The sequence below is a fragment of the Microcoleus sp. POL10_C6 genome (assembly GCF_036701585.1).
GTDB lineage: Bacteria > Cyanobacteriota > Cyanobacteriia > Cyanobacteriales > Microcoleaceae > Microcoleus.
Window position 1 is genome coordinate 56,301 of record NZ_JAUBRB010000003.1, and the last position, 57,671, is coordinate 113,971.

General features: G+C 46.0%; 43 protein-coding genes and 2 tRNA genes (1 of these 45 only partly in view). 25 read left to right on the forward strand and 20 right to left on the reverse strand.

The window, feature by feature from the left end; genetic code table 11:
- Positions 1 to 22 precede the first annotated feature (22 nt).
- Entirely contained in the window at positions 23 to 2,203 is a 2,181-nt protein-coding gene (locus tag QUA34_RS02540) for a tetratricopeptide repeat protein (RefSeq protein ID WP_333383866.1), read from the reverse strand.
- Positions 2,204 to 2,302: 99 nt separating this feature from the next.
- On the opposite strand from QUA34_RS02540, the gene QUA34_RS02545 reads away from it, so the two are divergent.
- The 8 genes from QUA34_RS02545 (at position 2,303) to QUA34_RS02580 (ending at position 12,283) form a co-directional block, all read left to right on the forward strand.
- The gene (locus tag QUA34_RS02545; RefSeq protein ID WP_333084781.1) at positions 2,303 to 2,971 is read left to right on the forward strand and encodes a glycosyl hydrolase 108 family protein; all 669 of its coding nucleotides are present in this window, start codon (positions 2,303 to 2,305) and stop codon (positions 2,969 to 2,971) included.
- A 495-nt stretch (positions 2,972 to 3,466) separates the two neighbouring features.
- Positions 3,467 to 4,597, forward strand: a complete 1,131-nt coding sequence (locus QUA34_RS02550; RefSeq protein ID WP_333383869.1) for a serine/threonine-protein kinase — start codon at positions 3,467 to 3,469, stop codon at positions 4,595 to 4,597.
- 541 nt (positions 4,598 to 5,138) lie between these two features.
- The gene (locus QUA34_RS02555) at positions 5,139 to 8,642 is read left to right on the forward strand and encodes a PAS domain S-box protein (protein WP_333383872.1); all 3,504 of its coding nucleotides are present in this window, start codon (positions 5,139 to 5,141) and stop codon (positions 8,640 to 8,642) included.
- A 218-nt stretch (positions 8,643 to 8,860) separates the two neighbouring features.
- The gene (locus QUA34_RS02560) at positions 8,861 to 10,132 is read left to right on the forward strand and encodes an FAD-dependent hydroxylase (RefSeq protein ID WP_333383875.1); all 1,272 of its coding nucleotides are present in this window, start codon (positions 8,861 to 8,863) and stop codon (positions 10,130 to 10,132) included.
- Positions 10,133 to 10,290: 158 nt separating this feature from the next.
- On the forward strand, positions 10,291 to 10,650 hold the full coding sequence (locus QUA34_RS02565; RefSeq protein ID WP_333327080.1) for a DUF6972 family protein: 360 nt from the start codon (positions 10,291 to 10,293) through the stop codon (positions 10,648 to 10,650).
- On the forward strand, positions 10,613 to 10,891 hold the full coding sequence (locus QUA34_RS02570; protein ID WP_333327078.1) for a hypothetical protein: 279 nt from the start codon (positions 10,613 to 10,615) through the stop codon (positions 10,889 to 10,891). Before QUA34_RS02565 ends, QUA34_RS02570 begins: the two co-directional genes overlap by 38 nt.
- A gap of 307 nt (positions 10,892 to 11,198) precedes the next feature.
- Positions 11,199 to 11,876 carry a DNA-binding response regulator gene (locus QUA34_RS02575; protein ID WP_333327076.1) on the forward strand — a complete coding sequence of 226 codons (678 nt, stop codon included), beginning with the start codon at positions 11,199 to 11,201 and terminating at the stop codon, positions 11,874 to 11,876.
- An 80-nt stretch (positions 11,877 to 11,956) separates the two neighbouring features.
- Positions 11,957 to 12,283 (forward strand): hypothetical protein, encoded by a 327-nt coding sequence (locus QUA34_RS02580; RefSeq protein WP_333383878.1) that lies wholly within the window; start codon positions 11,957 to 11,959, stop codon positions 12,281 to 12,283.
- Between the two features lie 3 nt (positions 12,284 to 12,286).
- On the opposite strand, the gene QUA34_RS02585 is transcribed toward QUA34_RS02580, so the two are convergent.
- The 4 genes from QUA34_RS02585 to QUA34_RS02600 all read right to left on the reverse strand — a co-directional run bounded on the left by QUA34_RS02585 (position 12,287) and on the right by QUA34_RS02600 (position 14,940).
- Positions 12,287 to 13,102 carry a sulfite exporter TauE/SafE family protein gene (locus QUA34_RS02585; RefSeq protein WP_333383881.1) on the reverse strand — a complete coding sequence of 272 codons (816 nt, stop codon included), beginning with the start codon at positions 13,100 to 13,102 and terminating at the stop codon, positions 12,287 to 12,289.
- A 132-nt stretch (positions 13,103 to 13,234) separates the two neighbouring features.
- Positions 13,235 to 14,125 carry a 3-keto-5-aminohexanoate cleavage protein gene (locus tag QUA34_RS02590; protein ID WP_333383884.1) on the reverse strand — a complete coding sequence of 297 codons (891 nt, stop codon included), beginning with the start codon at positions 14,123 to 14,125 and terminating at the stop codon, positions 13,235 to 13,237.
- A gap of 225 nt (positions 14,126 to 14,350) precedes the next feature.
- The gene (locus tag QUA34_RS02595; protein ID WP_332973393.1) at positions 14,351 to 14,563 is read right to left on the reverse strand and encodes a helix-turn-helix domain-containing protein; all 213 of its coding nucleotides are present in this window, start codon (positions 14,561 to 14,563) and stop codon (positions 14,351 to 14,353) included.
- Positions 14,564 to 14,856: 293 nt separating this feature from the next.
- Positions 14,857 to 14,940, reverse strand: a tRNA-Leu gene (locus tag QUA34_RS02600).
- Positions 14,941 to 15,168: 228 nt separating this feature from the next.
- Here QUA34_RS02600 and accC point away from each other — a divergent pair.
- Positions 15,169 to 16,524 (forward strand): acetyl-CoA carboxylase biotin carboxylase subunit, encoded by a 1,356-nt coding sequence (accC, locus tag QUA34_RS02605; protein ID WP_333383888.1) that lies wholly within the window; start codon positions 15,169 to 15,171, stop codon positions 16,522 to 16,524.
- Between the two features lie 81 nt (positions 16,525 to 16,605).
- Here accC and QUA34_RS02610 read toward each other — a convergent pair whose 3' ends face one another.
- Positions 16,606 to 16,890 carry a YggT family protein gene (locus QUA34_RS02610; RefSeq protein WP_333383890.1) on the reverse strand — a complete coding sequence of 95 codons (285 nt, stop codon included), beginning with the start codon at positions 16,888 to 16,890 and terminating at the stop codon, positions 16,606 to 16,608.
- 213 nt (positions 16,891 to 17,103) lie between these two features.
- On the opposite strand from QUA34_RS02610, the gene psbX reads away from it, so the two are divergent.
- From psbX to QUA34_RS02635, 5 genes are all read left to right on the forward strand, one after another.
- Positions 17,104 to 17,223, forward strand: a complete 120-nt coding sequence (psbX, locus tag QUA34_RS02615) for a photosystem II reaction center X protein (RefSeq protein WP_333041933.1) — start codon at positions 17,104 to 17,106, stop codon at positions 17,221 to 17,223.
- 280 nt (positions 17,224 to 17,503) lie between these two features.
- Positions 17,504 to 18,313: a Ycf66 family protein gene (locus QUA34_RS02620; RefSeq protein WP_333383891.1), complete on the forward strand. Its 810-nt coding sequence runs from the start codon at positions 17,504 to 17,506 to the stop codon at positions 18,311 to 18,313.
- A 354-nt stretch (positions 18,314 to 18,667) separates the two neighbouring features.
- Positions 18,668 to 19,792, forward strand: coding sequence for a redoxin domain-containing protein (locus tag QUA34_RS02625; RefSeq protein WP_333383893.1), 1,125 nt, complete (start codon positions 18,668 to 18,670; stop codon positions 19,790 to 19,792).
- 109 nt (positions 19,793 to 19,901) lie between these two features.
- Positions 19,902 to 21,353 carry a trypsin-like peptidase domain-containing protein gene (locus QUA34_RS02630; protein ID WP_333327056.1) on the forward strand — a complete coding sequence of 484 codons (1,452 nt, stop codon included), beginning with the start codon at positions 19,902 to 19,904 and terminating at the stop codon, positions 21,351 to 21,353.
- 177 nt (positions 21,354 to 21,530) lie between these two features.
- Positions 21,531 to 22,151 carry a pre-peptidase C-terminal domain-containing protein gene (locus QUA34_RS02635; RefSeq protein ID WP_333383896.1) on the forward strand — a complete coding sequence of 207 codons (621 nt, stop codon included), beginning with the start codon at positions 21,531 to 21,533 and terminating at the stop codon, positions 22,149 to 22,151.
- Positions 22,152 to 22,303: 152 nt separating this feature from the next.
- Here QUA34_RS02635 and QUA34_RS02640 read toward each other — a convergent pair whose 3' ends face one another.
- The 3 genes from QUA34_RS02640 to QUA34_RS02650 form a co-directional block, all read right to left on the reverse strand.
- A complete protein-coding gene (locus QUA34_RS02640) occupies positions 22,304 to 24,115 on the reverse strand; it encodes a leucine-rich repeat domain-containing protein (RefSeq protein WP_333383899.1) in 1,812 nt (603 codons plus the stop codon).
- A gap of 139 nt (positions 24,116 to 24,254) precedes the next feature.
- A complete protein-coding gene (locus QUA34_RS02645; RefSeq protein ID WP_333106934.1) occupies positions 24,255 to 24,443 on the reverse strand; it encodes a chlorophyll a/b-binding protein in 189 nt (62 codons plus the stop codon).
- Between the two features lie 94 nt (positions 24,444 to 24,537).
- Entirely contained in the window at positions 24,538 to 25,554 is a 1,017-nt protein-coding gene (locus QUA34_RS02650) for a succinate dehydrogenase/fumarate reductase iron-sulfur subunit (RefSeq protein WP_333327052.1), read from the reverse strand.
- A 1,040-nt stretch (positions 25,555 to 26,594) separates the two neighbouring features.
- Between QUA34_RS02650 and QUA34_RS02655 the strand changes: the two genes are divergently transcribed.
- The 7 genes from QUA34_RS02655 (at position 26,595) to QUA34_RS02685 (ending at position 32,847) form a co-directional block, all read left to right on the forward strand.
- On the forward strand, positions 26,595 to 27,218 hold the full coding sequence (locus QUA34_RS02655; RefSeq protein WP_333327050.1) for an excalibur calcium-binding domain-containing protein: 624 nt from the start codon (positions 26,595 to 26,597) through the stop codon (positions 27,216 to 27,218).
- A 122-nt stretch (positions 27,219 to 27,340) separates the two neighbouring features.
- Positions 27,341 to 28,072, forward strand: coding sequence for a RadC family protein (radC, locus tag QUA34_RS02660; protein WP_333213130.1), 732 nt, complete (start codon positions 27,341 to 27,343; stop codon positions 28,070 to 28,072).
- 317 nt (positions 28,073 to 28,389) lie between these two features.
- The gene (locus QUA34_RS02665) at positions 28,390 to 28,728 is read left to right on the forward strand and encodes a DUF1815 family protein (RefSeq protein ID WP_015176985.1); all 339 of its coding nucleotides are present in this window, start codon (positions 28,390 to 28,392) and stop codon (positions 28,726 to 28,728) included.
- 699 nt (positions 28,729 to 29,427) lie between these two features.
- The gene (locus QUA34_RS02670) at positions 29,428 to 29,907 is read left to right on the forward strand and encodes a DUF4079 domain-containing protein (RefSeq protein WP_333044165.1); all 480 of its coding nucleotides are present in this window, start codon (positions 29,428 to 29,430) and stop codon (positions 29,905 to 29,907) included.
- 215 nt (positions 29,908 to 30,122) lie between these two features.
- Entirely contained in the window at positions 30,123 to 31,874 is a 1,752-nt protein-coding gene (locus QUA34_RS02675; RefSeq protein WP_333327046.1) for a ComEC/Rec2 family competence protein, read from the forward strand.
- Entirely contained in the window at positions 31,774 to 32,700 is a 927-nt protein-coding gene (locus QUA34_RS02680) for a hypothetical protein (RefSeq protein WP_333327044.1), read from the forward strand. Before QUA34_RS02675 ends, QUA34_RS02680 begins: the two co-directional genes overlap by 101 nt.
- 60 nt (positions 32,701 to 32,760) lie before the next feature.
- A tRNA-Ser gene (locus QUA34_RS02685) sits at positions 32,761 to 32,847 on the forward strand.
- A gap of 641 nt (positions 32,848 to 33,488) precedes the next feature.
- Here the strand turns inward: QUA34_RS02685 and QUA34_RS02690 are convergent.
- The 8 genes from QUA34_RS02690 to pilM all read right to left on the reverse strand — a co-directional run bounded on the left by QUA34_RS02690 (position 33,489) and on the right by pilM (position 49,895).
- Positions 33,489 to 38,960: an AAA family ATPase gene (locus tag QUA34_RS02690; protein WP_333383904.1), complete on the reverse strand. Its 5,472-nt coding sequence runs from the start codon at positions 38,958 to 38,960 to the stop codon at positions 33,489 to 33,491.
- Between the two features lie 625 nt (positions 38,961 to 39,585).
- Entirely contained in the window at positions 39,586 to 41,061 is a 1,476-nt protein-coding gene (locus QUA34_RS02695; RefSeq protein WP_333383906.1) for an NAD(P)/FAD-dependent oxidoreductase, read from the reverse strand.
- A gap of 469 nt (positions 41,062 to 41,530) precedes the next feature.
- Positions 41,531 to 42,796: a threonine-phosphate decarboxylase gene (locus QUA34_RS02700; protein WP_333327038.1), complete on the reverse strand. Its 1,266-nt coding sequence runs from the start codon at positions 42,794 to 42,796 to the stop codon at positions 41,531 to 41,533.
- Positions 42,797 to 42,811: 15 nt separating this feature from the next.
- A complete protein-coding gene (locus tag QUA34_RS02705) occupies positions 42,812 to 43,102 on the reverse strand; it encodes an HU family DNA-binding protein (protein WP_006634837.1) in 291 nt (96 codons plus the stop codon).
- A gap of 738 nt (positions 43,103 to 43,840) precedes the next feature.
- Positions 43,841 to 46,228 carry an AMIN domain-containing protein gene (locus QUA34_RS02710; protein ID WP_333383909.1) on the reverse strand — a complete coding sequence of 796 codons (2,388 nt, stop codon included), beginning with the start codon at positions 46,226 to 46,228 and terminating at the stop codon, positions 43,841 to 43,843.
- 479 nt (positions 46,229 to 46,707) lie between these two features.
- A complete protein-coding gene (locus QUA34_RS02715; protein WP_333327034.1) occupies positions 46,708 to 47,505 on the reverse strand; it encodes a pilus assembly protein PilO in 798 nt (265 codons plus the stop codon).
- On the reverse strand, positions 47,502 to 48,401 hold the full coding sequence (locus QUA34_RS02720; protein ID WP_333383913.1) for a PilN domain-containing protein: 900 nt from the start codon (positions 48,399 to 48,401) through the stop codon (positions 47,502 to 47,504). The genes QUA34_RS02715 and QUA34_RS02720 overlap by 4 nt, the downstream gene beginning before the upstream one ends.
- 399 nt (positions 48,402 to 48,800) lie before the next feature.
- Positions 48,801 to 49,895 (reverse strand): type IV pilus assembly protein PilM, encoded by a 1,095-nt coding sequence (gene pilM / locus QUA34_RS02725; RefSeq protein WP_333327141.1) that lies wholly within the window; start codon positions 49,893 to 49,895, stop codon positions 48,801 to 48,803.
- Between the two features lie 436 nt (positions 49,896 to 50,331).
- On the opposite strand from pilM, the gene QUA34_RS02730 reads away from it, so the two are divergent.
- The 3 genes from QUA34_RS02730 to QUA34_RS02740 all read left to right on the forward strand — a co-directional run bounded on the left by QUA34_RS02730 (position 50,332) and on the right by QUA34_RS02740 (position 52,583).
- Entirely contained in the window at positions 50,332 to 51,615 is a 1,284-nt protein-coding gene (locus tag QUA34_RS02730; protein WP_333383916.1) for a sugar ABC transporter substrate-binding protein, read from the forward strand.
- Positions 51,616 to 51,828: 213 nt separating this feature from the next.
- Positions 51,829 to 51,972 (forward strand): hypothetical protein, encoded by a 144-nt coding sequence (locus QUA34_RS02735; RefSeq protein ID WP_333383919.1) that lies wholly within the window; start codon positions 51,829 to 51,831, stop codon positions 51,970 to 51,972.
- A 35-nt stretch (positions 51,973 to 52,007) separates the two neighbouring features.
- Positions 52,008 to 52,583 (forward strand): Uma2 family endonuclease, encoded by a 576-nt coding sequence (locus QUA34_RS02740; RefSeq protein WP_333327028.1) that lies wholly within the window; start codon positions 52,008 to 52,010, stop codon positions 52,581 to 52,583.
- Positions 52,584 to 52,588: 5 nt separating this feature from the next.
- Here the strand turns inward: QUA34_RS02740 and QUA34_RS02745 are convergent, their stop codons facing one another.
- Entirely contained in the window at positions 52,589 to 53,848 is a 1,260-nt protein-coding gene (locus tag QUA34_RS02745; RefSeq protein ID WP_333383922.1) for a folylpolyglutamate synthase/dihydrofolate synthase family protein, read from the reverse strand.
- A gap of 151 nt (positions 53,849 to 53,999) precedes the next feature.
- On the opposite strand from QUA34_RS02745, the gene QUA34_RS02750 reads away from it, so the two are divergent.
- On the forward strand, positions 54,000 to 54,989 hold the full coding sequence (locus QUA34_RS02750) for a DNA cytosine methyltransferase (protein ID WP_445242788.1): 990 nt from the start codon (positions 54,000 to 54,002) through the stop codon (positions 54,987 to 54,989).
- Between the two features lie 146 nt (positions 54,990 to 55,135).
- Here QUA34_RS02750 and QUA34_RS02755 read toward each other — a convergent pair whose 3' ends face one another.
- The gene (locus QUA34_RS02755; RefSeq protein ID WP_333383927.1) at positions 55,136 to 56,839 is read right to left on the reverse strand and encodes a DUF262 domain-containing protein; all 1,704 of its coding nucleotides are present in this window, start codon (positions 56,837 to 56,839) and stop codon (positions 55,136 to 55,138) included.
- Positions 56,840 to 57,094: 255 nt separating this feature from the next.
- Positions 57,095 to 57,671 carry the end of a glycosyltransferase gene (locus QUA34_RS02760; RefSeq protein WP_333383930.1) on the reverse strand. It continues 641 nt past the right edge of the window, so 577 of the gene's 1,218 nt are visible here — the last part of the coding sequence; its start codon lies beyond the right edge, outside the window; the stop codon is at positions 57,095 to 57,097.

A 57,671-nucleotide genomic window follows, 5' to 3' on the forward strand; every position in this document is an offset into this window, starting at 1 on the left:
GTCAGCAGTCACTAGCCAGCATTTATCCTATTTTACACAATTTTTCAAACACCGCATACATATCACCAGCAAACTTTTTCGGATTCCACAGCGGCGACAAATTGGTTGGATCTTTAGATTTCACCAACTGTGCTTTAATTGCATTTCTCAATTCACGATCTTTGCCCAATTTTACACCCACTTCCACATATTCCGACCAAGACAAAGCCACGCCTGTTTCAATTCCCAAAGTCTGCAAAAACGAATAACCCATTCTCGACAAAAATTGCTCTCCTGTGCGAGTCACCACCGGCAAATTAGACCACAAAGCCTCTAAAGTTTGAGTTCCTCCGTTGTAAGGAGAAGAATCTAACAAAACATCTGCCAGCAAATAGATAATTCTGTGTTCTTCCTCAGTAGCAAACCTCGGCAAAAACTTAATTCGGTGCTTGCTCACTTTCTCAGATTCGCAAGCTTGGTGATATGCAGCCTCAAACACGGCAGCATCGCCTAAAGCTTTGTGAATTAAGATACTATTCGGCACTTCTTTGAGAATCGCAATTTGTGCTTTTACCAACTCGCTATTGAATTTTCTGCCGGGAGCGACGCACAGGTAAACTATCTGATCCAAACCGATCCGATGCGATCTTCTCAATGCAACGGGATCGACTCCATATCTCTGAAAACCGGACACCGCGACAAAGGAATCAGGCATCCTAATTAGCTGCTCCTCATAATATTTTTCCCTGTCTGCAGGGTGCGAGTGCCAGTCTGTAAGAAAGTAATTTTCCGGCGATATGTAAGGGGCGTCAAATCCCAGCCAAGAAACACAAACTGGTGCGGGTTTTTGGTAGAGAATGTCAGCGTGAACTGGTACGCTGAGAGAATCTAAATCAACTAAAACGTCCAATTCATCTTGCTGAATTTGGTCGATAATTTCTGCGGAATTGGCAAGTCCGTTCGGGTAGGTGGTCGGAAAAGTGAGTTTTCCCCAAGTTTCAAATTGCTTAGTGAGAGCGTCAGGAATAATTTTTTCCGAAGCGTACAAATACACATTGGGTGTGATGTCGGACAATTCGTGAATGATGTCCGCGCTGCACCAACCTACAGAATGGCGGCTAAAGTGATTGGACAAAAAGCCGATTTTTAACTTGCTGGATGGAACCGTTGGTTTGAAGCTGTAATTTGCGGGTTGAGAAAAATTAGGTTTAATACATTGGTCGATATACTTTTTGGCAATTAATCTGTAAAGTTTTGAGTTGGCCGCCAAGTCATCTCGCAAATAGGGCGTGCTGAATAACAAGTTTGCATAAAGCGATTTAATTTCCACCGGGCTAGCGGTTTCTAAGTTTTGCTCTAAGTACGACTCTAGCTCTAAAAATCGATCGCGCGCAATTTGATTTAATCCCGACACTTGATAGGTGCTGATGAAGTAAATCGCGGTCATAATTGGATCGGTTTCGGCACACATTTGGCTGTAGTGGTGCACGGCTTGCCGCGCGGCAGCTAAATCGCTAGTATCTCTGAGGATGTCGCACAAATGTTGGTGAGCCCCAATAAAATCCGGTTTAATTTGTAGAGCTTTTTGAAGGTTGGGTATTGCGTCTTTAAATTGACCCTGGTGGCGCAAAACTCGGCCAATTTGACAGTATGCTTCGGCTAAATCGGGTTTGAATGCGATCGCCTGCTTCCATGCAGCCACCGCCTCATCTAACTTCCCTTGCTGCGCTAATTTATCTCCTAAATTTAAGTGAAAATCAACCTGAGCAAGGTGGGGATTGAGTTCGAGAGCTTTTTGCTCGTATGCTACCGCTGCATCCTGCTGCCCCTGCTGCTTCAGTGCCCCTGCCAAATTCCAGTAAGCAGCAGCCAAATTTGGTTTAAGTTCGATCGCCTTTTCGTAATTGACAACCGCCTCCACCAAATGCCCTTGTTTGTAGAGCATACTGCCCAAATTAGCATAAGCCTCAGCAAAATCGGGATTCAGAGCGATCGCCTCAGAATAAAACCGCATCGCTTCCTCAATTTGACCACTTGCTTGCTGCACATTGCCCATTGTCACGTAAGCCGCCGCCCAATCCGGTTGCAATTCCAGAGCTCGGCGACAAGCTGCGACGGCTGCTGCTAAATTGCCTTGAGAGTAATAGGTTTCTGCAACAACTGTCAGGGATGCAGCATCTTCAAATTGGGGTGTTTCGGATTGGTTGCGAAAATCGGAATTCATTTTGCGGCCTATCTGTGCTATCAAGTTAAAGGTTGAATCTATATTATTTTGCAGAGTAGCAGTTTTAGCGGAATTACGGGCGATCGTCACAGAGAATTTATGAGCGACAAGCAAGCGACACAGCGCCAACATAACATCAAGTGGAAACCAAACCTTCTGCTGGGGATACTCTTGTTAACCTTAGCAATCCCCTTACCCTTTGCCCAAAAGACTTTCGCACAGCAGCAGCAGACAGCCAGCTTTCGGCAGAAATTATTTCAAACTGCTCTTTATTTCACCCTATATTTTGAGGGCGGATTCAGCAATCACCCTGCCGATAAGGGCGGCAGAACTTATCGGGGCGTCTTGCAAACGGAATACAACGCCTACCGCTACAGTCGTGGGCTTCCGCCCCTTGACGTGACGCAGATGTCGGAAGCAGAGCTCCTAGAAATTTATAAATATTACTGGGATTCGAGCCTATCGGGAACGATGCAGCCGGCTTTGGCGATCGTCATGTTTGACACCGCCGTTAATTTCGGTATTAATAACTCAATTACCTTTCTTCAGCAAGCATTAGGATTGCCGCAAACGGGAGTTTTTGACCCGCGCACCAAGGAAGCGCTGAAAGGGGCAAATAACAGAAATACCGCGCTGCAAATGATTAATGAACGAATTATTTACCGCTACAAAAGGGTGCAAGAAGATCCGACTCAGATGGCTTTTTTCCGGGGTTGGCTGAGTCGCGATTACAGTTTGTGGGGCTATGTGAACAAGATTAAGAATTAACAGTTAACAGTTAACGGCTAACAGTTAACTGTTAATAAGCAGGCGCGAATCTAATTTTTACTATCTTGTTTCTTTAAACTATTGTCGGGTGGGCAGGAGCGCCCGCCCGATAATTCCCATCTCAATGCACCACAGCTTATCATGTCGGCTTAAATAACCTTTATATAGCAATCCTTGCAGGAGTCGTAAATTTTTTACTCCACCCCAACCCTCCCCGAACCCGCTGGGAGTCCGTAAGAAATTCACAAATGATGCGATGATTGCTATATCTCTAAGCTTTTCTCTGAGAAAAATCAGTCTATTCAACTTAACACATCAACCATTTGTCAAGTAAATGAATTTCATATAATTCACAATCTTGATTCATAAAAGTCATATTTATCAAGATATATTTCACGAATCAAAAAACCTAGTAAATTTTAACCCAACCGTCTATAACAGAAATATAAAAACCAAATGTGTTGCTGCTGCACAACTAACTTAAGCCATGAAACTATGACGGTAGAAGAAGCAATAATTTTTTTGGACAATCTGGTATACGAACAAACGGAAAAACACCTGAGTCGGTTGCAACAGTCGATAATTCGAGGCGTTGTAGGGGGTTTGACGTACCAAGAAATTCAGCAAAACGATCCGATCGCCCGCGGGTACACAGTGGGCTACCTGGGGCGGTATGTTGGCTATAACTTGTGGAAAGACCTCACCAAGGTACTGAAGCAAGCAGAAATTATTGGACAAGAAGAAAGAGTAGTCGGAGCAAATCTTTGGGACTGCATCATGAGATCTGTGCAAAAAGGCACACAACCAGCTAATTCTGTCGATCCCATGTTGCAAAAGCTGCTGCGGATGCGTTACCGAATTAGAGAACATTTGGTGAACACCGAGTACAGCGATACCTATCTGGCTGAAGATGAAAATTTGCCCGATCGACCTTTGTGCCTCGTCAAGCGCCTGAAAAGCCAGTCTGAGAGAACCAGCCAGTTATTCGATCGAGAAACGCGGGTTTTATATCGATTGGGTCAACACGATCGGATACCAGAATTGTTAGCTCGTTTTGAAGAAGATGGATATTTTTATTTAGTCTATCAATTCATCGAAGGGCAACCCTTGTATCAAGAACTAATCGAAGGTCAACCCTGGGAAGAGCATCAGGTTATCGCTTTGTTGAAAGATATCTTGGAAGTGCTTGTTTTTGTTCACAAACAAGATGTAATTCACCGCGACGTTCACCCTCAAAACTTAATCAGGCGCACATCTGATAACAAAATGGTATTAATTGACTTTGGGGCCGTTAAAGAAATCAACACTTCACAAAACAGCATCGGTCAAACGAAATCGCGTGGCGGTACTCAGCAAGATTATATTCCCCCTGAACAAGCCATCGGTTCCCCGAAATTGTGCAGCGACATCTATGCTGTCGGGCTTATGGGGATTCAAGCCTTGACAGGAATGCGCCCGAAACAACTCAGAGTTGATAATTTAGGGAATCTCATCTGGCAGAAAAATGCAACTGTCACCCCGGAGTTGGCTCGCGTTTTAGACCAGATGGTGCTGTACGCTTTCCCCCAGCGTTACCCCTCAGCAACCGAAGCTTTGGAAGCACTTCAAAACTTGGGAGTTAGTTGACTGTTGTCAGTTGTCAGTTGTCAGTTGTCAGTTGACAGTTACCAAATCCGACTTGAATATCCCCTCTTTAGTCCCTCTCTGCTGGGACTTTGTTTTTTTAGTAGCGGTTTCAAGCGCCGAGTCTTCTCTGTTGTGCCACATTTCCCACAGCCACAGCAGCCAGTTTACAATGCGAGTGATCTTGTTGCACAGTGATTCATCCGCTACCATTAGCCCTCGATGTACTGAGTAAAAACACTCCGTCTTGCCGATGAATCGGCCGCCAATTTCCGAAATCGAAGGGACAACGAACAAGGAACAAGGAATTTTTTATTAAAATTTACACATAAAAAAATTAGTCAATTCTGCCGAATGCCTTCTACATAAGAGCCTTAAACCTTCATTTGACGATCTCTCTAAAGTTAGATAAAATAATTCATATTTTATGATTAGCAGCTTTGAGAAAATCTTAAGCAGCTTTGTATAGTAGGCAACACTATCGCTCGAGTGTTTATTGTTACCTTAGATACGTAGAAACCAAATAATTAGAGGGATCGAGAAATTGGAAGTTTTTGAACGAGCACAACAACTGCAAAGGCCCTCAACCCGAATGGCTGCTGTCGAGTCTTTTTCCAAAAAAGCGAGTATTGCAGTAATGGCGATCGGCTGTACAGTCATTTTGGGTTGGATATTCGATCTGCAACTCTTAAAAAGCATTCTGCCCGGACTCGTGACGATGAAAGCCAATACTGCGGTCTGCTTTATTTTGGGCGGGTTTTCTCTATTCATCCAACAGATCCGGCGCGCCAAATTAACAGCAAGAAAGCCTCAAAAAAATTACAAAAATTTAATTTTAGTATCCTCATTTTCAATTATATTAATTAGCATATTAACCCTAGTTCAATATAGCTTTAATTTAGACTTAGGCATCGACCAACTGCTATTTAAAGAAAGTTACACATTGACAATTACCGGAACACCCGGACGCATGGCGCCGAATACTGCTGCTGCTTTTTTATTCCTGGGAACAGCGCTGCTGCTGCTGTCAGAACGTCGGCCTAAATACCTGCGAATTCAAATCTTAAGCTGTTCAGCATTGTTAATTGCATTTACGGGTTTGATAGGCTATTTCTACGACAAAGCTTTATTTTACCAAATTGGCAATAATACAGGGATGGCTTTGCACACTTCCGCAGCATTTATGTTGCTGAGCTTTGGCATTTTATTTGCCAGTCCAGAGCGAGGATTGATAGCAGTAATGACGAGCGATCGCGCGGGCGGCATCATGGCGAGGCGCTTGTTGCCACGGGCAATCATTATCCCGCCTTTAGTCGGTTATTTCATCCTATTGGGAGATCGGTTACAAGCGTACACGCCGGAGGTAGGGATATCGCTATTAAGCGTATTGAACGTGATTATTTTTACAGTTCTGATTTGGCAGAATGCCAAAACTCTCTGCAGCGCAGACCGGAAGCGCTATCGAGCGGAACTGGGACTGAGGAAAGCTAAATTAGACTTAGAAAATCAAGTTGAGAAACGGACTATCCAACTGCAAATCACCAACGAGCAATTGCAGCAGCAAATTTTTGACTCTCAAACAACAAAGCAGGCGCTTCAAAAAAACTACAACCTGTTGATGGCAGTCATCAACAGTACGCCCGCAGCCCTATTTGTCAAAGATATTCAGGGTCGTTACTTAATGCTTAATGCTGCGGGAGCCAGTATAATTGGCAAGTCTGTAGACGACATTATCGGCAGAGATGACAGCGAGTTATTTCCGCCGGAAATCGCGGGCAATATTAGGAAAACTGATCGCCCAATTATGGCAGCGGGAACAACGGAAGCCATCGAAGAAGAGCTGCCAGTTAAAGGAAATTTGCGGACATTTCTTTCTACAAAAAGTGCTTACCGGGACGGGTTAGGCAAGATTAGCGGTATAGTTACCATCGCGCGGGATATTACTGAAAGCAAAAAAGCCGAAATCGCCAACAGAAGTCTGGCAGCAATTCTGGAAGCAACCCCCGATTTTGTAGGTACTTACAACCTCGAAGGACGCGCCATTTACATTAACAAAGCCGGCAGAAAAATGGTGGGTATAGGCGAAAACGAAGATATATCCAAGCGACAAGTTCTAGAATTCACGGCAGCGTCAGACTACAGCACTTTGAAACAAGCGATCGCCACCGCTGTTTCCGAAGGCTTTTGGAGCGGAGAAACAGCCTTCGTGTCAGCATCGGGACTCGAAATTCCCGTCAGCCAAGTCATCATCTCCCACTCCTCACCGGACGACCAACTCACATACATTTCGACGATCGCCCGCGACATCAGTGATCGCAAACACGCTGAAAAAGCCCTGCAACTGTCTCAAGCTCGTTTCGCCGGCATTGTAGAAATTGCCGACGACGCGATTATTTCCGTGGATGCTGAGCAAAAAATTATCTTGTTCAACCAAGGTGCAGAAAAGATTTTCGGGTGGACGGCTGCTGAGGCGATCGGGCAATCCCTTAGTCTGCTGTTGCCCGAAGCTTTTGCCACCCTTCACAGTCTCCTCGTCAGCAATTTCGGCGACGTTAAACAAGCCCGAAACATGGGCAACCGCAAAGAAATTTTCGCCCGCCGCCGAGACGGTACGGAATTTCCCGCCGAAGCTTCTATTTCCCAACTCGAAGTTGCAGGCGAAATCATATTCACAGCTATTTTGCGCGACGTGACAGCCAGCCGAGAAGCCGAAGAATCTGTGCGTCTGAGCGAGGAAAGATATCGATCGCTGGCAATGGCTACCGCACAGATGGTTTGGACGACCAACCCTAGTGGAATCTTCGACAAGCCTCAGCCTGATTGGATAGCTTATACGGGCATGAGTTGGAAAGAGAAGGACAACTGGATAGAAGCAGTGCACCCAGAAGACCGCGAGCGCACAATTCAAGCTTGGATGGGGGCCATAGAAACAAAAAGTCTCTACGAAGTCGAGCATCGGTTGCGGGCAGCAGACGGCAGCTACAGACACTTCTGGGTCCGGGGCGTCCCTCTTTTGGCAGCAGACGGCAGCATTCGCGAGTGGGTGGGAACTCACACCGACATTAGCGATCGAGTCCAAGTTTTGGAAGCACTCAAGCAGTCCGAGGGACAGTATCGATCGCAAGCAGCCGAGCTCGAAAAAGCTGTCCACGAGTTGCACCAAGCTCAAACTCAACTAATCCAAACCGAAAAAATCTCTTCTCTTGGGCAGCTAGTCGCCGGCGTCGCCCACGAAATTAACAATCCGATTAACTTCATCTACGGCAACATTACCCACGCCAAGGAATACGCCACGGACTTGCTTGGTTTGCTCCACCTTTACCAGGAAAAATACCCAAATCCCGTCCCAGAAATTGTAGAAGCAGCCGAAGATATTGAAGTTGATTACTTAATGGAAGACTTTACGAAGATTTTGGAATCAATGAAAGTAGGAGCCGATCGCATCCGCGACTTAGTTGTATCCTTACGCAACTTTTCCCGACTCGACGAATCGCAGATGAAGCGAGTAGATATTCACGAAGGAATCGAAAGCACTTTGCTAATTTTGCAGCACCGGATCAAAGCTAATGTACTTCGTCCAGCGATTGAGATTATCAAAGAATACGGGGATTTTCCACCAGTCGAGTGCTATGTAGGTCAGCTAAATCAAGTATTTATGAATCTTTTAGGAAATGCGATCGACGCCCTCGAAGAGTACAACAGCACTCATTCTTCAAAAGAAATATATGCTCACCACAACAGAATTCGGATTAGCACGATTGCCAATTCAGACACAGTAACAATTCGCATTGCCGACAACGGGATGGGAATCCATCAAGAAGTCATTGGCAAGTTGTTCGACCCATTTTTTACGACTAAACCCGTCGGCAAAGGCACAGGCTTGGGACTGTCAATCAGCTATCAGATTATAGTTGAAAAACACCGAGGCAAATTGCAGTGTATTTCCACACCCGGGGAAGGTGCAGAGTTTGTCATCGAGATTCCCATTTGCCAGGAAGTATCAGCGCTGGCTGCCGAAAACACAAAGGAAATGGTCATGAGTCATTAGACAGTTGACAGTTGACAGTTGACAGTTGACAGTTAACAGTTGGCAGTGGGCAGTTGATAGTGGGCAGTTGATCGTTGATGCTTGTCATTAATCATAAATTTCTCCTCATCTCCCCGTCTCCCCATCTCCCGTCTCCCTCGCTCGATCGCCCTAAATCGAAATAATTCTTTACAATAAAAAAGTAACAATCCAATTAACTTTGACAAAATCCCTTGAAAATGCCTGTAAACCTACTTTCTCCAACCACAGCCTCGACGCAAACACCGACACTCGACTTTGACATAGCCATCGTCGGAGGCGGCATAGTGGGGGCCACCTTAGCCAGCGCCTTAAAAGATTCTGGATTAAAAATCGCAATAATTGAAACCCAACTCCCCGCCGCCGCCGCCGCCAAAAAACAAGCCTATGCAATCACCCTGCTATCAGGAATGATCTTAGAAGGTATCGGCGTGTGGCAGCAAATCTTGCCGCAAATCACCACCTTCGAGCAAATTAGCCTCTGCGACGGCGACTATCCCGGCGTCGTCGAATTCCACCGCCCGGATTTGGGAAATACTGGCAAATTGCCCGTACCAAAAGCAGCTTTAGGTTACGTTGGCGAGCACGGAGTCATGCTGTCAGCTTTGCAAGAATCTTTGGCAAAAAACCCGAACTTCAGTTGGGTTTGTCCGGCGGAAGTAGTCGAGGTAAAATATTTAACCGATTGCGCCGAAATAGAAGTCAAACAAAACGGCGAAACTCGGACTATTCGCACCAAATTATTAGTCGCCGCCGACGGTTCGCGATCGCGCATCCGCACCGAAGCCAACATCAGCACTCGCGGCTGGAAATACTGGCAATCCTGCGTTGCTATCACTATTAAAGCAGAAAAACCGCACAATGATATCGCTTTTGAGCGCTTTTGGCCGAGCGGCCCGATGGGAGTCTTACCATTACCTGGGAACCGCTGTCAAGTAGTTTGGACAGCACCCCACGCGGAAGCGAAAGCTTTGCAACAAATGGATGAAAAAGAGTTTTTGACTTTGTTGGAACAGCGCACGGGCGGGCTTTTGGGGCGTTTGGAATTGGAGAGCGATCGCTTTTTGTTTCCCGTGCAGTTAATGCAGAGCGATCGCTACGTTTTGCCCAGATTAGCACTAATTGGCGACGCGGCCCACTGCTGCCATCCCGTGGGCGGCCAGGGATTGAATATGGGCATTCGAGACGCAGGGGCGATCGCCCAAATCTTGCAGCAAGCGCACCAAAAAGGCGAAGACATCGGCGATTTGCGAGTATTGAAACGGTATCACAACTGGCGCAAAAAAGAGAATTTAATCGTGTTAGGATTTACCGATTTTCTAGACAGATTATTTTCCAATACTTGGCTGCCAATTGTAGCATTTCGCCGCTTTGGATTGTGGTGTTTGCGGACAATTCCCCCAGTTAGGTTTTTAGCTTTGCGCTTGATGACAGGCTTGATGGGGCGGCCGCCAGAATTAGCGCAAAATTAGGTTTGTACACCCACCCACCATCAAAGAAACCGGGTTTTTTTCCAAATCTTTGCACTGTCACCAAGTCTGTCGCAAAAACCCGGTTTCTGGCCACCCGTGGTTCCAAGACTAAACTAAATTCATGGATGAATGGTATATAATTAAGATAGAACAGAGCTATGAGTGGAATTGACCGTGAAATTACTCTAGAAACTCGAACCACTCTCATTGATAAACATCTCCCCGGAACCCAAAAAGCCCAAAGTGAATTTGAAAGCGAAGGAATCGTCCATCTCTTTAATGATAGAGAAACAATGGAAAGAGTGGCCGCAGAAATTAAGCTAAGAGGGGAACGCACAGGAGAGGACGATGTAGAGGACAATTATGAACGCTATGGATTGTACTTTTCAGAACCAATTGGTTATATACTGAAAGCAGACGGTACTCAGATACCACTAAATTACGGTGAAATAAAGATTAAAAAAACTACAGGTAAATACCATGTCATACCTCGCACAAGACCCCGCACAAGCTACTAAAATTAGTCAAGAATCAGAGCAAGAGACTGAGTGGGAGTTTGCGGAAATCTGGGCCGATACTCTGATATCTCCGCCTTATATCCTGATGTTAGTCAAGGAAATTTCCGGGAAATTTTGCATTCACAACCCGGCCCAAAATTATAAAGTTATTTTTACCACTGACAATTACGAATCTGCTAAAATGTGGCTACTAGAGGATGAATATGAGCGTTTGAATAGTCGGATTTTACGAGAAGTATAAAATAAAGTGGTGTCGCCACATCCGCCAGGGGTTTTAACCCCTGGCTAATAGCGAAAGTCGGTTGAAACCGACTGAAAATCCGAGATAAAAATGAAAAACTCTTTAGTCCTCTTCAGGGGACTTTTGCTATGAGACAGGGGTTTCAACCCCTGGCGGACTATCGGGCTAACCGAGGTTTTTCGCCACTTGCACCATCAAAGAAACCGGGTTTTTTCCTCAATCTTGGCAATGTTACGAAGTTGGTCGCAAAAACGCGGTACAATGATCGACTCAGCTCGAAACCAGCCCTGACGGTAATAGAAAAACCATGCAGCCCGAACAAGAACAAGAAATTCTCAACCTGCGCGATCGCCAATTAACGCCCAAACAAATTGCCCGAAAGTTAGGATTGAAAGCATCCGAAGTCAGTACCTTTCTTCAATCTCATGCAGAACAAACAGCCCTCGCTAGCGCCGAAAAAGGAGAGTTATTGCCCGTTGCTCAATGTCTCGTGGATGTAAATTTTGCGAAGGTATTGTTGGGGAATGAAACCTCTGAAACGAGCGGTTTGGGTTTAGTGGTTGTTACCCGTTCCAAGGGATACAATCGTTTTGTTACAGCCTCTTATTTGATCGACTACTGGTGTTTGGGAGTTAAGGATGTCATCCCGCCACGTAACTGCAACGATAGCCAATATAAAAATTTCGTTCAGCTTTCTTACTCGCAGTTTATGCAAGAGTACGAGGAGATTAGTTTAGAGCAAGCACAAGCCCTGGTTTGGGGTGCGATCGCTTATGCCAAAACATTAGGCTTTGAACCGCATCGCGATTTCGAGCAGTCGAAGGCTCATTTAGGAGAATCAACCAGCGAAATTGGCTTGAAATTCGGTCGCAATGGAAAACATTGTTATATTGAAGGGCCTCACGATAATACAAGGAAAATTATCAATACGCTTAAAAACTCTGTGGGAGAGGGTAATTTCGATTACTTGTTCGGGATGGGGTAGAAATTGATACGGGGGAGCGTCAACCGCCAAACCACCAATCATGGTAAAATAAACATCGGTGTTACTGACAACTCCCCACAATGGAAGAAACCCGCGCCCAAGTTTATCTGCAATTGATTGAGACACTCCTGAATTGCCCCAACGGTGAGGAACTGCAGATTTTAGAGGCTAACTTAGAATTGGTAGATTCGGGGTTTCTGCAAGTTTGCGAGGTAGTAGCAGAAAACCGGGCAGAGGAAGGTCAGAAAAATCACGCGCTGCGACCTGTTAGATTGAAATTGCCAATTTTAGATAGCGACGCACCTCATTTACCTAAAAAAGGCTATAATAGCAATCAATCGTTCCAGCGATTAAGAACGTCCCGAATATCTTGGCGGTTGCTATACATAAACAGTGCTGTATGTTGAAACTTACATAGCCAAAGCTTGTAACGACATATAGCCCGCTAAAAAAATCAACAACCCGGTAAATAGAAATCGGACTAATTTATCTGACAATTTTGGCAACAGCCTAGCACCAAAATTTGCGCCAAATAACGATCCCAAACCCAGCATTAATCCTGGTAATATCAATACATTACTAGAATCTGCGATTACATAACGACTGACGGCCCATAATGAAATTAATACAATAGCTCCGTAGCTGGTTTGTACAGCTTCTTTAATGGGCATTTTAAGAAACAGAACTTGCAGGGGAACCATCACAATCCCTCCACCTACTCCAAACAAACCAGATAAAACTCCAGCTATCAATCCAATGCCTTGAGTTTTTAAAAGTGGCCCTGTTGAATTTACCTGCGAGTCAGACAAATGAATTTGTGCGGCTTTTTTCTCTTTGTTTTGAAGTTGCTTTTTCAAGTTTATCAGCCAGATTGCAGTTATCTGGAGACCAGCAAAACTCAATAATAGCCATTTACTAGGTAAAGCATTAGCAATAGCAACTCCTATTTCCGTTGTTAGCATTGCTGGGAAGGTTAATAAGGAAACCGTTTCAATTTTAAGTGAGTTCATTTTCCAATTCTGGATTGTTCCAGAAAGTGCACCAAGGCTAATTGCAACTAAGCTCGTTGCAACAGACTGAATAGGTGAGGCGCCCACTGCGGCAAGGGCTGGAACATAAAGTAAGCCGCCTCCAATACCAAGGAGAGCAGAAATAATTCCAACAATTATGCCAATCGGAAACAAATGTAACACACCTAAAATACTACTAACACTTACTTGTGTCATGGTAAAAATTATGAAGAAAGAGGGTAGTGGGCATCTCAATTCACGCTTCATTACAGGAGTTTTGAAACGACGGCTGGAAACCAGATTCTGTCGAGGCAAATTCTGGAAACTTAGCTTAAAATGAGCGAACCGTCAGAATGAGTGCTGTGGCTGCTTTTGCATCCCAAGAATTTGGCGAGCTTGCTCAGGTGTTGCGATGGGATGCCCTAATTTTTCGCAAATACCTCTTAAATTCGCCACTAATTCTGCATTCGATCTCGCTTTTTGTCCTTTTCGGACATAGGTTTCGTCCTCAAATCCTGTGCGAATATGCCCCCCAAGTAGAATAGCTTGTTCTGCTATAAAATAGTTATATCGACTGCCAGTACCCAACGCTGTCCAGTGACATTTTTCTGGCAATTGCTTAACCATGTACTCCAGATTTTGAGATGTCGCTCCAATCCCTGAATAACTTCCTAGAATTAGGAGGAAATGAAGCGGCTCTCTTAAGATACCTTTTTCCAGCAATTCTAAGGCTACTCGGATATCTCCCAGATCGTAAATATCGCATCTAGGGATCAGCCCTAAACTGTAAATACGTTCAATCTGCTCTCTTACATCATGTGGCGGGTTTAGGAGGATTGTTTTTTCATCAATATTCCGTGTTGACAGGTTAAGCGCACACATCTCAGGCTGGAGTTGAGGCTTATTCCCCCACATTGCAGAAGATATTTTCACCAAATTACCCCGTTCAAATTTTTCTGCTCCTTGTGCTAACCTGTCTGTTCCACGTGGGCTGATTTCGATGAGCGGAGTAGGAACAATTTGTTTGAGCTTAGAAATAGCTTCATAATATCGCTCTGGAGCGAGAGATTCTTCGCCATTATCGCCACGAACATGCAGGTGTATAATCGCCGCTCCCTGTTCAAGTGCTTCTTGAGCGGATTTTGCTTGTTCTTCTGGCGTTAACGGGACAGGAGCTATTGCCCTAGTAGTGCGATGGCCAGTGATTGCACACGTGATAATTACCGGGTGCTTAGACATATTATTTATTTAAATAACGGTACCGTATCTGAGCTCTGCAACGATACTGCTAACTATACCATTAGGTTAGTGACACGGGTAATAAAAAATGCTAAGTTCGATCGCCCTTCCACAACGGATAATTATTTTACAAAAGAAAGAAATTATATCACACTTCTTGGTAAGAAGCCTCGATCGAAAAAATCACTTAATATAAAACAACTGCCGACACTCGGTACTGGCTGTTCATTCTTTGACAACATCCATCAACTCTTCAATCAAAACATCGAGCGTGCGAGCTATCTTTTGAATGGATGTGATATCAACCGTTGCTAGTCCTTCCGATCGAGCATAGTGCCTGACTGTGCTGTACGGAACCTCCGATCGATCGGCAACATCCTTTAGCGTCCATCCTTTTTCGTCAGCCAACTCTCGGATTCGGAACCTAACTAACCCCATTCTACTTGACAAACGATAAGTATCTATGTTTTTAATTCAAACACAATTGTCGATCGACAGTTAAACAGTATTTTGTAGGGTGCGGATCTGTCAGAAGTTCGATCGTACTTAAAGATATCTGATGAATCCGCACCCGATGGTACTCACCCACAAATCAAAGAAACCGGGTTTTTCACCAAATCTTCGCCTGTAACCAAATATTCTCGCAAAAACCCGGTTTCTGACTACCCACCCATCAAAAATAAAACAACTGCCGACAGCCAAAACTGTCAACAGTTGTTTTATATATTCAATGCGGATGGCGAGACTCGAACTCGCAAGGACATATTGCCACACGCACCTCAAGCGTGCGCGTATACCAATTCCGCCACATCCGCTCTTTCTGGCAATCTCCGGGATTTTTGCGTTACGAGTTAAAGATTCACAGGTTGAGGTTCCTGACATTTAACTTGTAACTTGCCCTTTGACACCGCCGATTTACAATCATAGCACCACTACCAGCAAAATGTAAAATAAATTTTTGTGAACAATTTCTGCAAAACGATTATCCAGAACATACCGAAAGGCATTATTGTACAGAATATTGAGTGAATTAAGCAGCGAAGATGGGGTTCTCGAAAATTTTAATCGCTAATCGGGGAGAAATAGCTCTCCGCATATTGCGGACCTGCGAGGAAATGGGGATTGCCACGGTCGCCGTACACTCCACCGTAGATAAACACGCCCTGCACGTCCAGTTGGCAGACGAAGCCGTTTGCATCGGCCCCCCCACCAGCAGCAAAAGCTATTTAAACATCCCCAACATCATCGCGGCAGCCCTGACACGCAACGCCGCAGCCATTCACCCCGGTTACGGCTTCCTCGCCGAAAACGCCCGATTTGCCGAAATCTGCGCTGACCATCAAATTACCTTCATCGGCCCTTCTCCGGCAGCCATGCGGGCGATGGGCGACAAATCCACCGCCAAAGAAACTATGCAGCGGGTGAAAGTCCCCACAGTTCCCGGTAGCGACGGATTGCTGGCAGACGATCGCGAAGCTTTGTCGATCGCCCGCGACATCGGCTATCCTGTGATGATCAAAGCCACAGCCGGTGGTGGAGGCCGCGGGATGAGGCTAGTGAGAGAAGCATCCGAACTCCCCAAACTATTCTCAGCAGCCCAAGGCGAAGCCGACGCAGCCTTCGGCAACCCCGGACTTTACCTCGAAAAATTCATCGAAAAACCCCGGCACATCGAAATCCAAATCCTCGCCGACAACTACGGTAACGTCATCCACCTCGGCGAGAGAGATTGTTCGATTCAGCGCCGACACCAAAAACTCCTCGAAGAAGCCCCCAGCCCCGCCCTCACGCAGAAACTGCGAGATCAAATGGGTCACGCCGCCGTCGCCGCCGCCAAATCCATCAACTACACCGGTGCGGGTACTGTCGAATTTTTGCTTGACAAATCAGGCAAGTTCTACTTCATGGAAATGAACACTCGCATCCAAGTAGAACATCCCGTCACCGAGATGATTACAGGCCTCGACTTGATAGCCGAACAAATTCGCATCGCCCAAGGAGAAAAACTGCAAATCAAGCAAAACCAAGTAGTTCTCAATGGCCACGCCATCGAGTGCCGCATCAATGCCGAAGACCCCGATCGCAATTTCCGACCCCATCCCGGCATAATCAGCGGTTATTTGCCTCCCGGTGGCCCCGGCGTGCGGATGGACTCTCACGTTTACACCGATTACGAAATACCCGCTTACTACGATTCTTTAATCGGTAAAGTAATTGTATGGGGGCGCGATCGACCGACAGCCATCCGCAGGATGAAACGGGCATTGCGGGAATGCGCCATCACGGGCGTTCCTACCACCCTCAGCTTCCACCAAAAAATCCTCGATTCCCCCGAGTTTCTCAGCGGCGAAGTTTACACGAATTTCGTCGAACAGTTCTTGAACCAAAACGGTCATTAGTCAGTTGGCAGTTGGCAGTTGGCAGTCAACCGCCAACAGTCAACAGTCAACAGTCAACAGTCAACAGTCAACCGCCAACTTCTACATCATCATCGTCAGTAGCCCTTGCTGACCGAGAATCATTTCTCGCAGCAAGCTACAGATACCCACCCAAATAATCGGCGTAATGTCCACCCCGCCGATCGGGGGTACAATCTTTCTAGTTACGGCTAAAAAAGGTTCCGTGGGCCAAGCAATCAGACTCAAGGGCAATTTGCTGAGGTTGACCTGGGGATACCAAGTCAGAACGATGCGGAAAATGAACAGCAAAGTCATCAGCACTAGGACAGAGCCTAGAATCCAACTTGTAACGGTAATACCAGTCATAGGGTTATTCTGTAAATTTTAAGTTTTGTTAAGTCTGCTATTCATAATTTTAACTGTTTCCCAGGTGCGATCGAAACCAGACTTTTTCCGATATTCTGGGTTCAACATACGAAAGTAGCCAACAGACAACTTACAACTGACAACTGCCCACTGACAACTGACTCCTGATAAAATTAATAAAAATCAAATTGTTGTAACAAAGGCTTTGAATCTATGACTCCTTCTCTCGCGAACTTTTTGTACAGCCTGCTGGTGGGCGTGACAGTGGTAGTGATTCCAGCAACGATCGCCCTGATCTTCATCAGCCAAAAAGACAAAATCAAGCGCACCTAAAAAGTCCGCAGGTCTTTAAGTCCGGCGTGAAACTCAATTTTCGCCTGCACGTCGGGCATTTCCCCGATCCGAGAAACCTCGGCTGCCAGCAACTGTCAAGGCAAAACCTTCAGTTGACTGCCAAGCTGAGGTTTTTTCCCGTTAAACTCATTATTATACTCACTTCCCAAGCTGAAACCCTGACCGGACGCTGCCCCAGAAAGCACAGTCGGGCTGACAGACTTAATGATAGATGTAAAATCTAACTCGCTAACATAGGAAAGACATAGGAGATAGGCTAATGGTCAATTTAGGATTGAACTGGAGCAGCCTGTTAGGGATTATCCTAGCAGTAGCAGGGGCAGGACTGTATTTTCTGCGATCGTGGCGTCCCAAACTAGCCCGAGACCACGATATTTTTTTTGCAGCAGTCGGCCTGCTGTGCGGCGGTATTCTGTTATTTCAAGGATGGCGGCTTGACCCAATTCTGGCATTCGGTCAATTTCTGCTGACGGGTTCCGCCATATTTTTTGCAGCAGAAAGCATTAAGCTGCGAGGAGCGACCACAGCCCAAGCCAAAAGTCGCGCCCAATACGTAGATGAAGACCGACCTGTCAGCAACGCTTACGGTTACGACGGCTACGATGCCGACATGGAACAGCTAGAACCAGAGGAAGACTATCCGCAGCGTCCCCGGATTAGAGGCAGCCAAGACTACCGTTCCTCTCGGGAAGCCTACGACGACGAACCCCGCCGCCGCCCCTCGAATCGCAACGGCAGCGTTAACACCTCCAGGCCCGACTCGCCCGATCGATCCTCGCGCAAACGTCCCTCTCGCCCAGAAGCCCCGCCTGCCCAAGAGTCTGACAACTGGGACGTGTCAGACACCCCCGAAGAAAGACCGACCCGCAGCCGCAGCAGTCGCCCCCCAGCTTCGGAAAACCGCAGTTCCGATACGCCGCCGAGAACCAAAAAACCCCGTCCTACGGAATCATCCAGGTCTCGCCCCAGCAACCGCGACGTGGAAGCACCCCCGTCAGATTACGTGGAGTATCGACCTGTAGAATACCCGGAAGACCAACCGGATAATTCCCCCAGTTTCGACAAATAGGCAAACACTAAGTAGATGGGTGAAACTAAACATTTCTCGTGCCCGCAGGCAAAAAAATAAATTGCGTTTATTGATGCCCATCTACTTATTCTCAGATATGAAAGTGATTAAAAAGACTGTAAAGTGCGAGGGTGAAATCCCAGACAAACAGAGAGATACACAACTAATATCAAATCCGTTAGCATCGGAATAGTAAATTTGAGTCAACAGTCAACAGTCAACATCATTCCGGTGTAACCGGAAATGATATAAAAGCTAATTTTTTTTCAAAACATTTTTTAACATACCGAATCTGTGGAACTAATCGACAGCATCATAATCTAAATATAAAATCCCAAATCTTAAATCAGCAAGATGCCATTACTCGAAATAGGAGATCCGGCTCCCTGGTTTTCCGTTCCTTCTACAAATAACCCCTTATTTCATTTCCCGACTGTTGGCGGCCGGCGAGTCGTGCTGTTTTTCTTTGCCAGCGCAGCTTTTGAACAAATCCAAGTTATCCTCAAAAGGTTTCAAGAGCTTTCAGAAGAATTCCAAAGCTTGCAAGTACCCAGGTTTGGAGTGAGCGTTGACCCAGCAGACAAAGAACAAAACAGACCAACAACAATTGCTCCGTCATTCATATTTTTCTGGGACTTAGACAAAAAAGTCAGTCAGCAGTACGGTGTTTTCCGAGAGGTCGAAGAAAATGGAGTTGCCGGAGTTCACTATTCACCCCAAACTTTTGTACTCAACGAAAACCTTCAGGTAATTAATATTTTGCCGATGGGCGAACCGCACCAACACGCCCAGCAAGTATTAGATTTTCTCAAAAGTTTGCCCCCAATTGAGGAAGCCCGATCAGCCACTCGCCACGCCCCGGTGTTGGTAATTCCTAATGTTTTGGACAAAGCCTCTTGCCGCAGTTTAATCGATATGTACAAAACTCACGGTGGCAGTCCTTCCGGCTTTATGAGGCAAGTGGAGGGGAAAACTCTTGGCATTCACGACGAGAATTTCAAGAAGCGCCGAGATTTCTTTATTGAAGACCCGAAGTTACAGCAGCGATTGAATTCGATTATTTTGCGCCGGGTGCGGCCGGAAGTAGAAAAAGCTTTTCAGTTTACAATTACCAGGTTTGAACGGTACTTGATAGGTTGTTACGATGCTGACAGCGGCGGTTATTTTCGCCCACACCGCGACAACACTAGCAAAGCTACCCTGCACCGCAGGTTTGCGATGACGCTAAACTTGAATGTGGGAGAGTACACGGGGGGATTTTTACGGTTTCCAGAGTACGCGCCGCACGGTTATAAAGGCGATTGTGGCACGGCGATTATTTTTTCGTGTTCTTTGCTGCATGAAGCGACGCCAGTGATTAGCGGCCAGCGCTTTGCTTTGCTGTCTTTTTTCTACGGCAATGAGGATGCTGCGGTACGACAAGCTAATTTTAAGTATTTAGCTGCTGATTCAGATTCCCGAGTTGGAGAACCGGCGTGAGGAATGTCACTACCGTGGTGCAAGTCTTAAAATAATTAGAAAAGGTAGTTAGCGGTTAGCCACCAAACCTAATTCCTAGCTACCGATCGCTAAATAATAATCGATCGCCATGAATTTCAAACTTCTAAGTTTAGCAGTATCGGGAATTTTAACGGTTGGGGTTGCAACCAGCGCTACTGCGGTTGTTACGACATCCCCTGTGCGGCAATCAACAGATTTAACGGAATTTAACTCGGTGCATTCCCAGGGTGCGATCGCCCAAACTGTCGAAGAACAAACCAATATTCGAGTCTACGAAAAGGCTAGTCCGGCCGTTGTTACAGTCGATACAGATAAATCTAACGGCAGTGGCACAATTATCAGCCCCGACGGCATGGTGTTAACCAACGCCCACGTTGTTTCGGCAGGCGGTACCGTCAATATCATTTTGTCAGACGGCAGAAAACTTGTCGCCGATGTGGTCGGATTCGGGGAAGAAGGTCTAGACTTAGCCGTGGTTAAGATTCGCAATCAAAACAATTTGCCCACAATTCCTTTAGCCCGTCCCGGTTCGATAAAAGTCGGGCAACAAGCATTTGCGATCGGCAATCCATTCGGTCAATTTCAAGGTACTTTTACAGTCGGAATCGTCAGCCGCATCGACCAGCAGCGGGGCTTAATTCAAACCGACGCCGCCATCAATCCCGGCAATTCAGGAGGCCCGCTGCTAAATAGTTCAGGAGAATTAATCGGCGTCAATACTTCTATTTTTACTCGCGGTCGGGGTGGAGGTAATATCGGTATCGGTTTTGCAATTTCCGCAGACAAATTACCCGCTTTCCTGACAGCAGTGCGAGAAGGGCGGGCTCCCCGCGTGGCTCAAGCCCGATCGCCCTTTGGTGGCAACAAATCACCTCAAAAAGTTGCGTTAAACGGGCCCGCCGTTAGCGGTCTCCTCACCGAGAAGTCTAGCGTTCTGCCCACCGACAACAGCTTTTTTGACCTCTACTCGTTTGAGGGAAAAGCGGGCCAGCAAATCACAATAGAAATGAAAAGTCAAGAAATTGACCCTTATTTAATTTTGCTCGGGCCCAACCAGCGCGAAATCGCCCAAGACGATGACGGGGCAGGCAGTAAAGACGCCAGAATTACAGTCAGGCTGCCAGCAGACGGGACTTACACGTTAGTTGCAAATTCCTACCAAGCTAAGCAGTCAGGGGCTTATACGTTAGAACTGAAAGCGAGTGCTCCTACCGCGCCTTCTCGGGCGATTTTGCAAGAAGAAGGCGCTTTAGTCGCAGGCGGCCCAGTATTGCCGTCTGACAACAGTCTGTATCGAGAGTATACTTTTGAAGGTCGATCGGGTCAGTCTGTAGCCATTTCCCTCGAAAGTACAGATTTCGATCCCTATGTGGCCATCTTTGACCCTAACGGCCGATTAGTGGCAGAAAATGACGATGAGAGCGATTCGACTAAAAATGCGTTTCTGACCGTTACTTTGCCCGCTACGGGTCGCTATCGCGTAATTGTCAATGCTTACGATGCTGCGGGCCGGGGTCGTTATACTCTAACAGTCCGTTGAAAATTGGGCATTGGGCATTGGGCATTGGGCATTGAGCACTTGTGCTGAGCGAAGTCGAAGTATGGGGCATTGGGCATGGGTAGCACCTAACAAATAACTCATGACTACTGACTACTGACTACTGACTACTGACTACTGACTTCTTCCTTCCTTCTTCGTTGCAAACCGAGGTAATTCATGCGTCAAGTTAGATTGTGGGCGATCGCGCCAATTGCTCTGGTAGCTACTTTTTCTGGCAAGCCGACTGTCTCGCCGCCAGTTTCAAATTTAGGTGGAGTTGCTAACAGTAGTTCCACCCTCATTTCAGCAGAATTTCCTCAAAATTTAACTGATGGGAAGCCTGCTGAAAAGGGTGTTTTAGCTCAAGCAAGTCCCAACCCGTCGCCATCACCACAAAGTTCGCCAACTCAGAGCCCTACTGTAGAACCTCGGCCGAGTCCTGATGCGGGTTCATCTAAAATCATTTTAGAGCAAAACGGAGAACTCAGCCCTGCTAAGTCTTCTGTACTGCCCTCAGACAGCAGTTTGTACGACGAGTATACCTTTGAAGGCACTCAGGGTCAGAAAGTGATTATTACCGTAGAAAGTACCGAGTTTGATACTTATCTCGCTATTTTCAACTCCCAGGGCGAGCTACTTGGAGAAAATGATGATGCAACGCAGCAAAATTCCAATTCAGAGATTTCTGTTACCTTGTCTGCGAATGGTCGCTATCGCGTCATTGTCAATGCTTACGAGCCGCCTCCAAAAGGTAGAGGCAAGTACAGTTTGACCGTCCGTGAAACAACTGGAAATTAGTTTGAACGAAACTTGGGAGTCAGGGCACGGCATTGCCGTGTCCCTATAATTCAAGGACGATCGCACTACAAGCAACTACTATTAACTTAGGTAAATTCATGTGTTATCTGCAATTATAAGTTTGACGCTCTTGTATCTCTAATTTGTCGAGCTTAGTCATATTTGCGCTCTGAGTCATATTCGTTATCTGATGTTGCTGATTTCCACACACAGATAGACTCGGGCTTGAGAGGGCAAATTCTGGGAGCGATCGGATTTAGGCTCAGATCGAGAACGGTCAATTTAGTCAAAGATGTTAACGGTTTGATGTCACGGATCTGATTGTTGTAGAGTTTTAGCTCCTTCAGGTTAGTCAAAGATGTTAACGGTTTGATGTCACGGATCTGATTGTCGCCGAGGTGGAGCTGTGTCAGGTTGGTCAAAGATGTTAACGGTTTGATGTCGCTGATTTCATTTATGTACAGTCTGATCTCCTTCAGGTTAGTCAAAGATGTTAACGGTTTGATGTCCCTGATTTTATTTCCGCTAAGGGAGACTGAAGTCAGGTTAGTCAAGGATTCTAGCGGTTTGATGTCGCTAATTTGATTTCCTTCGAGTTCGAGAATAGTCAGGTTCGTCAAGGATTCTAGCGGTTTGATGTCCCTGATAGAATTGTTTCCCAGATAGAGAACAGTCAGGTTAGTCAAGGATTCTAGCGGTTTGATGTCCCTGATTTCACGAAACCTGATGTCTAATTTTGTGAGACTGAAAAGTTCTAAATCGGCCTCATCGCACTCAGTAGTTTCAGCTTTCTGCAACAACACCTTAACAGTATGTTTAGCTTCAGGACTCAAATCAGCCTTTTCGCACCAATCAGCAAATGTTCGTCCGCCCAAGGGCGGTTTCCTCTTTGGAATTGGTTGATGGAATTCCAGAAAAGTCAGATTAGTCAAAGATTCTAGCGGTTTGATGTCCTTTATTTTATTGTTGTTTAGTTCGAGTTCCTTCAGGTTAGTCAAAGATGCTAGCGGTTTGATATCGGTAATTTTATTCAAGCTGAGGTTGAGTTCCTTCAGGTTAGCCAAGGATTCTAGCGGTTTGATATCGCTGATTTTATTTCCGTTGAGGACGAGCTTTGTTAGTTTAGTCAAGGATTCTAGCGGTTTGATGTCGCCGATTTTATTGTCGCTCAGATCGAGTTCCATTAGCGACATCAAAGATGTTAGCGGTTTGATGTCGCTGATTTTATTGCTGCTGAGGTCTAGCTGTGTCAGTTTAGTCAAGGATTCTAGCGGTTTGATGTCGTTGATTTTATTACCGCCAATTTGCAGTTTCCCGATACTCGAAAGTTTCCGATCGGTCGAGGATTTTAATGGTTTAATGCCACCCAGAAGATTGTTGCTGAGGTTGAGCTGTGTCAGCAACATCAAAGATGCTAGCGGTTTGATGTCGTCTATAAAATTGCCGTTGAGTTCGAGCACAGTCAGTTTAGTCAAAGATTTTAACGGTTTGATGTCGCTGATTCTATTCCCGCCGAGGTGAAGCACAGTCAGGTTTGTTAAAGATTTTAGCGGTTGGATATCGCTGATTTCATTGCTAGTGAGGTCGAGTTCTTTCAGGTTAGTCAAGGATTCTAGCGGTTTGATGTCGCTAATTTTATTGTAGCCCAGATCGATATCCTTCAAGTTAGTCAAGGATGTTAGCGGTTTAATATCGCTGATTTCATTGCTGCGGAGGTTGAGTTCCGCGAGACCAAAAAGTTTTCGATCGGCCTCATCGCACTCAGTAGTGCCTGATTTCTGTAACAGCACCTCAACAGTATGTTTAGCTTCCCCACTCAAATCAGCCTTTTTGCGACACCAATCAGCAAATGTTTGTCCGCTGTTGGACGATCGCGGTTCGGAGATTAAGGTGGAATGTTCATTTCCGCATGATGCTAGGACGATCGCACTACAAGCAACTACTATCAACTTTGGTAAATTCATATGTTTGTATGCAACTATAAATGTTATAATCCTGCATCTATAAATTTACAATCTGTATTTTAAATAACTCTTAAAAATAGAAGGGAAGCTGAAATCTCAATAATTTTTCAGCTTCCTTTTTTGCTTAATTCAGATTAATTTAACGCAGACCCAGCCAGGTGAAAAAATCCTGGCGGGTGAAGAATTCTAGCAGCAAAAGTCCCACGAACCCCACCATCGCAAATCGTCCGTTGATTTGTTCGGCGTAGGCATTCCATCCAAAGGCTGGTTCTGGTTTTGGGGTATTTGGGGTTGTCGGTTTTGGGGATGGAGGAGTTTGAGCAGTCATTTAAAAGTTTTGAGTTTCGTGTTTTGAGTGATGAATTTTGGGAAGCTTTGCGATCGCACAACTTGTAATTTACCAGGAAAAGGACAGCCGATCGCTAATCTGCCGACTTTTCTAAACTTTGAACCGATTCGATCAGATTTCGCACGGTTTCGGTACCTTCAGAAGGTTCAAAAAACAGCGGGAACTTGCCGCGAGCGATCATTCTCAAACCCAACGGGCCCAGACTCAGCAAACCTTTAACGTCGCGGAAGTAGTTCCCTACTACTTCGATGCCAAACTTGCGCTCGTCTATCCAGCCGCCTTCTTTGACCAGATCGATTAAGACTTTGCGGTGGCGGATCGATCGACTGGCTTGGTCGTCTTTGCGATCGAGAATCTCTTGTTTAATCTTACCAATTTGATCCATCGGCGCAACTTCCATCGGACAAACCGAGTTGCAGTAGTAACAGCGGGTGCATCCCCAGACACCTGCGGTGCCTTCGTTGTATTTTTCGATCCGATTTTCGGTTTCGCTGTCGCGGGAGTCGGTGATCGTGCGGTAAGCTTTGGCGAGGGCGTGGGGGCCGACAAATTCCGGGTTGACTTCGCGGGCGTTGCACTCAGAATAGCACGCACCGCAGAGGATGCAGTTGCCGGTTTGGTCGAGTTTCGATCGCTCTTCTGGAGTTTGCAGAAATTCGCGTTCTGGAATTGCTCGCGAGGCGGTGCTGACATAGGGTTCAACTGCTTCTAGGTTGTCCCAAAAACTGCTCATGTCAACAACCAAATCTTTAATGACCGGCATATTTCCCATTGGGGCGACGGTGATTTCTGGGATGAAATCAGTAGGCATTTCTGCTGAGCTGGAAGCAGCTATTTTTTGCAGTCTTGCCAGTTCGCTGGCTACATTTTCTTTGCAAGCTAATGCTGAGCGACCGTTAATTCGCATAGAACAACTGCCGCAAATTGTATTGCGACAATTTTTGCGAAAAGCTAAAGTGCCGTCCTGTTCCCACTTAATACTGTTGAGGCAGTCTAGGATGGTATTGCTCTCTTCCACATCTAGGGTGTAAGTGTGAACCCGAGGAGCCTCGTTTTGATTTTGGCGCACTACATTAAAGCGGACTTTCATATTTTGAGTAAGGAATTTAGTGTCTATTTTAAGCTAAATTTTTGGCTTCTCTAGAAAGCTCTTTTTTTTTTAACAACTACCTAAAGTAAGAGATTTTTAAAATTTTATTATTGTTTGATAAACATCAATAATTCTCAAGTTATAAATCCTAAATTACCACTTTTTTAAGCGGATTTGTGAGCTATTAATTGGAGATAAAAGTAATTAATCGCTGCAATTCGCTAGTCGGAGGTGTGTGATGTCCAGCTTGTTTGTATTAACTTTCATGTTTTCCACACCGGCTTTTTGTCTGGGTCTGCTAAATCCTCAATGGGTGGGACTGGGAACTCGCAAGCGATCAACTGCCTTGTACGGCGGCTTGATGGCAGCTTCATTCGTTTTGCTTGGGGTTACAGCACCTAAGGCGCCACAACCAGTTTCATCGGGGCTGCTGGCCTCAACTGAATGGCCAGAATTTAGGGTAAGCGCACCTTTGCGCTGAAGGTAGCTGGGTATGCATTTCACTTTTTTGACACCATTACAAGAAATTTTACCAGGACTTACGCCCGGTTGGGGCGAGAAACTTAGTTTTTTAAGAAAAATACTTGGTTCTACTCATTTACTGCAATTAAAAATCCCGGTTTATAGGTGTCGGAGTGCGATCGCAAACTGTAGGGAAAAATCGTGGCTTTAGTAAGGAGAAAAACCCTAACAGGACTTATGCAAAAAAACAGGTTTTTTCCACAACTCGTCGCTTTTTGAATAAATATTGACGCAGAAACCGGGTTTTTGGTCTTTTAGTGTGCCCAGGACTGACTAAGAAACCCGGTTGCACCAGGGTTGGCTCTCCAACGTTCTAGTTTACTTCCTAAATCATAGGGATTTGTGAGTTTGCCTGCGGATAAATAAGGAAGTTAACTTCTCAGGACTTACACACAGAAATTAAATAAATCAGGTTCTTTAAACAGATATCCTTCGTGCTTCACCTCGGATTTTGGTAAAAGAAACCGGGTGTCTGCGTCCTGGATGACTTCTCTTTTTTACTGCTACTAAAAATCGCTATGTTTAATTTTTTCGTCTTCAGCTTTCTATTGTCTATCCCGGCCTTCTTTCTGGGTATTGTTAATCCGAAATGGGTGGGCGCACCAACCCGCAAGCGATCGATCGCGATGTACGGCGGGTTGATGGCGGCTTCGTTTGTGCTTGTTGGCGTCACCGCGCCCCCTCCGTCTCAGGAAGTTTCAGTGGCGCTTCCGGCCCCAAGCGATCCGCTAGTATCCTCTCAAACCGCTAAGCCGTCACTGCTTTCGGCAGTGCCGACATCCAAGCCGGAAGCTGTGAAAACGCCGACACCAAAACCGAAACCTGCCATTTCTACTGCCACACCTGCACTTGCCAAACCAGAGTCCGATCGCAAATTGCCATCTTCAGCCAAATCTGTTGAGCGAACCGCAGAGATTGCTCTTGATGCACAGCAGCCAAAGGAAGATACCAAGAAAGTTATTTATGAGTCTTCTAAAGAGAAGGTTAAAAGTGCCGATTTTCCGAGTTGCGTTAACTCGGATTGCAACTGTTCTGACTTTGCGACTCAAGCCGAAGCGCAGCGAGTGTTAGAGGCATATCCGGGCGATCCGTTTAAGCTCGATCGAGATCGAGACTCGATCGCTTGTGAAACGTTGCCTTAGATTTTATCTGCCAACAGCCTCGGTTAACGATCGAGGCTTTTTTGAGTGATTGTACGAATTGAAGAACGCAAATCGATCGGCTAAAATTGTCTAATTGTTGAGCTTGCGGTGCGGGTGCAGCTATGACTTACAGCTTGAGAATTGTCGATTTGCCAACGAGTGAACGGCCACGGGAACGGTTGATGGCCGGCGGCCCAAAAAGTTTGGCGACTGCGGAATTGATTGCGATTCTCCTGGGTACTGGTCAGGGACCCGGCAAACTTTCCGCCGTCGGGCTCGGACAGTATATTTTAAATCAGTTGAGTTTGCACCAACGTGATGCTCTGGCTGTGCTACGCACCATTAGCGTGCAGGAGTTGACGCAGATTCACGGGATTGGCCCTGCTAAGGCGACTTCGATTTTGGCTGCGGTGGAGTTGGGGAAGCGGGTATTTCAGTCGCGGCCGCCGGAAATGGCTGTGGTTGACTCTCCGCAAGCGGCGGCTGATGCCCTGAGTCAGGATTTGATGTGGCAGTCTCAGGAACGTTTTGCTGTGGTGCTGCTAGATGTGAAAAATCGGCTGCTGGGAACTCAGGTAATTACGATCGGCACAGCAACGGAAACTTTGGCTCACCCACGGGATATTTTTCGCGAGGTGATCCGCCAGGGGGCGACGCGGGCGATTATCTCGCACAATCACCCCTCCGGGATTGTGGAACCAAGCCCGGAGGATATTGCTTTGACGCGGCAGTTGCTGGCGGGAGCGCAGTTTTTGTCGATTCCGCTACTGGATCACTTGATTTTGGGGAATGGCGATTTTCGGAGCTTGCGGCAGACGACGACGCTTTGGGAGGAGTATCCCCAGGGCGATTGAACTCTTATACTTAACTAATTTCATTACTATCATTAGTTATTTGTATCTTTGGGGTCTCTGACGGCTGAATCAGCTCTGACAGCAGGCAAATTTTCCGGCTGGAGTCCCCCGCGAGAGCCTGTTTTGGCTGAATGTCGCTGCTGATACTTCGTTTCGAGCACAACTCGGTTAATCTAGTATAGGTAGGCTGAAGAGGTCGCTAATCCGATTTTTTTTGAGCATACTAAACGTATACTGAACCAGCACCTAAAGACCCACTTATTAAGAAATTATTAAATGGGATGTAAAATACACGGTGTGGTGATAGGAGGAGAACTGTGTTTCTGAGACTTGCAGAACAACACCGTAAATTCGTTCAAGATTTGGTAATGAACCTCCAAGCTTTAGCGATCGTGCTAGAGCATCGGGGTTATCTGGCATCCTGCTACACTTGCGGGGGTCAGATGAACAGTGCCTCATTTATGGTCAGTTTGACGGACAACCATCTGATTCGATTTTTAGTGTCAGATTACGGTATCACTTGGACTGAGATGCGGGACGACCGCGAACTCATGAAACTAGAAGGTGCAGAAGCGATTAATCAGTTACAAGAACTGGCAAATCTCGTAAAGTATCAAATCCAACCTTCGGAAGCTACTTTAGCGACGGCCCAGTGAGTGTAGCGATTGCACGGTTCCGAGGAAGGCGACAACGAAAGTGGCTGCTTGTCTGCTAAAACCGAATCCCCAGCGAGTTAGTTGAGAGGGTTCATTTAGGTGCACAGCGATGGCTGCTCAACAGACAAGGGTGCTATCAGGGTACCTTCAGACGGTTTAGCGCTCAGTCGATCGAAGTGAGCCTGGGCAGACGGCATACTTTATGCCAGAAGTCTCAAACTTGGAACCTCTAGTTTTTTTCAGCAGTTGATTCTCCCTTGAGAGCGATTAGCAAAATTGAGAAGTGCGACGGCTCGTCGGCTGCGATGTTAATTTCTCACTTTGGCATTCAAAAGTCAAGGAATTGAAATTAACTTTAAGCAGGCAGGTAAAATTTAACATCCAGAGTGAGGATGAGGCTGTGAAGATTGGGCAAAAGGCAGCCCACGGGGTGTGATGTGCGGGCGAATGGCGTTTATTTTTGCTCTTAGATTTAGCCTATCAGGCTAATAATTAACTTGAAGCAGCATCACTGCTGTAAAACATCTCACAGCCGGCTTGGGCCGGCTAAGTTTTGCGTATATCTAGGCTTCTAGCCAATGTTTGGCTTTTAGGTTAAACGGCTCTTGGAAGTGTACGCTCGCACTTGCTAAACTAATTTTATAATACTTTAATGATTAGTCCTAAAATATTTATCGCCCAGTTTGGAGTCTGCATCAAATGGTAAATTTAAGCGAACTACTAGAACCCATCGCCAGTCAATTTCGCAGTCTGGGAATTCCCGAACCAATTACCCATTGGGGACACCCTGTAATGATGGGAATAGTGGTTGTGGCGATGGGCAGTTTTGTCGGGTATACGGGATGGCAGGGACGTTTGGCCGCCGATAAAGATGTCGCACTCAAAAGTCGCTCGGATCACCGCAAGCTTGCACCGTGGATGTTTCTGTTTCTAGCTTTGGGCTATACAGGCGGCTTGCTGTCGCTGGTGATGCAGCACCAGCCAGTCATGGAAAGTCCGCATTTTTGGACGGGTTCGGCAGTGCTGGTTTTGCTGGCTGTTGGCAGCTTGATTTCGCTGACTGGTTTTGGAGGCAATAAGCTGGCACTGCGCGCGGTTCACGCTTATTTAGGCACGACGGCCCTTGCACTTATGGTGCTGCACGCGGCTTTCGGTTTAAAATTGGGGCTGTCTATTTAGAAGAGGAAGAGGAAGGGGAACGGGAAGGGAAAGAATGTAAGGAAAGAAATTTTGCCATAACTTACGCATCGGTAGCCAAAAACCAGGTTTTTTATCGAAATACACGGCTTTTAGCCATTTATCCCGGTTGAAAAACCCGGTTTCTTTGGTAAGGAGTGCCTAAGTTCCGCATAGTTTTCCCTGAAATATTCCCCCTCTAAATTGCTAATTAATTAATGAATCAAGCAACGGGTGTCATCTTCTGTCTTGCATACATTTTGGGATTGATTTCTACAGCGGTTCCTTGGGGTAGATACGCGATACTTGCTTTGGGAATAGCGGTGGCGATCGCCCTGCCGAAATTGTTGCGAAATTTTACTAAAACTTCTGTCAAAATTACTAAGAAAAGACGCAGCCGACAAAAAGAAAATGCTCTGGAAGAACCCTTAGATGCGAGGGAAGAGTTGAGTTTGTTGGAGATGCTGCCGAGAGCGAAATGGGTGTGGGCAGTTGCGGGTTTGCTGGCATTTCTAGCTAGTGTTTATTTTGCAGTTCGATCGCCCCAACCGGCAATAGATGACATCAGCAAACTGATTCCGGCTGGCGGGAACACTCAAGAAGTGGCAGTGACAGTTCGCGGTAGAGTTGTCAGTACGCCTCGATTGACTCGATCGGGACGATCGCAATTTTGGCTAGAAACAGATTTAGTTAGCGAAATCAACGGCGGCGAGGGAGGAGCAGTTGTCAACCGCCCAGTATCCGGCAAACTCTACGTTACACTGCCTCTGCTGCAAGCAACGGGTTTGTACGCCGACAATACGATCGCAGTTGTGGGCTCCTTGTACAAACCGCAGCCACCGTCGAATCCAGGGGCTTTTAATTTTCAAGCATATTTAGCCAGAGAAGGGGCTTTTGTAGGGCTCAAAGGCCGTCAAATCGACTGGAGGAGAGAAAATGCGATCGCCGATGTAAATCGAGTTAACAGCCAAACGGCTGCTTTCTTGGAGCCCAGCGGGATGCAGCCATCGAAAATTCAAGCGATGCGGCAGCGGATCGTGCGATCGCAACTATCGCAGTTAAATGTTCCCGAAGGGCCCTTAATCAGTGCGATCGCCCTCGGCAAACAAGCAGTAGATTTACCTTACAACATCCGCGACTATTTTGTGCAGGCTGGATTAGCCCACGCGATCGCAGCTTCCGGCACTCAAGTTTCGATGGTTTTGGCTTTAGTTCTAGCTTTAACCAGGCGTTTTTCCAAACAATTACAATTTAGCTTTGGCGTCGGTGCTTTATTTTTGCTTGTGGGGCTAACTGGCTTTGAACCATCAGTATGCCGCGCCGCTTTGATGGGATTTGGAACACTATTTGCTTTGGTGCTGAGCCGCCAAGTTAAGCCGCTGGGATTGCTGTTAATCGCTGCTACTATTTTATTGCTGGTTAACCCTTTGTGGATTTGGGATTTAGGTTTTCAACTGAGTTTTTTGGCGACTTTGGGGTTAATCGTGACCACGCCGCCACTGATGGCAAAGTTGGACTGGATGCCACCCGCGATCGCTTCGATTCTTGTGGTTCCGATCGCCGCTTCAGTTTGGGTATTGCCGCTGTTACTTTACGTTTTTAGTGTGGTATCACCTTACAGCATTTTAGTCAATATTATTGCGGCTCCTTTGCTGTGGATTTTGAGTATTGGGGGGATGGTTAGCGCTTTAGCTGGATTGATTTTTCCGCCCGCTGGCAGTGTTTTAGCACAACTGCTGGACTATCCGGCAAAGGGGTTAATTGCGATCGCCCAATATTTCTCGCAATTACCCGGTAATTCGGTAGCTGTCGGTCAAGTATCGGTATTTCAGCTAATCGCGCTTTACAGTTTAATTTGCTGGGTTTGGATTGGGGGAAGAAAGAAGAAGGAAGAAGGAAGAAGGAAGAAGGAAGAAGGAAGAAGGAAGAAGGAAGAAGGAAGAAGGAAGAAGGAAGAAGGAAGAAAGTAGAGTTGTGTCGCTGCCGAGTTTTTCATCTGCTTGGATTTTGCCGCTGGCGCTGGTGGCGGGAATAAGTATCATAGTTTTGCCAGCTTGGCACGTTCAATCCTCTTTATTTCAAGTTACTTTGCTGGCGACATCTGGCGAACCAGTGTTAGTAATTCAAGATAGGGGAAAAGTGGCGCTAATTAATAGCGGTGATGAAAATACCGTAAGGTTTACAGTGTTGCCTTTTTTGCAGCAGCAAGGAGTTAATTCTGTTAATTTTGCGATCGCCTCTCACGGTCATTTAGGTTTGAGCGGTGGTTGGGGAAAATTACTAGAACGCTTGCCAATTAAAACATTTTATGATAACAACGCTCCCAAACAAATTCACCGTGGCAACAATCAGGAATTTATGACGGCTGTGCAATCTCGCCAAGGCGTTTACTTTCCTTTAGAAACTAACAGTACAGTTGATCTGGGTTCGACGCGGTTGCAGTTCGTGAATGCGGAGATTCCGGTGGTAGAATTCCTGGTGGGAAATCGAACTTGGTTGCTCGTCGGTGAAATGACACCGGAAGTGCAAAAAAAATTGGCAGCAACGGGAACCTTGAAGCCGGCTCAAGTGCTGTGGTGGTCAGGAAAAGCCCTGACGGCTGAGTTATTAAGCGCAGTGGGGCCACAAGTGGCGATCGCCTCTGCTAACGAAATAGACCCAGAAACCGCAGCCCAACTGCGCCAAAGCAAAGCCCAGATATTCTGGACAGGCCGCGACGGAGCCCTCCAGTGGACTCCAGCAGGGGGATTTAAGACCACTCTGGAATCTGAAGAAAATCAAACTTCTTTTTTATAAAGATTTACAATCTGGCACACTGTGCGGTAAAATACTTTTAGCTCACATCTCAAATCAATTGGAGAGGTGGCAGAGCGGTTGAATGCGGTAGACTCGAAATCTACTTTAGGGGTAACTCTAACGTGGGTTCAAATCCCACCCTCTCCGTACATTCCTTACTCCACAAGGCTTTGATGCTATCCGCTTCTTTAGCCCAATGTGCAGTTTTATAGGCAGTGGTATATATGAGTGGTATATAAACCACTTCGGTATATACCACTTTTTGCTTTAACTCCACCCCATCAAGCGGGCGATCGGTCAAGACAAAAGTATTTCTAAAATTGCCTCGAAATCTATTTTAAAAGCAACTCTAACGTGGGTTCAAATCCCACCCTCTTCGTACATCTCAGCGTCAAGCGCGCACCTTATTAACCTAGGGTGCGCGCACCTGATTATATTATGAAATTTAACTCCACAATCTGAGTAGCATAATAGCTGCTTTCATTTCGGTAAGGTAGAGGCTGAAAATCTCAAGGGAATTCTTAACTCAAAACCGGGCACAAAAAAAGGGAAGAGAGTTGGTAAAGCAGGCGGTTGCAAACCGCTGTCTCAATCACGAATAAGGTGCGGGCGGAGGATGGGGGAATTAGTCTAGATTCTTTGTTTCCCTAGTCCCGAGTCGCTAGCTCCTAGCACGAAAACCCCTAGCCTGTTGCTCGTTCCCCGTGCCCAGTTTCCTGTTTCTTCTAATAACGTGTCTTGTAATTGCGAGGCAGCACTAATTGCGCTAAAGACCTACTACGAAATGCTCACGCCGGAATAGAAATCACAAACTCCGAACCCTGGTTCAAAGAAGAATTCACCACTAATGTACCTCCATGTTTTTCCACAACAATTTGATGGGCTATCGACAATCCTAATCCTGTTCCTTGACCTACAGACTTGGTGGTGAATAAGTGGTTAAAGATGTTTTCCTGGACTTCTGCCGACATCCCCACTCCATTATCCTTAATGCGTATCAAAACCTGATTGTTGGATTCGCTCAGAGCAGTTTGAACCGTAATTTGATTAGGTAGGGCTTTAATTTCACTAAAACTCCGCCCCTTATTGGACTCCTCCAGAGCGTCAATGGCATTAGCCAGCACATTCATAAATACCTGGTTTAACTGTCCGGGAAAGCATTTCACTAGGGGTAAGTTACCATACTCTCTCACAACTTCAATGGCAGGGCGGAACTCGCTGGCTTTTAAACGGTGCTTGAGAATTAGCAGAGTGCTTTCAAGTCCATCGTGAATATTGAAAGCAACTGGTCGATCGCTATCTGCTCTGGAAAACGTTCTCAGACTCGTACTGATATTGCGGATGCGCTCGACTCCTTCCTGCATTGAGCCAATCAATTTGGGCAAATCTTCTCGCAAATACTCTAAGTCCATATCCTCAATTTCTGCTTCAATTTCCACTCCCGGATTGGGAAATTTTTCTTGATACAAATCAATCAAATTGAATAAATCCCCCACGTATTCTTGAGCAGGTTGCAAGTTGCCGGCGATAAAGCCTACGGGATTGTTAATTTCGTGGGCTACACCTGCGACTAAATTTCCCAGAGCCGACATTTTCTCACCCTGTACCAATTGCAACTGCATCTGTTTGAGATCGCTGAGATAAAGCTCTAGTTTTTGGGCATATTCCTGGGATTGTTGATACAGTCGGGCGTTTTGTAAGGAAATTGCTGCTTGCGAGCACAGGATGTTGAGGATGGCGACGCGATCGCTCGTGAATGCCCCTGTTGCTAAATTATTTTCCAAATACAAAATCCCCATCATTTTCCCTCGCTCGCTGATCGGAGTGCACAGCAGGCTTTGAGGTTGGTGGTGGATTATGTAGGGGTCAGATGCAAATCTTGGTTGATTGCTAGCATCATCAAAAATCAGGGTTTCCTTTGTACGTTTGACGTAGTTGATCAGGGTCAGAGGAATTACTTCGCTCTCCTCAACCGGCATTGATTGCAGAAGGCAGTCTTGACGGTTGGTGCAGTGGACGTTTATCCTCCAGTTTCCCTCTTCATTCAAAATTAATGCTCCGGTTTGTGCTCCGGCATTCTTTACCACCACTTGCATGAGGGTAGTGAGCAATTGATCGAGTTTAATTTCGCTCGATAGAGCTTGAGAAGCTTTGATCACTGTCGGCAAATCTACTAAGCCCCAACTGCTGGTGCTACCGATAATTGTTCTATTCGTGTTAGATACGGATGATTCACTATCGGTGGAGGTGTGAATTGTTTCGCTCGGATTGTGACGAGTTCGCTCCTGTTGCAGGATCACAGCAAGCAATTGGGGATAACGCTGTTCTAGATGGTCAATCTTTGCTTTTGCTCCCCAACGAGCGTAAGCATAGTAAGCATCAATTAAATAGGGTTTGGCGATTTTTTCTTTACCCCATGCTAAATAGAATTTAGCAGCGAGTTCGTGAGCTAGAGCTTCCTCGTTGAGGTATTCGTTTTCTTTTGCGAGGGCGATCGCCTTGTCATACATCTCGATCGCTTCTATTTTTTGGTTTAAAACCCGATGCCGTTCTGCCTCTACTAGATAGAATTTATGCAGATGATTCATGGGGGCATGATGTGCCCATTTTTGCATTTTTTCTTGATTAGCCTGTACTCGGTCGAGAAGTTCCTGTTGTTCTGACTCTGGAGTGTCACAATACACCGCCAATCTCACTAGAGAATCGTAGAAATAGAAGATGGCAACAGTTATCTGCCCTGAAGCTGCGCTCAAATATTTTTCTGTTTGAGCGATACTTTTAAACGCGTCCGGGTAATTTTCAAATACATAACACAGGATAAGTTTATGTAAGTATAAGTAATGAATCCCCAGGTAGCTAGTGGTTTGATTATACAGTTGTAACATAGCCTCTTCATCGTAGGCTTCTCCCTTTAAATGGCATGGATCTGGTGATACTCCTATCAAGTTCAAAACGGCTTGCCAACAAATTTTTAGATAAGAAAGTGCTGCTTCTTGGTGAATTTTACTAAGACCATCTGCGTAGCTTGCTATCTCTCGTTCGAGTTGCGTTAGTTGCTTGCCAATAAAATACGAGTAATAACTGTATTCATAGATAGCATAGCCAGCAAATTCTAACTCTCCGGTTTCCAGCCCACAAAAATAATCTGACAGTAAAGGTTGTAAGGTATTTCTGAGATGTTCTTTCCAAATTAGAATACTAGAATGCACCATTGCGGATGTCTTAGCTTGGATTTCTTTGGCATTCAACTTTGACAATAGACGTAAAGCCAGTTGACCGAACTCATAGCCCAGCTCAATATCTCCCGATCCGCAGAGAAAAAAAGCATATAAGGTATAAGCATAGGGAGACACAGAAGCATTCCCATGTTGAACGGATAAATTAACCTGTTTGCTTAGTATTAAAGGCACCAGTGGCGGCCGCACTATGTAGGCAGCAACAAATATACTTAACAGCATCTTTATAGTTGCCAGTTGATGAGGATCTGTCATTTGAGGAAGATCAATTAAGTCCTGAGTTCGCTTGCTGCTCAAAATAAACGCTGTTTCCCCTAATGCCTGCCCAATATCAGACGGAGTTGGCTCGGAGGGAAACTCTACCCCCAACTGCTTTAAAACTGGTAATCCCATATTCAGAGCTTCCTGTAGCTTATTTTGCGCCATATAAGCTTGAATTTGGACTTCATATAGCTTCACTTTGTCAAGTAACATTGTGGCGCAGCTTTCCACGACTGATGCCCATTTTTCCATCCGGTCAAAGTCACCGCTTAGATATGCCGCTTCTGCTGCTTCGGTATGCAGCGCTAATGTTAGTTCGTATTGATTCTGCCAACTATTTACTACCAGTAATTCTCTGCCAATATTGCAATATTCGACCGCAGCAGAATAGGCGGTAGCAGCTTTGGCTTTCTTTCCAGCAACCAGATTCAATCGTGCTAACTGCTCCCGTTCTAGCTCCGGGGTAATTAGCTCAACTCCCACATTTAAGTGGTTGACAATATCAAAAATTTTTTCTTCTCGATCGGCTTCGGGCGTATTCTTTAACAGCAGTTGACCAATTTTTAAGTGAGTCGATCGCTTTTGGTCTTCAGGAATGAGGGAATAGGCAGCTTGTTGAATGCGATCGTGAAAAAATTTGTATTTAACTAATTGGTCATTGTTAACGGGTAATTGCTCGGATTCTTCTCCAATGATTTCTCTTGATAAACTGTTACCACCTTCTTGATAAAATTTATAAACATCGCTAACTGGTAAAATCAACCCTTCTTGCAATGCTTTCCACAAAGCTGTTGCTGTTTCTGTTGGTGAATCTTCATCAACAATTGCTAATGTAGCCAAATCGAACTGATTGCCAATACAAGCAGCTAACTTTAAAACTTCCTGTGTCCGGGTTGGCAACTTTCGCAACTGAATTGCCATGAATTCTACTACATCATCCGTTAGTGCCAAGGTTCGCACTCTAGCAATATCGCACTGCCAATACCGAGCTTCAAAATTAAATTCAATTATCCCATCTTCATGCAAAGATTTGAGGAATTGTGTGCTGAAAAAAGGATTGCCTTGGGTTTTCTGATAAACGAGTTCTGTCAAAGGCTGAGCCAAGGCTGTAGAACAAGCTAAGGTATCGGCAATCAGAGAATTCAAATCGAAGCGCTCAAGCGGATCTAGAATAATGGTGTTTACCGTAGCTCCGGTTGTTTGAATGTCGGCTAATGTCACCATCAAAGGGTGTGCAGGAAAAACTTCGTTATCTCGATACGCTCCAATTAAAAAGAGATAGCGCCGTGAGCGATCGCTCATCAGGAGTTGAATTAACTTCAATGAGGCTGAGTCTACCCATTGCAAGTCGTCTAAGAAAATAACGAGGGGATGTTCTTTAGTGGCAAAGATAGAGATGAAGTTCTCGAATAACCGATTGAAGCGATTTTGGGCAGCACTGGCGACGAGTTCTGGTGCCGGGGGTGGCGAGCCAATAATCCGCTCTAGTTCGGGAATTACCTCAACGATTACCTGAGCATTCTCGCCCAATGCTGCCAGGATTTGAGTCTTCCACTCCTCAACTTTAGCATCGCTTTCCGAGAGCAATTGTCCCATTAAATCGCGAAAAGCTTGTACAAAAGCTGAGAATGGCTGGCTGCGCGCAAATTGGTCGAATTTGCCTTTGATGAAGTAGCCACGCTGTCTCACAATTGGTTTGTGAACTTCGTTGACAACAGCGGTTTTACCAATGCCGGAGAAACCCGCAACGAGAATCATTTCGGTGCTGCCGGCACTCACGCGCTCGAAGGCCGATAGCAGGGAGAATACTTCGGTTTCTCTACCGTATAATTTTTCTGGGATGATGAAGCGATCGCACAAATCTCGCTCCCCTATTTTAAAGTTAGTTAGCCTCCCTGTTTCTTTCCACTGGAATAAACACGTTTCCAAATCAAACTTGAGTCCTAGGGCGCTTTGATAGCGAGCTTCAGCATTCTTTGCCATCAGTTTGCCGACAATCTCAGACAGCACCAATGGAACGCTATGGTTTACACTTGATGCTGGGAGGGGCTGTTTGGCGAGGTGGCAGTGTACCAAATCCATTGGATCGTCTGTTTGGAATGGTAACTTTCCTGTTAGTAATTCGTAGAATGTGACTCCCAGCGAGTAGAAATCTGTGCGGTAATCAATACCTCGGTTCATTCGCCCAGTTTGTTCGGGAGATATGTAAGGTAAGGTGCCTTCGAGCACGTTGGGATTTTGAATTTCTTGGGTTTCGCGCGGTAGTAGGGAAGCGATGCTGAAGTCAATCAGCTTGACTTGTTTGCTGGTGGGGTTAATCAGAATGTTGGCAGGTTTGAGGTCTTTATGGATGACGTGGTGGCGATAAAGTCCGTCGAGGGAGTTGGCGATTTGAATCGCAATAGGCAGAAACTCGCTAACGGGCAAGCCTTTTAGGGGTTCCTGGCTAGCTTCTGCTAGACTAGCGAGGTAGCTACATAAAGAAATTCCGCCAAAGTCTTCCATCACCAGAGCATAGTGGTTATGGTAAGTCTCCAGGCTGTATGCCTTGACACTGCCGGGGATCTCTAAGTTTTTAGCAATGACGTACTGGTTGCGGAAGTGAACCAGCTCGTTGAAGCGAGGAAAGTCATTTCGCAGCAGTTTGATCACTACGGGTTGCCCATTTGAACACCGAAGGCCGCGATACACTAGAGTTCGAGTGCCTGCGTATATTTGTTCGTTAATGTGATATCCTAGAAAAAGATTTTTTATGCTAACCATATCTACGTATTCCTACTGCTTCTGTAAAGTCTGAAGCTTCTGAGAGTTACTATCTACTATTTTCGCTCGCTCTACTCTGGTATTCAGTGAATTACATTTTTCTTAATATACTTTGTGGCTCAAATTATGAAAACACGAGTTTAAAAAAATAGTTGAAGTTTTCATGGAAGAGCGAGCTGTTGATACTTGAGTTAAAACTAAGTAGAAAATGAAAGAGGCTAAGGCTGATTGAAGAACAGCAGTTGATAGAAGAGGAATTTAAGAGGCTAATCAGCTACTTCAGAGTATTTTTGACACCGATGCTTGCTTGTCTGCGATCGCCTATTAAATTTCAAGTCTAGTTTAGGTTATAATTTAATGTCATTAGTACAATTATGGCGGAGCATGATTAAGTCTCCCCCAGAATAAATTGAGTTTTGGCGTCAGATTTGGGATAACTTGGGATTCCAGGAATCGCCAGCCGAATTATTTGTCCAGATGCCACAACAAGCTGCCCCACTCTAATAAGTGAATCAGGCATTAAATGCCGAAGTTCAGAAGTAGACTATGGAACTAGCCCAAGTTAATTATATTTGACCACTCACATACTTACAATTACGAATTACCCATTACCCCTGTGATTTTTTTAGTTCCAATACCTGCGCCAGTGAAACAAATTCTCCCATAAATTGCGCGAAAAAGTATTGCTGCCCAAACGCTGCGACTCCCAAACAGCAGCAGTTTGACCGTTAATTGCCGAAAAACTCGACCAAATATAAGGAAGTTGGGCGATCGCCTCAACCTTCATCCCGTGACGCACAGCCAAAGCGATCGTGTGAATCAACTCAGCAGCTTGCGGCCCGACAATACTCGCTCCCAACATCTCCCCGTTGCGACGCCCGACAATCTTACAAAAACCAGTGGTATCCCCCGACATTTGAGCTCTTTCAACATTCTTGAAATATTCCCTACAAACAATCATATCATCTCCAAAACGGCGCCTTGCTTGCGCTTCAGTCAAGCCAACCCTCGCCAATTGCGGGTCAGAAAAAATCGCCCAAGGAATCCCGCGATAATCTATTTGAAACATTGGCAAAAACAAAGCATTTTTCACAGCAACGGCAGCTTCGTAATTAGCGATGTGAGGGAACGGATAACCCCCAGCAACATCGCCGATCGCGTAAATGCGATGATTAGTTGTTTGCAGCTTTTCATTTAAAATCACGCCCCGATCGCTGAATTTAACCTTAGCCTCTTCGAGATTTAATGAGGAAAAATTGTGTCCTCTACCGGCGGCCAGAAAAATCTCCTCAGCTTCGATCGCCCTTGGCCCAGCTTGAATCCACTTTTTACCATCAATCACCCTCGCTTGAGTCACCTCAGTAGCAGTCAGAATCCGCACTCCTTCAGCTTCCATTGCAGCTTGAACCAACCCAGCAGCCTCTCGGTCTTCTTTAGCCAAAATGTGCGAACTTTTCACTACCAAAGTGACAGCAACCCCCAGCCGAGCAAAAGTCTGAGCCACTTCGACACCGCTGGGATCTGCGCCAATTACAGCCAAACTTTTAGGCAACTGGGGAAGTTTTGCTAATTCCCCAACAGTTTCCGAAGTAAAAAAGCCAGCAGACGAAAGTCCTTCAATATTGGGAATCGCCGGCAGAGTTGGACAAGCTAGCAAATAACAAAGCGATCGCAATTTTCGCCCGCCGACAACAAAAGCCAAATCCGGTTTCGCAACAAACTCGCCGTTGCCAAAAATAACATCGACCCCCCGAGCAGCCAAAAGGCCGAGAGAATCAATTTCTGACAAATTAGAAACAACACCCTCGGCCCACTTGAGAACCCCGTCAAACCCCAATTTGATCGGCATGGAGGAATTGGCGACTTCCCAGCGCACCCCCAACTGCTGGCGGCTGATCTGCTGAGCAAAACGAGCAGCCTCCCTCAAAGTTTGGCTGTATCTCAAACCAAGGTCGATCGAATCTTTCCCCCCAGTCGGCAAATCTTGGGAATTACTTAGCGGTTCCACCAAAGCAACGCGGGCCGGGAAATTAGTTGCAGTCAAAGCAGCATAACGTCCGGCCGGAGTTCCACCAATAATCACTAAATCATAGTCAAGCATAAATAAAGAAGTCAGTAGTCAGTAGTCAGTAGTCAGTAGTCAGTAGTCATTAGTTAGTAAGCTGTTCTGCTTTTAAATTGTCTGTCAAAAAACAATCAAAGTTTTGTGGGGTGGGCGTCCCGCCCGCCTTGAATATGCAATTTAAATGCGCGACAGCTTAGTCATTAGTTAGTAGTTTAGGAGGATCTGCGCGCGGGGTCAGAAACCCGGTTTCTTCCTAGATACTTCGCTGCAAAACCCAAGATTTTTAGCCATCCTAAATCATTTGTGAATTTCTTACTCCCTCCCCTTGATAAGGGGAGGGTTGGGGTGGGGTAAAAAATTTACGACTCCTGCAAGGATTGCTATATCATAGAAACCGGGTTTCTTGGGGATGTCCGCTCAAACGATCAATAAAATCGGTTTGTCAACTTTTATGGGTTGTTAACAGTCAACCGTCAACCGTCAACCGTTAACCGTTAACCGTCAACTAACGAATAACATCCGTAAGTCCAGCAATCAGCCGCAGATTGTCCGCCCTGGAGCGCACAGCTACCCGAAAAAACCGATCGCCCAACTCAGGAAAACTCAAACAATCCCGAATCAAAATGCGGTGTCGTTCCAAGAGACTTTTTTGAATCAAAGAAACCGACATCGACGACTCAACCAACAAGAAATTAGCCGCCCCTGCAAAAGGTTGCAAACCCGGTAAATTAGCCAAACCCTCAAATAGCTCTCGGCGAGCAACAGGCAGCCAATCCCAGGTTTGCCGCTCAAAAACAGTATCTCGCACCACAGCAGCAGCAGCAGCAGCAGCCAAAGCATTCACAGGCCAAGGATCGCGCTGCAACTGCCACCGGCGCAGAATATCGGGATGGGCGATCGCGCAGCCCAACCGCAGTCCCGGCAGAGAATAGAATTTAGTGAGCGATCGTAAAATCACCAAATTCGGAAACTCCTCAACAGCATCGATCAAAGTTTCCTGCTCAGAAGGCGGTAGAAAGTCCATAAAGGCCTCATCCACCACCACCATACCTAACTGCTTCACATAAGGCAAAATCGCCTCCCTAGCAAACAGCAAACCCGTAGGATTGTGCGGGTTGTTCAGTAGCAAACCTCGTCGAGAGGCGGCATCGAGACCAAGAGGAACTGGGATACGAAAAGAAGGGGATACAAGGGAACGGTTAGAAACCGACAAATCATCCGTTACTAACCGGCTTCCTGCCCCAACGTCCAACGATTTCAGATCCAACTCAGATGTGGCACCATTCTCAATTAGTTGTTTAGGAACAGGCATCATGCCTGTTCCACAAGAAAATTCATCTCTTGTGGAATGGGCATCTTGGCCGTTCTTGACAATGGTGCAAGATTTAAGATCCAAAGGAGATTTCAGCACCTGCGCGCCGAAAGCCGAAAGAGCCCGCGAGTAATCGCCAAAAGCCGGAGTCACCAAATAAGTCGCCTCCAGCTTCGACAAATCCCAAGCCGCCCAAGTCAACAATTCCGCCGAACCATTCCCTGGCAAAATCCAATCCCGGTCAACATTCAAAGCCTCACCCAAAGCAGTCCTGAGCTCTCCATAATCCGGGTCTGGGTAAGCCGTCAGACTGCTCAAGTGAGCTTGAATCGCATTCAAGGCCGACTCAGGAGGGCCCAAAGGACTGATACTCGCAGAAAAATCGACAATAGCAGAGGCAGGGCAGCCTGCCAGTGCGGCTGCCCAAGCTAAATTCCCACCGTGTAAAGGTCTAATCAAGACTCAGTTCGCCAGCTATTCTGCGTTTTTCGGCGGTGCAACTCTGTCCTTAAACAACTTCCCTGCGGAAAATGCAGGAACTCTGGTTGCCGGGATTTCCATCTTGTCACCAGTTTTGGGATTGCGACCTTCACGGGCCTTGCGTTCCCGCGACTCAAACGAGCCAAAACCGACCAGCGTCACCTTGTCGCCATCGGAGACAGCTTCCATGATTGCTTCCAGGGCCGCACTCAAAACAGCATCTGCCTGTTTTTTCGTCACGCTAGCCTTTTCCGCCACTGCATCAACCAATTCACCTTTGTTCATTGCGAAGTCCTTCTCGATTTGCAAAATTACGTTAAACAGAGTTAGTTCAACTATTAGCTGTGAGTTATCAACTGGATTGAGGTGTGGATTGGGAGGTTTGGGTGGTTCCCGATTGCTCCCGTCCGCTTCCCCGAATCACAACTCCTGCTGAATACCAATTACCCTAGGGTAATTGGTCAGAGAAGGAATTTTTGTTTCTAACTGCTGAAAACCCCACAGCATCTAATTTTCACTGCATTATTCTAAAGTCTTGCCGACCGTTATGGATCGGTGGAACCTTTAATTTATATGGAACTTGCTAATTTTTGTAATTAATCCCAAAATTTAGGTAAAAAAATACCACCTTGGAGACAAGATTTCTCGCCTCGGTGGATTTCCGATCACAAAAAAATAGAAATAGAAGGAATAAAATGTAATTTGTCAAGGGCTAAAGGAAAAGTTTTTTCCTTCTTCCTTCTTTCTTTCCCCTTTCTTTTCCCCGTGGGCCAGGGCTGTTTCATTCTCCCGAAACCCGCCAGGGACTGAAGTCCCTGTCTCATAGCTGAAGTCGTCTGAAGACGACTGAAAGAGTGATTTATAGTCGTCTTGCAGAGGACTAATCAGTTATTTAGTCCTCTTTTAGAGGACTTTAGCTTTGAGGCAGGGGTTTCAACCCCTGTCGGACTGTCGGACTGTCGGACTGTCGGACTCAGGGGAAAGAGCGTGGAAAGTTGACAGCAAGGCATTTTTCCTTCGTTCCTACTGTCTCGGCTGGACGGGCTGACTGCGCTGCAACAGTTGGCGGGCGTCGGGACTGATGTTGTTTTGGTAGCCAAAGTTTGATCGATCGCTATCATCCAAAATCTGCGGAGTCAGCAATACAATCAACTCCGCCCGCTGGTTGGTCTTATTGGTTCTCCTGAACAGCGAACCGATAATCGGCAAATCTCCCAAAATCGGAATCTTGTTCGCTGTAGTCCGTTCTTCGTCTCGGATAATCCCCGAAACAATCAAAGTCTGACCGTCCCGCAGGCGAATTAGCCCGGATTGCAACGAACGCTCGCCCAGCAGAGTGATAGTATTGGTGCTCGGGCCAGTCGAAAGGTTTTGAGTAGTGCCGGGTGTCCTGATAATCGGGTTCACCCGCAGAGAGACAAAACCGTTGTCGTCAATTCGATCAATCGCCACCCCCAACTGCAAACCCGCCCTATCTTTGACTGCCGTCACCGTTGTGGTACTTGTATTTCCGGTAGTCTCGGTGTCGGACGTGATGTTAGTAATCACTTCATCAGTAATATTCACATTCGCCGTTTCTCCTTCTTGAACCACCAGAGTCGGATCGGTCAGGATTTTGGCATTCTGGCTCTGAATAGTTGCCCGCAAAGCCGACAGGAACCTCCTCGGATACTGGAACGCCGGGAACAGGGCGAACTCTGCAATTCCTGAGCCTGTCCTCGATCCCGGCTCGTAATCAGTAATTCCAACTCGCGTAGGGTCATTAGTAACTGGGGCTGTCGGCTGGAGGAACACACCTTTGGCGGGGCCTTCGAGACCTTGACCTGTAAACGGCACGATACGCCGGCCGTTCGCATCGTAGAAAGGCTCCAGGTCTGCTAAAGGGTTGCCGATGATCGGCCTACCGGTCAAGCTCTGATCGAGCTGCGTTGTATTGGGCGGATTGATGCCGCCAAAATTGAGACTTGCCGCCCCATTGTCATTGACAAAGAAATTGTTATTAATTCCGAAAGAGAAACTGCTCCTAGTGTCGTTATTTCCCAACAAGTTGATATCGATCACCTTGACGTTGACAGCGACTTGACGGCGGCGCAAATCTAGCTGTGTCAAGAAAGCCACAGCCATGTCAACTTTGCGCGGGTCTCCCACCAAAGTGATGGAATTGAGCCGAGAATCCGCCAGCACCGACAGTCCCCTCAGCAACAGCGGCCCCGTGCCTTCCCTAGCGCCGATCGCCTTAATGTCAGGTTCCCTAATTTCCACATCCCGCGCCGCATTTCCCTGGCCCACGCTTTGAATCGTCACCCGAGTAATCGGCAGTTGAGTTTCCGCCCCTTGAGCGCTCAAAAAGTTAGCCGCATCCGTAGACCGAACTTGATTGAGCCGCAAAGTCCGAATGATAATATTGCGCGAGTCGATCGGCAAGCTAGTCCCTACAAAAATCGTCCGCCCTTGGCGGTTAGCTTGCAACCCGCTGAGCCGCAGCACGTAATTAAAGACATCTTGCACCGACTCATTTTCGATGTCCAAAGAAATCTTCGGCCCTTCATCTGAGCCGGAGGCTCCCGGCTGACCAGGCACTGCGGGCTGGCCCGGTTGAGCAGGGGCCCCGCCACCTGTAAAAGCAATGTTCAAGCCAGCAGCGCGGGCCAGCAGAGCTAAAACGTCTCGGACTGGGGCATCCCGCAATACCAAGCGGGGGATGCGTTCTCCCGAACTCAGTTCAATATTTCCCGCGCCGGGGGCGATGTTAGACACTGCGATATCTCCCAAGGGCGGAGCAACTGCCCGCGGTTGGAAAGGCGCAGCCTGATTTGTCTGGGATTGAATTTCGCTGGGGAGGGGCGGGCGATCGTTCCTGGTAACAGTAACTTCGGGATTTGGCAGCAGCACGCCTGGGTTTTGCGAGGTGCGGACTTGGGGAGCCGGGGGGGGAGCTGTTTGGCTCAGTGGCAGTCCCGGAGGCGGCGGGGGTGGAGTTTGGGCAGACTGTGCTGTACCACCCTGTCCGGCAACGCTAAGGACGATGCTTTGGCCTTGTCCCGGCACAATTTGTCCGTTGGGAACTCCGTTGGTGCCGGCTACCACAACGCGGATGCTGTTAGCCTCTACCTGGCTGATTTCTACTGAAGAAATTCCCGGAGCGGGGTTATCTTGACGGAAGCTGTTGCCTTGTGGCAAGCGGAGCTGGGTGTTGATAATTGTGGCTTGGTAAGTATTGCCGTTATTGATGGCGAAAACTTGCGGGCGATCGCCCTTTTCTGTCGCCAGAACAATATTTACGCCATTATTACCTTGACTTACTTGCACTCCTGTGACCTGAGTCGGCAATGCCAAGACGGGGGCTTGGGCGATCAGAACTCCTGCAACGCTGCATAAGAGTCCTCCACTTAACCGTAGATGCTGTTTCACGTTCTCTCCTCCACTACACTTTGTTATTTGTTGTTCGCAGTCTTTTGTCGCTAGCTGCTAAACTGACTAAAATATTCTCGCTTCGAGCCTTTTTAAAGGAAGAAGTTATGCCCTTTTCGATGTTTAATTTTCGATTGGGAATAACAGATGACATAAGGGTTAGAAGCTATCCTACAGCAATCCTCGCATCATTTGTGAATTTCTTACTCCCCCCCCTTACAAATGGGAGGGTTGGGGTAGGGTAAAAAAAATACGACTCCTGCAAGGATTGCTATACAGTTCCATTACTTTTTGAAACTGGTATTAGAAGAAATTAGATTTTAGAGCCAATTTTTGATTGCCATCTAAAAAATCTTTTTCTGACCTTCATACTTTTTTGACTTCTACCTTCAATCTTCCCATTTCAAACTTCTGCCTTCTGACTTCTTGTGAAAGAGCCATTTGGGAACAATAGCTAATATCTATCCGCCCAACTACCGCTACTTAGCAGCAGGACTCGGAGCCGGAGTTGGCGGTTTTTCTTCTTGCTTTAACGGCAGCAGCGCGTGCAAGTCAAAAGCAGTTTTAATTTTAGTTGGTGGCTGCTCCACAGGAACTATTTTCCCTTTCAAAAAATCAACTTCAATTGGCTGATTTGATGCTAGCAATTCAGATTTCAAATTCCTAACTACCAACAGCGACTGCATCAACTCCAAGTTACGCATAAAATTGCGGGTTTGAGCGAAAGTGCCTTCAAACTCTACCTTGAATTTTTTGCGTCTGAGCTTGCCAGCCAGGGACGGCCCGAAGGAGGTATCGGCCAGAATATCAGGGTCTGGAGCTCCCGGCGCGGCGGTTGCTGCCGCTGGGGGCATATCCGGCTCAAACTTGGTAATTTTAGCCTTGAGGTCATCTCCTTGCACGCCGGCGTTGATTCTATTAACCAGTTGGGTCATGTCAAGCAAAAGCGTGTTGGCGCTGGCGTCGCTGGCAAACATTGCCGTCACGTTGGCCCGGCGCTGTTTTGCTTCTTCTTGCTTTGCTTCTGCTTCTGCCTTTTTTTGAATTTGAGTTTGCAATTGCACTTGCGTTTGCTTGCTTTCGCTAAGTTTTTGCTCGAAGTCGCCCTTTTTTTGGAATTCGGGCAGTACGAACTGGTAGCCGAGGCCGCCGGCAATGACGAGGCCGAGAACCGCGATGCCGATTGCTTGGACTTGGGGTGTCAGCTTAATGCCGAATATTTCCTGACCCCCTGTTTCTTCTGCTTTTCCGCTCTGAATAAACTCTGCTGATGTCATGGTTTTTTCACCTCTGGTTTTTGTGGTTCTAGCACTCCTTTTTCTTGAAGTGTTTCTATCCGTATTGCTAGCCCGTCTGCTTGCTTGCTGCGGAGCTCGGGGAGCAACTCGGAGGCCCCCGTCGGGCTGAGCGTGGTTTCAATTTTATATTCCACCACTGGTCGCAGTTTGGGAAGTTCTGGTGGTGCTGCGTTTTGGTTACGCACTTGTAATTGTGCGGGGTTATTTTTTAATGTGGCCGCTATCAGTTTGGTATCGGTGTTAAGGAAGAAAGGAGAGCGCTGAACTAGCAGCATAAAGTCGTTAACTTGAGCAAAGGTACTGGCTATCCCTGAAATTTGTACTTTTGCTGGCTGCTGCGGGACGACGGGGACGGGAGCAGCAGCCGGGGTGGGGCTGGCTGCTGGAGACGGACTCGCCCCTGGGGAGGCGGCGGGAGTTGCTGCAGGGGGTGGGGGTGCTGCTGCAACGGGGGAGGGACTCGGGTCGATTTGCTCGATTTTGCCAATTTGCACTCCCGCCGGAGTACGGGCACTCAGGTCTTGCAGCATCGCCGACCAAGGTTTAATTTGGTCGAATACTCCGGCTAATGCTTTGTATTCGGCGGTAACTTGGTCGGTTTCGGCGTTGATGGCTTTGATGGTGTTGGCTTGAGTATTTAACGTTGCCAGTTCTTGGTCGATGGCTGCTTGTTCTGTGGCCAAGTTGGTATTTTCGTTAGTCGCCCACCACCAGGCTCCCATGACTGCAGCGTTGATGCCAAGGGCAAACAGCACCGCTCCATATATGGGCAGTTGGTCTTTGACTCCACCGGAACTTTTTTTAGCTGGACTTTTGGTTGCAACGGGTTTGTAGTCGGGGCGGTCGTTGAGAAAATTAATATCTAGGCTGTACATGGCTTCACTCGATTTTATAGCATAAGGTAGAAGGCAGAAGGCACAAGGAAGAAGGCAGAAGGCACAAGGAAGAAGGAAAAAGTGATTAACCGCTTATGTTTGAGCAATTAAGAATGTCCTCACAGTCTTGGCTGTTGCTATAGATTTAAATTTGAAATTTTAGATTTTTGACAGAACCCAAGATTGCTGCTACAAGTGAAGGATTTATTTAGGGAAGAAAGAAACAACTTTTTGCCTTCTACTGAAGGAAGGGGCTGCTTCTACCTCAGATATATTCTACCTTTTACCTTCTACCTTCTACCTGTAATATTCTACCTTCTGCTTTCTGCCTTCTTCTTTTGGAAGGGGTTTTTACCTAAAATTCTCAAATCGGTTTTTCTCTCATCTAAAACTGTTAGGTCACATAACCTCCCTTAGTCCTAAACCTAGGGCGACTCCTAAACCTGCTCGCTGTTCTGGGGTAATTTCTTGGCTGATTTCGAGTCCTAGGGTTTCGATGGGATCGACTTGAGATGCGGGCAAGCTTAATCTTTGCATAAAAAATTCGTCTAGTTTGCCGATCGCAGCTCCCGGCCCTGCTAGCAGTAGTTGCGCTACTTCGAGTTCTTCGCTCTGGTTGAGGTAAAAGTCTACTGAGCGACGCAGTTCGTCTGCTAGTTCTCCCAATACTTTAATCATCGCATTTGTGCCGGGATTGGCGTCTCCCGATGCGCCCATGGTATCTGTCACTGGCAGGGTCATGCCTTGCAGTTCGCTGGTGTCTCTGGTTGGCGGCAGATTCATGGCTTGGTTGAGGGCGGTCTGGATTTGGTAGGTGCCGATCGGGATGGTACGGTTGAACTGAGGTATGCCGTCCACTACTATAGCTAACTCGGTGCTGTCAAATTCTATGGCGGTGAGAACTGCGGCTTCTTGGGAGGAAAATTGTTGCAGTTGGTCTTTGAGGGTGCGGATTAGGGCAAAACTGGTTACTTCTAGTACGTCTATAATCAGTCCGGCTTCTTTGAAGGTTTCGATGTATGTATCGGTAACTTCTCTCCGGGTTGCTACTAACACGACTTGCACTTTTTCTACTCCGTCGTCATCTACAAATAGGCCTATTTTTTGATAGTCTACGTCGGCGTCTTCTCTGGGAAACGGCAAGTACAGTCCTGCTTCTGCATTCATGTAATCCCGCAGTTCTTCTTCGTTGAGCTCTGCTGGAACTGGGATGAGGCGGATGACGGCTTCACGGCCAGGAATGGCTGTGGCTACTCGCTTGGCTTTGATTTTGTTTTCGGCGAGGACGGTACGTATTAGTTCTGCCATTCCCGGCGGATCGACTATTTGTCCTTCTTGTATATAGTCTTCTGGAACTTCTATTGAGGCTAGGATGCCTAATTTTAATGCCTGAGCTTTCTTTTCGAGCTGAATGATGTTGATGCGGTCTGGGGCTATTTCGAGCCCGATTCCTGGCTGGCGTTGGGAAAGTAGACCTTTGAAAAAGTTAACCATGTGATTGGGTCGCCGATAATTGCTATTTTTTTCTTTTGTAGTTGGCCAGCCTGATTCAGCGCGCCCGGTGTCGGAGGGTTGGTTTCCAACTGCCGCCAGAGTGCTGTAATCTCGGTATCCCGCCGTAGCTACGCAGCTCCGTCTGTGTTGCGCGATCGCTAGTTCCGATTTTATGCTATCCAATTTACTTGACAATAGCTATTCTGCTGCGAATGTCAATAAATTCCAGCTCGATCGACCGAAAACCTGCCGATTCTGCAGAAAAACCGACTATCTCGCTCGCCGTGCCCAGGTACAAAACTTTGTTACTGACTCATCGCGCTTGATTCGGGCGATTCCCTAGCCTACCCTACGGGGAACGGGAACCCCTGCGGGAAGATAGCTTCGCTTCACGCTTTTTTGTCTAACGGTTCCCATAACTCTCAAATTTTATTCTATGAAACGTAAATCTTGGCAACTGTTTGCTGTTTTTGGGCTGGTGGGACTGCTGCTGGCTGCGGTGGTGAGTTGCAGCAAGCCGGCTGTGAATTCCCAGGCAAATAATACGCAGGAAATCGAGTTCTGGACTATGCAGCTTCAACCTCAGTTTACTGAGTATTTCAACAAGACGATCGCCGGTTTTGAAGCCCAAAATCCGGGGGTGAAGGTGCGCTGGGTGGACGTTCCTTGGTCGGCTATGGAAAGCAAGATTTTGGGGGCTGTTTCTGCGAAAACTGCGCCGGATGTGGTGAACCTGAATCCCGATTTTGCTTCGCTGTTGGCTGGACGCAATGCTTGGCTGGATTTGGATTCTCGAATTCCGCAGCAAGTTCGTGAGCTCTATCTCCCAAATATCTGGAAAGCTAGTGTACTCGACGGCAAGACTTTTGGCATTCCTTGGTATCTCACGACTGGGGTGACAATTTACAATACGGAGTTGTTGAAGAAGGCGGGAATTGCTAAGCCTCCTGCTACTTATGCCGAGTTGGCACAGGTTGCGAAGCAGGTGAAGGAGAAGACTGGTAAGTTTGCTTTTTTTGTGACTTTTGTGCCGGAAGATTCGGCGGAAGTTTTGCAATCTTTCGTGCAAATGGGTGTGCCTTTGGTTGACGCTAAAGGCAAGGCGGCTTTTAATACTGCTAAGGGCAAAGCTGTTTTTCAGTATTGGGTGGATTTGTACAAAAACGGACTTTTGCCCCAGGATGTTTTGGTGCAGGGACATCGTAGGGCGATCGAGCTTTATCAAGCTGGGGAAACTACTTTTTTAGCTTCCGGGCCTCAGTTTTTGAAGGCGATTGCTGAGAATGCTCCGAGTATTGGTGCTGTTTCGGCTGCTGCGCCTCAAATTACAGGGGAAACCGGCAAGAAGACTGTGGCGGTGATGAATTTGGTTGTGCCTCGCGACAGCAAGCGCCCTGATGATGCTGTCAAGTTTGCTTTGTACGTAACTAATTCTCAAAATCAGTTGGCTTTTGCTAAGGCTGCTAATGTTTTGCCTTCTACGGTTGAGGCTTTGCAGGACGATTATTTTAAGAACGTTCCGACTGATGCTCCTGCTGCCGATCGAGCTCGGGTTGTTAGTGCTTCTGGGTTGAGTTCCGCCGAGCTGTTGATTCCGCCTCTCAAGGATGTTAAGAAGCTGCAAAAGGCGATTTATGACAATTTGCAGGCGGCAATGTTGGATGAGAAGTCGGTAGACCAAGCTGTGGCTGATGCGGCTAAAGCTTGGGATCAAAGGTAGTTTTTAATTGAAGCTGGGGCGGGATTTTTTTTGATATCGCCCCTTGCTTTTTTTTGCCAATTGACGTATTATTAAATAATGGGAATCTGTGTCGCCCTATATAAGCAGATATCCGCTTTTAAGTTATTATCGAATGATGAAATTACCGCCTCTTAACAAGGCGGAGTCCGAGGAGAACCCTGGAGCGGTCAATCTCGACTATTTTAGAGGTAAATGTTTGTTGATAAGAACGATCGCTCATCCCAGAAACCGGGTTTATTTATCCCGTGCGATCGCCTTTCTCAATTCAGCTTGATTGATGATTTGCAGGAAGATAGCCTGAATTCCTCAAATATTCAGAAATTTGACTCGTGTTAAAATCAAAGCTCAGATCGGAATAGGAGAAAATTCTTATGCCAGCCATGACACTCAAAGATTTAAACCAAGTTCAAACCCTTTTTTCCGAAGCGGGTTTAGATTACAAAATTGAATTAGAAGACGGGAGACTTTCAATTGTGGGCCCATCAGACATCGTATCCAGTGAAATCAGCAGTATTTTGATTCGCTTGCTGGGTAACTGGGTTTATCCCCGTCGCTTGGGGAGAGTCTTTGACTCCGCAGGCGGTTTCATCATGCCGGATACGAATGTCAAAGCACCGGATGTTTCTTTTGTGCGGGCCGCCCGCTTGCGCCAAAGTCCGCGTTATTTTGGAGAACTTGTCCCGGATTTGGTGGTTGAGATTAAATCTCAGAGCGATCGCATTAAGCTTATAGAAACCAAGGTTTTGAAGTTTATAGAATTGGGTGCGATCGTCGGAATTCTGATAGATCCTGATGAAGAAACAGTAACTATTTATCGCTCTACAGGTGAACCGACTGTTTTAGGAAATGGCGATATCTTAACAGTAGCAGAACTTTTTCCCGGTTGGGAATTGCCCGTTTCGGAATTGTGGCCTCCTATCTTTACGGAGGAAGAAACACAATTGTGATTCGTTTAAGCTTGGGATTGTTGTTGCAGAAAATAGCCGACGAGATAAAGAGAACCGCAAAGGATTGTTAGGTTGTCACCTGTAACAGCAGCATCTAAGGCTGTTGTTAAGTCGGGGAAGGCTTGACAGAGAGTTAATTCGGGGCAGATAATTTGAGCTAGGGCGGCTAATTCTGCGGGGGATGATGAGTTTTGATCGGGTACGGGTACTAAGTAAAGTCGATCGCCCTTTTTGAGTAATGCTTTCAAAATATCGTCGCAGTCTTTAGTCGCAAGAATGCCGATTACCCAGTTAATCGGTTGGGAACTTTTAAGATTATCGACATATTCACGCAGGGCGATCGCTGCGGCGGGGTTGTGCGCGCCGTCAATTAATAGGTTGTGGTTTTTCCAAGTTGTCTGCTGGAGTCTTCCGGGCCATTGGGTTTTGGCGATACCGTTTTCGATGGCGGTTGGGGAAATTTGCCATCCTTGGTTTTGGAGAATTTGCAAAGTTGCGATCGCAATTGCTGAATTCATTAGTTGAATTTTTCCCAGCAGTGGCAATTGATATTTTATTTTATCCGCATTTTGATTAAACTGATATTCTGCGAATCCTTGTCCTAAATCTATTGCTGGTTTTACCCAAGTGGCTGGACAGTCTAATTCTTGAATGCGTTTTTCTACTACTATTCTAGCTGATTCTGGCAATTCTCCGATAACTGCCGGACATTTTGCTTTAAGAATTCCCGCTTTTTCCCCAGCAATATCGGCGACGGTGGGGCCGAGTATTTGCCAGTGTTCGAGGCTGATAGAAGTGATGACGCTAGCGAGAGGTGTTTCGCAAACGTTAGTCGCGTCTAATCTACCGCCCAATCCAGTCTCTATGACTGCAATATCTGTTTTTTGTTCGGCGAAATACAGCCAAGCTGCGGCGGTGATTATTTCAAATTGAGTGGGAGTTTCGGTGTTGTTTTCGGTGGCGGCGACAACTCGTTCGAGACACTGCTGCAATTGTGTGGAGGAAATCGGTTTTTGGTTAATGCAAATTCTTTCTGTCCAATCGATTAGGTGCGGGGATGTGTAGCGCCCGACTCGATAGCCTGCTTCTGTTAGTACGGAAGAGAGATAAGCGCAAACGGAACCTTTGCCATTGGTGCCGGCAATGTGGATAATGGGTACTTGTTGGTGGGGGTTGTCTAGTTTTTGGAGAAGTTGGTGAATTCTTTCTAGCCCAAGATGGACGCCGAAATGTTGGTAAGATTGAAGGATGGATTCTGCATTCATTGAGGATGATAAATTCTGTTTGTGTGTGAATTATATTTTTTTATTAACCGCAGAGGGCGCAGAGGGCGCAGAGTGAGAGAAGAAAGAGATAGATATCTAAGAAAAGAGAGGTTTATAATTGATTCATTGTATTTATTGTGGGTGAAAAAAGGTGGCTTTGGATATTATTTCTCTGTTTTCGGGTTGTGGCGGGTTGGATTTGGGTTTTCGCTTGGCTGGGTTTAATCCGGTTTGGGCGAATGAATATGATAAGTCTATTTGGGATACATATAATTTCAATCATCCTGAAACTATTTTAGATCGCAGAGATATCAGAAAAATTAATTCTGATGAAATTCCCCACTGTATTGGGATTATCGGCGGCCCGCCTTGCCAAAGTTGGAGTGCGGCCGGCGCTAAACGCGGGATTGATGACAGTCGGGGTCAACTTTTCTGGGAGTATATCAGAATTGTGCGGGACAAGCAGCCTTTGTTTTTTTTAGCTGAGAATGTTAGCGGTATCTTGGCTGCCAGAAACAAGGAAGCTTTTACTTATATATTATCGCAGTTTGAGGACATCGGATATCGGGTTTCGTACAAGTTGGTGAATGCTAGAAATTTTGGGGTTCCGCAAGATAGGCAAAGGGTGATTGTTGTTGGCTATCGGCAGAATCTGGGTTTTAGTTTTGAGTTTCCCGAACCTGGAACTGATGTTTTGACGCTGAAAGATGCGATTTTTGATTTGCAGGCGATCGCGCCTATGTCAGTTAAGGGTAAATTAGATAATTATCACGATTCTGTCCCAAATCACGAATGTGCGGATTTGGGGTTTTCGAGCATTTATATGTCGCGCAATCGAGTTAGAAGTTGGTCAGAACCTTCTTTTACAATTCAGGCAAGCGGCAGACACGCACCTCTCCATCCTCAAGCTAGTAAAATGATTTTGGTTGGCAAAGACAAACGCATTTTTGACCCCAATTCGCCTCAGCCTTACCGTCGGCTTTCTGTGCGAGAGTGCGCGAGAGTTCAGACTTTCCCGGATGATTTTATTTTTAAGTACAAGTATATTGCTGATGGATACAAAATGGTCGGCAATGCTGTTCCTGTGAATTTGGCTAGAGTTTTGGCAAGTAAGATTTTTGGCGATATTTCGACCTTATGAAATTAACATACTTTTTAGTTTTACCATTGAGAATCTCTGGTAAAGTTGTAAGGATTGTCGATTTTAGCTGTAATTCTAATCGCGGGGCTCAAATGCGACCATTAGTGTCAACCTAAGACTAAAATCTTTGATAAATATCGACATCCCTATCGCGGCCAAACTTGGATTGCTATGTCGGCTAGCTTCTGAGCACGTTCTTTAATTGCCTGAGCATTCCAAATTGTTATCTCCTGAAAGTATTTATTCAGGGAAACATTAGATTCTAGGTAAATGGATTTCTTTTCATCAAAGGGTTTGTTTCCAATTTCTGTATTGTACCCTGTTAAGGTAAGATTTCCCAAAGTATGTAAAAACTGCTTGTGTACCTCAGCAGAATTTGCACCTAGCATGGATGGCCACTGGGAGTTTTTTAAATTTTGGGGCATAATGTGTTCTATGGTTAGATTTTGCTTATTTACCTGCTCCTTGCTAAGTGAATCAGTTAAACTTTCCAGGATAAGTTTAACTCGGTCGTTAGAACCCCTGGGGGCATAAACAGGGGTATTGAGAATACCTTTGCGAAACTCTTCATCTGAAGGCCAGATTTTGGTTTTTTCGTATCGACCCAGAACTTTCCGCAGTCCCTCCACCAAATCATCAGGATTTGCTGCCTTGACTTCACGGTACAAATTATTAAATACATTGCCTAAGCTTCTTGTGGGAACCTTAGCAAACCAACGACGCACAAAATAAGATTCTAAGTAACGTAGAATTTTTTCAAAGTTTTCAAGAGAAAGTTCTTTCTGTTCATAGCGATGGTAAACGTTGAGTAGAAAAATATGACAAGTAGTGAAGTCTAAACGGAGCAATCGCTCGAACCAACGTTGCAGACTCTCTTCACGCTCATTATTATCAAACTTTAAGCATTGGTAGTAATTAGCGAATTGGACAAGTTCTTTCAACTTAACTTCACTATCATTTTTCTCACGGTCAAAAACATTTTTAATTTCTTTATAAACTTCTTTTTCCCCAACTGATGTGCCGTCTTTACGCAAATAAAACCAAAATGCAGTTGTCAGCTCACCTGCATATTCTTTTGGGGCCATATTAGCCTTGAACTTATCTTGAAGAGGCAACCATTCCTTCTTGTATATTTCTTCTTGTCTCTCACGAGGCAATTGCATGAAAATATAGTTGCGAACTAAGTCAGCTTGGGTTAATTCTTGTCCCTTATAGTTTAAGCTTTCAAAAATCAGATAGGGGTTGTCTTTATCATCAGAAGTGATATTGACTAGAATTAAGCGCTCTAAAATGACGGCCTTAAATTTGGGTATATCGAGTGTAATATCTTCATCTTTACTAGGCTTTTTAAGCTGCTTTTTAAAAAACGTATAAGAGGCATATATCTGATCTTTTTTCGTTAATCCTTCTTTTTTGGGTTTTTTATCTTGGAGAATACTTTGGTAAGCCTCTCTATCTTCTTGAGTCGGTAAAATTTTATAAAATTCTTCGCCTTTTTTATATTGGTTAATTAAATAGAGATTGTATAATTCTTGAGCAACTTCTGTCTTTTTTTCTCTTATTAAATGATCCCACATAGCAGCCAATAAAATAGTGAGAGTAATCAGACGTTGCTGCCCATCAATTACTAGATAAGGAGATATGCCATCTGCTGTTCCAGCTATTGATTGAGTGACAATAGCTCCTAAAAAATACGAACCTTCTACTTCATCATTATAAAGTTTCATCAAATCTTCCCAGAGCGTCTCCCATTTCTCTTCTGTCCAAGAATAAGGTCGTTGAAAAAGGGGGATTTGAAATTGCTTAGTACCTTCTAATAAATTGCGTAGACTGGTTTCTGATGCTTTCATGTTTATACTGAATATAAGTACACATTTAGTTTACAACTTCTAGTGTATCAGTATAAACATAGAAAATGTTAATTATTGTTAATAGGAGCAGGGTAAGCTGGGTGATACTAAATTCGGTTTACAAACCTGAAGCAGACTGGGCTTTTAATCCGCGACTAAACAAGTGAGATACACGTTGGTAATGGGTAATTGGTAATGGTAAAAGGGTCTTTTAACGCAGATTTTGCATAAATCCTGTTAATTAATTTCCAATTATCATAAAAATTTTGTTAACTGACCTAGATTGTGCTGAATCGCATTTGTCCCGCGAATATGAGACAAGGGAGAACCTCCGTACAAAAAGCTATTCAAACTAACTTGATAATTTTGTTGAACTGCTAAATCCAGCCACAAATTGTTAATTGCATCTCCGGGCTTGTAGCCGGGAATATTGTGCTGATAGTAAGGAAAACTGTCTATACAAGTATTGAAAAAGTTCTTGCGCCCGCAATGCTTTAAATACTGATATCGGGGTTTGAATTGTGTTTGATTTTCCAATACTGTATATATAGTATCTGCGAGAGATTCCGGGTCAAACTTGGCGTAAAGACCCGCACCTTCGGGGAAAACTGGCGAGTTTCCTCTGGCGTATTGGTTGAATTCTTCAAAACAAATTACTGGTACATTGCAACTCATGGCTTCGGTAATGCCCCGGTTTTTTCCTTCGAGGAGGGAACCGAGGACGAATGCTTGGGCTCGCGAATAATATGTGGGGATTTCGCTGTAGTAGTCTACTCTCGGCACTAAGTTAATGTAGTCGGAGGGATTGCCTAAAATTTCCTCCACTTGTTGC

Coding starts and splice junctions, on each gene's coding strand:
- QUA34_RS02540 (WP_333383866.1), bottom strand. CDS start 2,203: ATGAATTCCGATTTTCGCAACCAATCCGAAACACCCCAATTTGAAGAT.
- QUA34_RS02545 (WP_333084781.1), top strand. CDS start 2,303: ATGAGCGACAAGCAAGCGACACAGCGCCAACATAACATCAAGTGGAAA.
- QUA34_RS02550 (WP_333383869.1), top strand. CDS start 3,467: ATGACGGTAGAAGAAGCAATAATTTTTTTGGACAATCTGGTATACGAA.
- QUA34_RS02560 (WP_333383875.1), top strand. CDS start 8,861: ATGCCTGTAAACCTACTTTCTCCAACCACAGCCTCGACGCAAACACCG.
- QUA34_RS02565 (WP_333327080.1), top strand. CDS start 10,291: ATGAGTGGAATTGACCGTGAAATTACTCTAGAAACTCGAACCACTCTC.
- QUA34_RS02570 (WP_333327078.1), top strand. CDS start 10,613: ATGTCATACCTCGCACAAGACCCCGCACAAGCTACTAAAATTAGTCAA.
- QUA34_RS02575 (WP_333327076.1), top strand. CDS start 11,199: ATGCAGCCCGAACAAGAACAAGAAATTCTCAACCTGCGCGATCGCCAA.
- QUA34_RS02580 (WP_333383878.1), top strand. CDS start 11,957: ATGGAAGAAACCCGCGCCCAAGTTTATCTGCAATTGATTGAGACACTC.
- QUA34_RS02585 (WP_333383881.1), bottom strand. CDS start 13,102: ATGACACAAGTAAGTGTTAGTAGTATTTTAGGTGTGTTACATTTGTTT.
- QUA34_RS02590 (WP_333383884.1), bottom strand. CDS start 14,125: ATGTCTAAGCACCCGGTAATTATCACGTGTGCAATCACTGGCCATCGC.
- QUA34_RS02595 (WP_332973393.1), bottom strand. CDS start 14,563: ATGGGGTTAGTTAGGTTCCGAATCCGAGAGTTGGCTGACGAAAAAGGA.
- accC (WP_333383888.1), top strand. CDS start 15,169: ATGGGGTTCTCGAAAATTTTAATCGCTAATCGGGGAGAAATAGCTCTC.
- QUA34_RS02610 (WP_333383890.1), bottom strand. CDS start 16,890: ATGACTGGTATTACCGTTACAAGTTGGATTCTAGGCTCTGTCCTAGTG.
- psbX (WP_333041933.1), top strand. CDS start 17,104: ATGACTCCTTCTCTCGCGAACTTTTTGTACAGCCTGCTGGTGGGCGTG.
- QUA34_RS02620 (WP_333383891.1), top strand. CDS start 17,504: ATGGTCAATTTAGGATTGAACTGGAGCAGCCTGTTAGGGATTATCCTA.
- QUA34_RS02625 (WP_333383893.1), top strand. CDS start 18,668: ATGCCATTACTCGAAATAGGAGATCCGGCTCCCTGGTTTTCCGTTCCT.
- QUA34_RS02630 (WP_333327056.1), top strand. CDS start 19,902: ATGAATTTCAAACTTCTAAGTTTAGCAGTATCGGGAATTTTAACGGTT.
- QUA34_RS02635 (WP_333383896.1), top strand. CDS start 21,531: ATGCGTCAAGTTAGATTGTGGGCGATCGCGCCAATTGCTCTGGTAGCT.
- QUA34_RS02640 (WP_333383899.1), bottom strand. CDS start 24,115: ATGAATTTACCAAAGTTGATAGTAGTTGCTTGTAGTGCGATCGTCCTA.
- QUA34_RS02645 (WP_333106934.1), bottom strand. CDS start 24,443: ATGACTGCTCAAACTCCTCCATCCCCAAAACCGACAACCCCAAATACC.
- QUA34_RS02650 (WP_333327052.1), bottom strand. CDS start 25,554: ATGAAAGTCCGCTTTAATGTAGTGCGCCAAAATCAAAACGAGGCTCCT.
- QUA34_RS02655 (WP_333327050.1), top strand. CDS start 26,595: ATGTTTAATTTTTTCGTCTTCAGCTTTCTATTGTCTATCCCGGCCTTC.
- radC (WP_333213130.1), top strand. CDS start 27,341: ATGACTTACAGCTTGAGAATTGTCGATTTGCCAACGAGTGAACGGCCA.
- QUA34_RS02670 (WP_333044165.1), top strand. CDS start 29,428: ATGGTAAATTTAAGCGAACTACTAGAACCCATCGCCAGTCAATTTCGC.
- QUA34_RS02675 (WP_333327046.1), top strand. CDS start 30,123: ATGAATCAAGCAACGGGTGTCATCTTCTGTCTTGCATACATTTTGGGA.
- QUA34_RS02690 (WP_333383904.1), bottom strand. CDS start 38,960: ATGGTTAGCATAAAAAATCTTTTTCTAGGATATCACATTAACGAACAA.
- QUA34_RS02695 (WP_333383906.1), bottom strand. CDS start 41,061: ATGCTTGACTATGATTTAGTGATTATTGGTGGAACTCCGGCCGGACGT.
- QUA34_RS02705 (WP_006634837.1), bottom strand. CDS start 43,102: ATGAACAAAGGTGAATTGGTTGATGCAGTGGCGGAAAAGGCTAGCGTG.
- QUA34_RS02715 (WP_333327034.1), bottom strand. CDS start 47,505: ATGACATCAGCAGAGTTTATTCAGAGCGGAAAAGCAGAAGAAACAGGG.
- QUA34_RS02720 (WP_333383913.1), bottom strand. CDS start 48,401: ATGTACAGCCTAGATATTAATTTTCTCAACGACCGCCCCGACTACAAA.
- pilM (WP_333327141.1), bottom strand. CDS start 49,895: ATGGTTAACTTTTTCAAAGGTCTACTTTCCCAACGCCAGCCAGGAATC.
- QUA34_RS02730 (WP_333383916.1), top strand. CDS start 50,332: ATGAAACGTAAATCTTGGCAACTGTTTGCTGTTTTTGGGCTGGTGGGA.
- QUA34_RS02735 (WP_333383919.1), top strand. CDS start 51,829: ATGTTTGTTGATAAGAACGATCGCTCATCCCAGAAACCGGGTTTATTT.
- QUA34_RS02740 (WP_333327028.1), top strand. CDS start 52,008: ATGCCAGCCATGACACTCAAAGATTTAAACCAAGTTCAAACCCTTTTT.
- QUA34_RS02745 (WP_333383922.1), bottom strand. CDS start 53,848: ATGAATGCAGAATCCATCCTTCAATCTTACCAACATTTCGGCGTCCAT.
- QUA34_RS02755 (WP_333383927.1), bottom strand. CDS start 56,839: ATGAAAGCATCAGAAACCAGTCTACGCAATTTATTAGAAGGTACTAAG.